The organism is Pseudomonas sp. 1D4 (genome assembly GCF_001728925.1).
In the GTDB taxonomy this organism is placed as follows: domain Bacteria; phylum Pseudomonadota; class Gammaproteobacteria; order Pseudomonadales; family Pseudomonadaceae; genus Metapseudomonas; species Metapseudomonas otitidis.
This window is the reverse complement of sequence record NZ_LXJQ01000003.1, coordinates 54,730-108,996: the sequence shown is the minus strand read 5'-3', so window position 1 is coordinate 108,996 and position 54,267 is coordinate 54,730. Positions and strand designations below refer to the sequence as shown.

Sequence of the window (54,267 nt, the reverse complement as noted above, 5' to 3'; positions counted from 1 at the left end):
CGTGACACGCTCCAGACGAGGGGCTTCGGGGTTCCTGGGCACGCGAATGGAGGCCGGTGGGGTCTCATGCATCCCAGTCAGTGATGCGGTTCGCCGAGCTCACCGCATCCTACGGCCCTGATCGGCTCGAAGACACCCGCCCGGCAATGAGCCCGTGCGAAGCGAAGAAGGCCGACAAAGCCAGCGGCCAGCGGCTGGCCGTACCGGGCAATGGCAAGACCAGCACCGAACCGTAGCCCGGACTTCAGTCCGGGAACACCCGGCACCGCTCCCGGGCTGAAGCCCGGGCTACGGAACTGGCAGCACGGAGGGCTAGCGGCTGGCCGTGCTGCGTGACGGCATGGCGAGCACCAGGATCGCCAGGACCACCGCCCCAATACCCAGCCCCTGGGACAGCCCCAGCGGCTCCCCCAGCAACACGGCCGCCAGCGCCACTGCCGTGAGCGGGGCCACCGCCGTGAAGGTGGCCGCCTCCCCGCCGCTGACCCGCGACAAGCCGGCGTACCAGAGCAGGAAGCCCGCCGCCGTCGGCACCCAGGCGTACCACGCCAGCGCCCCCAGGGATGCCGGCGCAGGCCAGGCCAGCGACCCCTCCAGCAAAGCCGCCGGCGCCGACACCAGCAGCCCGAGGAAGACCATAACCGTCGCCTGCTGCACCGCGCCCAGCGGCTGGCGCATGCGCTTGTTGAGCAGGATGAACGCGCTCTCGCACAGCACCGCGCCGAACACGCAGAGCATCCCGAACCCGCTGCTCGGCCCGCTGGCCTTCCAGGCCACCGCCATCACCCCCAGGGTCGCCAATGCCACGCTGACCACCTGCCGCAGCCCCGGCCGCTCCCCCAGCACCAGCACCGAGAACAGTGCGGACACCGCCGGCAAGGTGCCGATGATCACCCCCGCATCCGCCGCCGGCAGGTGGGCCAGGCCCATCACCAGCAGCACCGTGTAGCCCACGCTGCCGGCGGCGGCCTGGAGCACCAGCAACACGCGGTCCCCCGCCCCCAGGCGCGGCCACGCTGCACCCTGGCGCCGCAGCAGCCACAGCATCACCGGCAGGGCCAGGGCGAAGCGCAGTGCCGTGGCCTGGAACGGCGGCACGCTGCCCGCCAGGACCTTGGAAGCGATGACCGTCGAGCCCACCGTCATCATCGCCAGTGACAGCAGCAGATAGCCTTGCGCACGTCTCGACACCCCGACCTCCCGAATAGCCTCTCGCTGGATTGCGAGGCCCCATTCAGGCGCATCCGCCGCCTCGGTTCTTGAACGAAATTGATCTGCCGGGGCCCGTGCCCACCCTGGCTATACTGCGGCCTCGCACACGACCGGGAGCCGCACATGGCCGGCGGGACGCACACCGAAGCCTTCGACATCCAGCCCAGCCGCCTGGCCGGCGTGCTGGCCGTGGAGGCCACCTCGCGGCGCGCCTTCGGCCGTCACAGCCACGACGGCTTCGGCATCGGCGTCATCCTCCACGGCGCCCAGGACTCCGCCAGCGGCCGCGGCGAGGTACGCGCCGAACCGGGCAGCCTGATCTCGGTGAACCCCAACGAAGTGCACGACGGCCGCCCCGTGGCGGACGGCCCGCGCAGTTGGCGCATGCTGTATTTCGACAGCGCCCTGATCGCCCGCGCGACCGGGCTGCTCGACCAGAGCCCCGGCGTCGAGCTGGCCCACCCGGTGCTGCCCTGCAGCACCGCGCGGCAGGCCTTCCTCACCTTGCACGCGGCCCTCACCGGGCCGGCCGACGAGCCCTGGTGGGAAGTGGCCGAGCAGGAGCTGCTGCAGGTGCTGGGGGCGCTGCTGGAAGCACCTCGCGGCGCGCCACCGCGCCTGCCCACGGGCGCCGTGGCCCGGGCCATCCAGCGCCTGGACGAAGCGCCAGAGGCAGGGGTCAGCCTCGGCGAACTGGCGCGGGATGCCGGCGTCAGCCCCCATCATTTCCTGCGCGCCTTCAAGGCCGTCACCGCCCTGCCGCCCCACGCCTACCGCCTGCAACGCCAGTTGCAGAAGGCCCACCGCCAACTGCTGGCGGGGGAAGCACCGGTGCAGGCGGCACTGGCTTGCGGCTTCGCCGACCAGAGCCACCTCAACCGCCATTTCACCCGCGCCTACGGCTACACACCCGGTGTGCTGGCACGGGCGCTGCGCCGCTAGACGCTGCCCTCGCGCTCCACCACCAGAATGCGCGCCACCCCACGAGGGTGGGCCACATGCTCGCAACCCGGGCCGGCGTGGAACAGGTCGCCCACGCCCAGCAGCACGGCGTGCTCCTCGCCGCCCTCGCGGTAGCGCATCTCCACCTCGCCATCGAGCACCACGAAGACTTCGCTGCCGTCGTTGACGTGCCAGATGTACGGCTGGTCGGTCCAGTGCAGGCGCACCGTGGTGCCGTCGAGGTTGGCGATGTCCAGCGCGTCCCAGGCGCGCTCGGCGGTGAAGTCGCGGCCGCGGACCACGCGCTGGCTCATGCGCGGCTCCCCAGGGGCGCGGCGGCCACCGGCGCCTTGGGCTTGCGGAACACCAGCAGGTTGCCGGCCATCACCAGCACCAGGCCGAGCAGCGCCGGGGCGGTCCAGGCATAGCCTTCGGCGAAGGCCGAGATGTTCAGCGCCACCACCGGGAACAGCACTGTGCAGTAGGCCGCGCGCTCCGGCCCCATGCGCCCCACCAGGGTCAGGTAGGCGGTGAAGCCGATCACCGAGCCGGGGATCGCCAGGTACAGCAGCGAGCCGACGTAGCGAGTGTTCCATTCCATGGCGAAAGGCGTGCCGCTGGCCAGGCACCCCAGGGCCAGCAGCGAGGCGCCGTAGAACATGCCCCAGGCGTTGGTGGTCAGCGGCCGGTAGCCGGCCTTCTGCTGCAGGCTGGAGAGCATGTTGCCGGCGGAGAAGCACAGCGTGCCCAGCAGCGCCAGGCCGAGGCCCAGCCAGGTTTCGCGGCTGGCCTGGTGGCCGGCCAGCTCGGGCCAGAACAGCAGCGCCAGCCCGGCCAGGCCCAAGGCACCGCCGGCCAGCACGTTGGCGGCGATGCGCTGGCCGAAGAACACCCGCGCATTCAGCGCGTTCCACAAGGTGGCGGTGGAGAACACCACGGCGATCAGCCCGCTGGGGATCCACTGGCTGGCGCTGTAGAAGCACATGAAGTTGACGCAGAACAGGCAAAGCCCCTGGGCCAGGCAGATCATCTGCGCGCGGCCGTCGAGCTTCTGCAGGCGGCGGCTGAGCAACAGGATGGCGAACAGCACCCCGGCCGCCAGGGCGAAGCGGTAGGCGATGGACACGGGGATGGCCACCTCGCCCATCTGCAGCTTGATGGCGATCCAGGTGGTGCCCCAGATGAGCACGGTGAGCAGGTACAGCGAGAGGTTCATGGCGGTCTTCCGGGCGGTGCGTCGAGGGGTCAGTCTCCCGCGCAGCCCGTCGGCGGGCTTGCAAAAACTTGCGCTTATCCACCGCGCCCCGCTGCCTCGCACGCCACGCCCGCGCTAGCATGGCGTTCGTCCCACGGAGGCTATGTCCATGTCGCCACTGCTGCAGCATCAGGTTTTCCAGTCGATGGCCAGTTCGCCCAACGCCCGCCTGGAGCGTTGCACCGAGCTGGGCGACGGCCTGGCCGCCGCGCAGTGGAGCAACCACCACGACGCCCGCGACTACGAAGGGCCGAGCCACCACACCCTGTCCTGCTACCTGGCCGGCGGCACCGGCACCTTCCGCCGCGAGCGCCCCGACACCAAAGGCGCCCCAGGCAAGCTGTGCGTCATGCCGGCGGGGCACGACTCGTCCTGGGTGGTCAACGGCGAGATCCGCCTCGCCCACCTGTACATCCCGCCGGAGCAGTTCGCCCACGCCGCCGTCACCCTGCTGGACCGCGAACCCCGCGAGCTGGAGATGCGCGAAGCGACCTTCCTCGACGACCCCGAGCAGGTCCTGCGCTTCCAGCGCCTGGTCCAACTGGACTGGCACGAACCGGGCGAACGCCTGCTCACCACCAGCCTCGCCCACGAGATGCTCAACCACGCCCTGCTCACCCAGGTGGGGCTGCGCCAGGGCCCGCAGCTCAAGGGCGGCCTTGCCCCGGCCCTGCGCAAGCGGCTGATGGCCTACATCGAGGAACACCTCGCCGAGCCGTTGAGCCTGGGCGAACTGGCGGCCTTCTCGGCGCTCTCGGAGTACCACTTCGCGCGGATGTTCCGCGAAAGCTTCGGCCTGCCGCCGCACCAGTACGTCCTCGCCCGCCGCCTGGCCCACGCCCGCCACCTGCTGGCCCACACCACCCTGCCCCTGGGCGAGGTCGCCCTCGCCTGCGGCTTCTCCAGCGCCAGCCACTTCAGCAACCGCTTCCGCCGCGCGCTCGGCGGCACACCGGGCGAATACCGCGCGGCCATGAGCTGAATCCCCGTAGCCCGGGCTTCAGCCCGGGAGCGGCCTCCCCCGGCAACCCCGGACTGAAGTCCGGGCTACAACGGCAAGCGCTATCGCGGTTGAAACCGCTCCCACGCGGGCTCCGCGACACCCTCTGGAAGGATGGGGTTTACCGCCGATGACCCCGCGCATTGCGCAAGGCCCCTCGGCACAAATAGAATGCGAAGCATTCCTATTTAATCCCTTTCCGAACCTTCCCGGAGCCCTCCTTGACCCACAGCCCGGCAGCCCCCGAGCAGGCGTTGCACAAGCTCTACAGGGACCACAACGGCTGGCTCCGGCACTGGCTGCAGCGCAAGCTCGGCTGCCCGCAGAGTGCCGCCGACCTGGCCCAGGACACCTTCCTCAAGGTGCTGCTGGGGCGCGAGGCGCACCGCATCCTCGAACCCCGGGCCTTCCTCACCACCCTCGCCAAGCGCGTGCTGGCCAACCACTACCGCCGCCAGGACATCGAGCGCGCCTACCTGCTGGCCCTCGCCGCGCTGCCGGAGGACGAGGCCCCCAGCGAGGAGGCCCGCGCCATCATCCTGGAGACCCTGGTGGAGCTGGACCGCCTGCTCGACGGCCTGCCGCCCCAGGCCAAGAAGGTCTTCCTGCTGGCCCAGGTGGACGGCTGCACCTACGCCGAGATCGCCGAACAGCTCGGCCTCTCCCTCTCCAGCGTCAAGCGCTACATGGCCAAGGCCGCCGAGCGCTGCTACTTCGCGGAGTGCCTCTGATGGCCCTGCGCAAGAGCGGCGAGCCGCGCATCGCCCCCGCCGTCGCCGCCCAGGCGGTGCAGTGGCTGGTGGAGCTGCAGGACGGCACGCCGTCGCGCCAGCGCGAGGAGGACTGGCAACGCTGGCGCGCCGCCGACCCGGAGCACGAGCGCGCCTGGCAGCGCATCGAATCGGTCAACCAGGGCCTGCGCGGGTTGAACACGCCAACTGCCCTTGCCGCCCTGGATGCCCCCACCTCGCGCGGCCGTCGCGACGCCCTGAAGCTGCTCACCCTGCTGGTGATCGCCGGTGGCGGCGCCCTGGCGGTGCGGGACAGCGAGCCGCTGCTGGCCCTGCGCGCCGACCAGAGCACCGCCGTGGGCGAGCGCCGCCACCTGACCCTGGACGATGGCTCGACCCTGTCGCTGAACACCGACAGCGCGCTGGACATCCGCTTCGACGCCCGCCAGCGCCTGCTGCACCTGCGCCAGGGCGAGATGCTGGTAGACGCGGTGGACGAGGCACGCCCGCTGCGGGTGGAAACGCCCCAGGGGCTGGTCCTGCTCAACGGCGGTCGCCTCGCCGTGCGCCTGCAGGACAGCCGCAGCCAGGTCAGCCTGTTCGCCGGCGATGCCCAGGTGTTCAGCCACGGCCAGCGCCTGGTGCTGCACCCCGGCCAGCGCCTGGACCTGGACGCCCTTGGCAGCGGGGCGGCCCAGGCGGTGGACGAGAACAGCGTGGCCTGGATCAACGGCATGCTGGTGGCCAGTGCCATGCGCCTGGGCGACTTCCTCGCCGAACTCGGCCGCTACCGCCACGGGCGCATCGGCTGCGACCCGGCCATCGCCGACCTGCGCCTGTCCGGCACCTACCCGCTGGACCACACCGACCGCATCCTCGCCCTGCTGCCGCGCACCCTGCCGGTGGAGGTGCGCAGCGTCACCCGCTACTGGATCAGCGTGCACCCCAGGGCCGCCTCCTGAGCCGCGCATCGGCCCTGTGAAAAAATTTCCACCGACCTGAACCTTTTTCCCGGCCTCGCGTGACAGGGAAGGCAGAACCCCCTTTCCCTCTCTCGACGAGTGCCACCATGAACGCCGACCCGCCCCCCCGCCGCTTCACCCGCACGCCCCTGGCCCGCGCCCTGCAACCGCTGCTGCTGGGCCTGAGCCTGGCCGCCACCGGGCTGCCCGCCGTCGCCAGCGCCCAGGAGGCGGTGATCGGTGCCGACCAGCGCCAGGCCTTCGACATCCCGGCCGGCGCCCTGGAGCCCGCGCTCAACCGCTTCGGCCGCGAAGCCGGCGTGCTGCTGGCCTTCAGCCCGGAAATGACCCAGGGCCGCAGCACCCAGGGCCTGAAGGGCGAGTTCGGCGTGGCAGAGGGCCTCGACCACCTGCTCGCCGGCAGCGGCCTGCGTGCCGAAGCCGGCGACGGTGGCTTCAGCCTGCGCAATGCCGACGACAGCCTGGCCCTGGAGATCGACCGCCAGGTGGTGATCGGCTCCCGCGCGCCGGTGAGCATCAGCGAGCTGCCGGGCACGGTGTGGGTGATCGACAGCCACCAGTTGCAGGAGCAGACCAAGGGCGGCGTGCCCCTCAAGGAAGCCCTCGGGCAACTGATCCCGGGCCTGGACATCGGCCCCCAGGGCCGCACCAACTACGGCCAGAACATGCGCGGCCGCAGCGCCCTGGTGATGATCGACGGCGTGTCGCTGAACAGCTCCCGGGGCATCAGCCGCCAGTTCGACTCCATCGACCCGTTCAACATCGAGCGCATCGAAGTGCTCTCCGGCGCCAGTGCCGTGTACGGCGGCGGCGCCACCGGCGGCATCATCAACATCGTCACCAAGCGCGCCGAGGCGGGCGAGGCGCGCTTCACCAGCGAAATCGGCGTGCGCAGCGGCTTCGAGACCCACCAGGACCACGACTGGCGCGTGGCCCAGTCGGTCAGCGGCGGCAGCGAGCGGGTCAAGGGCCGCGTCTCGGTGGCCTACCAGAAGAACGGCGCCGCCTACGACGGCAACGGCGACCAGGTGATGCTCGACATCACCCAGACCGACCTGCAGTACAACCAGGCGGTGGACGTGATGGGCAGCCTGGACTTCGCCTTCGCCAACGGCCAGACCCTGAACCTGGGCATGCAGTGGTTCGACTCCGGCTACGACGGCAAGAAGGGCGTGAACCTGGGGCGCAACTTCCAGGGCCTGCGCGGCCAGACGCCCTTCGAAGTGGAAGGCGGCGCCAGCTTCGACCGCGAACCGCACACCGAGCGCCAGCAGTTCAACGCCACCTGGCACGTGCCGGAGGTGCTGGGCCACGACTTCTACCTGCAGGCCTACTACCGCAGCGAGGAGATGGCCTTCCAGCCCTACCCCTCCATCACCTTCACCAACGGCGCCATCGACACCAACCGCTCCTACTACTCCGCCTCGCAGCAGGACACCGACTACTTCGGCCTCAAGTCCGTGCTGGTCAAGGAATGGGACCGCGTCAGCCTGAGCTACGGCGCCGACTTCGAGTGGGAGAGCTTCGATTCCGACCAGGCGCTGTTCAACCTCAACACCGCCGCCAACACCGGCGGGCTGGTGGCCGACGAGTACGCCCGCGTCGGCCGCTACCCGGGCATCGACACCGACAGCAAGTCGCTGTTCGCCCAGGCCAGCTGGAAGGCCACCGACGACCTGACCCTGTCCGCCGGCGTGCGCCACCAGCGCATCGGCAACGACGTCGGCTCCTTCGTCGCCGCCGCCCAGCAGGTGCAGATCAGCAAGGGCAACGGCACCAGCGCCGACGCCGACGCCGTGCCCGGCGGCTCGAAGGACTACCAGGTGGACCTCTACAACGCCGGCGCCGTCTACAAGCTGAGCAAGGCGCAGCAGGTCTGGGCCAACTACTCCGAGGGCTTCGAGTTGCCCGACCCGGCCAAGTACTACGGCCAGGGCAGCTACACCCGGGTGGGCAACCACTGGAGCCTGGGCCGCCACGTCAACGTCGAGGACTCCGCCCTGGACGGCATCAAGACCAAGCAGGTGGAACTCGGCTGGCGCCATTACGCCGATGGCCTGGACGCCCAACTGGCGGCCTTCTACGCCTGGTCGGACAAGAGCATCACCTACAACCGCAGCACCCTGCTGGTGGAGCAGCTGAGCAACAAGAAGCGCAACTACGGCCTCGAAGGCCAGGTCACCTACTGGCTGGACGACAACTGGCAGATCGGCGCCAGCGCCCTGGCCATCCGCTCCCAGCAGAAGATCGCGGACCGTTGGCAGAAGCAGGACGTCACCGCCGCCAGCCCGTCGAAGCTCACCGCCTTCGCCGGCTGGCAGAACGGCGAGACCAGCCTGCGCCTGCAGGCCGTGCGCAGCTTCAACCTCAGCGACGACGGCAACGTCCTGGCCAATGGCACCTTCGACGGCAACGACCACAGGATCGACGGCTACACCACCTTCGATCTGCTGGGCAGCCAGGCCCTGCCGGTGGGCACGCTGAACTTCGGCATCCAGAACCTGCTGGACAAGGACTACACCACCGTCTGGGGCCAGCGCGCACAGGTGTTCTACGGCACCGCCGCCACCGCCGACCTGTTCGACTACCACGGCCGTGGCCGCACCTACAGCCTGAGCTACAGCGTCGAGTTCTGAGCCGCCTGGCCCCGTCCCCGGGCTGAAGCCCGGGCTACATCGCCCCTCGGTGCACAGGGTGGACCGCGCTTCATCGGTCCACCCTGTGGGCTCACGGCGAACGCCCTTGGTGGATGGAAAGAGCGCCATTCACCCTACGCCCCGGGACGCGATGTGCCGGGCGTGGGCGGATTCATTCGCGATGGATGTGGCACGGAGATTTCGCGGTTGAAACCGCCCCGGGGAAAGCCGTACCGGGGCCGCAGGGTGGGCCGGGCGGCGTTCCGCTTCAGCTCACCGCCGGAGCCGCCGGCCACACAGCACCGTAGCCCGGGCTTCAGCCCGGGAGCGGACCCCCGGCAACCCCGGAATGAAGTCCGGGCTACGGCTGCAAACGCCATCGCGGTTGAAACCGCCCCGGGGAAAGCCGTACCAGGGCCGCAGGGTGGGCCGGGCGGCGTTCCGCTTCAGCCCACCGCCGGAGCCGCCGGCAACACCGTTGATGGATGGAAAGAGCGCCATTCACCCTGCGCAGCGACAACCTCTGCGTGGGCCAAGCATCTGCCCACCGCGCCATCCCTGCAGGGGCGACTTCAGTCGCCCGGCGGGCCGCAGGCCCGCCCATCAAAGCAGCGCCAGCCCCCCACTCCCCAACGGCAGCAGGACGGCTGCTGGTAGCACCCAACGACCGCGCCAGGCCAGCAGGGCCACCACCAGCAGGCCGGCGAGCATCACCTGGCAGAGCCAGAGGATGGTGCCGATCTCGCCGCCCTGGTCACTCACCGCCAGCACCAGGCCGACGCCGAAAGCGAGCACCGCGACGCCGCGCAGCAGGCGCGCCCGTGCCTGGGACAGCGTCCCCTGGAACAGCGCCTTGTGGTGGCGGGCCATGGCCAGGCTCAGCGCCGTCATGGCCAGGTAGCAGAACGCGAATCCGAGCAGCAGCATCAGGCGCCCTCCTCTGCCAGTTGGCGGCGCACGCTGGGGGCGGGCACGGCACGGGGTTGCGAGCGGCGCCAGGCCAGCGCCGCGCAGAGCAGCCCGCAGCCGAGCAGGCTCAGGTCGATGCCCGCCAGCGCCCAGTCGCCACGGCCGACGCTGGCCAGCAGGCTGGCCTGGTCACCGGTGAAGGCATTGAGCAGCGGCAGCCCTAGGGCCAGCAGGGCGAAGACGGCGAGCAGGTCGCGCGCCACCCGGCCGCTGTTGCGTCGCAGCACCGCCCAGGCCGCTACCAGCAGCCAGGCACCGACGAAGACGCAGGCTTCCGCGCTGGCACGCTCGGCCAGGTCGGCAGGAATCAGGCGATTGCCGCAGAGCAGCGCCAGGCTGGCGATGGGCAGGCCGCCGATCACCGCACCGTTCAGCGCACGCACCAGGCCGATGCCCCGGCTGCCGCGTGCCTCGCGCTTGGCCAGCCACACCTGCAGGCCGCCCACCACCATGGCGCAGCCCATCAGCCCCAGGAGCAGGTACAGGGCGCGGACGATCTGCCCGCCGAACTGGGCCATGTGCAGGTTGCTGAGCCAGGTGTAGCTGCGATAACCCGCCAGATAGGGCTTCTGCTCGTGCAGCAGCTCGCCGCTGCCGGCGTCGTAGGAGAGGGTCCACTGGAAACCCGCAACCCGCCGTGCATCGCTGCGGCGGATGTCCACCACGGCGGCCTCGTCAGCGGGGTGGTGGACGCTGATCCAGCCCGGCTCGCCACCGCCCCAGCGCTGTCGCGCATCCGCCAGCAGGCCATCGAGGGATACCGGCGGCGGGGCGGGGCGCTGCACCGCTTCGCGTTCGTAGCGGCCCAGCACGTCACCGAAGAAGGCCTTGGCGTCGCCGCCATAGGCACGCTGGATACCGGCCGGCATGTAGTAGACGACGAAGATGACCAGCCCGGTGTAGGCGATCAGCAGGTGGAACGGCAGCCCGAGCACGCCGAACAGGTTGTGGGCGTCGAGCCAGGCGCGCTGGCCGTTGGCCTTGGGCCGCAGGGTGAAGAAGTCCTTGAAGAAGCGCCGGTGGATGATGATGCCGCTGACCAGCGCCACCAGCATGAACAGGCCGGCCAGGCCGACGATGTACAGCCCGACCATGCCGGCGTGGAGATCGTAGTGCAGGGTGAACCAGAAGCGACCGCCGAGGGTGTCCGGCAGCACCTCGCCCGTGGCCGGGTCGAGGGCGAAGCGGCGGATCTCGCTTTCGTCCGCCGGCTCGTAGCCGGCCCACCAGAACGGCTCGCGCTCGCTCGGCGGGCGCATCCAGATGGCATGGGCATCAGGGGCCTGGGCCAGCAGCAGTTCGCGCACCCGGTCGAGGGAGAGCGCCTGTTCGCCCGGCGCCTGCAGGGTGGGGCGCATCCAGCGCTCCAGCTCCTTGTCGAAGCAGGCGAGGCTGCCGCCGAAGAGGATGACGAACAGCAGCCAGGACGGCAGCAGGCCGCCCCAGGTGTGCAGGCCGGCCATGGATTGTCGCAGGCTCATGGGCGCACTCCGTAGTCACCGGGCAGGTAGGCCGCGAGGGCCAGCAGCAGGGCCAGACCCGCCAGCACCAACCAGGCACGCCAGGCCGAGCGGGCACCAAAGGCATAGAGGATCGCCGCCGTGTACACCGCGAAGCAGCCCAGGCTGGCGAAGGTGACACGGTCGGCACGGGCCAGCGGCAGGTGGACGGTGAGGAAGGCGGTGGCCAGGTAGGCCACCGCGTATCCACCGACCACTGCCGCCAGCACGCGCGAGGCGACGGCCCGGCGCGTGGAGGAGGTGGCGTTGCTCACGTCGTTCCTTTAATGGGGTTACCAGTTGTAGGTGGCGCTGGCGGTCAGGGTGCGACCGTAGCCGTAGTAGCAGGCCTGGGCGTCGCAGGAGCTGGCGTATTCCTTGTCCGCGAGGTTGCTGGCGTTGAGGGCCAGGCGCAGGCCGTCGAGCTGGTAGTGGATGCTGGCGTCGAACAGGGTGTAGCCACCGGTTTCCACTTCGAGCACGCGGGGGCCGTACAGCCCGAAGAAGGGGTTCTGCCCGGTGAAGGAGGTCTCGCCGATGTAGCGTGCGCCCCCCCCGACGCCGAAGCCCGCCAGGGGGCCGCCCTGGAGGGTGTAGTCCAGCCACAGGCCGGCCTGCTCGCGGGGCACGAATTGCAGGCGCGCGCCCTCTTCCCAGGCGTTGACGCTCTTCTGGATGCGCGCATTGGTGCGGCTGTAGCTGGCGGTCAGGTCGAGGCCGTCGGCCAGGTTGGCCAGGGCCTCGATCTCCAGGCCCTTGCTGCGCACCTCGCCGACCTGGCGACGCTCGTTGGGGTTGTTGGGGTTGGTGCTGACGACGTTCTGCTTGGTGATGTCGAACAGCGCCAGGCTGACGAAGCTGCGGGCGCCCTGGGGCTGGAACTTGATGCCCACCTCGTACTGCTTGCCGGTTTCCGGGTCGAAGGGCCGGCCGCTGAGCGGGTCGCTGGAGGTGCTGGGGTTGAAGGATTCGCTGTAGCTGACATAGGGCGCCAGGCCGTTGTCGGCGACGTAGACCAGGCCGACACGGCCTGTGAAGGCTTCGTCGTCACGGCTGGTGCGCGAGCCGTTGAGGTGGCTCTCGGTCTCGCTGCGGGCGAGGTCGTAGCGCCCCCCCAGCAGCAGGTGCCAGTGGTCGTCGAAGGCGATCTGGTCCTGGGCGTAGAAACCGGTCTGGCGCCGGGTGATGTCGTTGTCGGCATCCTTGGCCGGCCACGGCACCGTCTGGCCATACACCGGGTTGAGCAGGTTCAGGCTGGGGGCGCTGCCGAAGCGGCTGATCTCGTGGGCCGAGACGCGGCGCCAGTCCAGGCCCATCAGCAGGGTATGGGCCAGCGGGCCGGTGTCGAAGTTCACCTGGGCCTGGTTGTCTACCGTCCAGCCGTCGAACTGCTCGTCCTTGTCGTTGGCGGTGCGCGACAGGGTGGTGCCGGCGAAGGAGACGCCGCTGGTGTTGAGGTAGCGGTAGTCGAAGTTCATCCGCTCGTAGCGCAGGTTCTGCCGCAGGGTCCAACTGTCGTTCAGGCGATGGGACAGCTCGTAGCCGAAGGAGGTGTAGGCGCGGTAGAAGCGGTTGAAGCCCGGTTCCCCCTCGTAGAAGTCGTCGTCGCGGTTGGCCGGCAGGCGGAAGGCGCTCATCAGCACCGGGGAGAAGCGACGGCTGAAGGCGAAGTCGCCCTCGTCCTTCTGGTACATGCCGAACAGCGTCAGCTCGGTGTCGTCGCTGGGGCGCCAGGTGAGGGTCGGGGCCAGGGCCTGGCGCTGGTTGCCGGTCTTGTCCACCTGGCCATTGGCGTCATTGCCGAGGAAGGTGACGCGGTAGAGCAGTTGGCCCTGGTCATCGAGGGGGCCGCCGAAATCCCCGGCCAGTTCGCCCAGGTCATCACTGCCGGCGCGCACGCGCACTTCGTGCAGCGGGGTGTCCGGGGCGCGCTTGCTCACCAGGTTGACGATGCCGCCGGGCTCGCTCTGGCCATAGAGCACCGAAGCCGGGCCGCGCAGCACTTCCACGCGCTCCAGCAGGTAGGCGTCCGGGCGGGCCAGGCCGTAGGTGCTGCGGTTGAGCATCAGGCCATCACGGTAGGTGGAGCCCTTGGCGTCGAAGCCGCGCAGGCTCATCCAGTCGTAGCGCGGGTCGTAGCCGTAGGGGGTGCTGACGCTGGGGCTGTAGCGCAGGGCCTCCTCCACCGTGGCGACGCCGCGGGCCTGCATCTGCTCGCGGCTGATCACGGTGATGGACTGTGGGGTTTCGAGGATCGAGGCGTCGGTCTTGGTGCCGCTGCGGGTGCGTTTGGCCACATAGCCGCCCACCGGGCCGACGGCGGTGTCGCCCACCGGGCTGCCGGTGATGTTCAGGCTGTCCAGCTCCAGTTGCCCGTCGCCGGACGGGGCCGGCTCCAGGCGATAGCCGCCATCGGCCATCTGGTGGGCACGCAGGCCGGAGCCAGCCAGCAGTTGGGCGAAGCCCTGCTCCACCGGATAGCGCCCCTGCAGGCCAGAACTGCGCCGGCCTGCGGTCAGCGCCGGATCGAAGCTCAGCAGTACGCCGGCCTGGCGGGCGAAGGCATTGAGGGCGCTGTCCAGCGAACCGGCGGGGACCCGGTACTCCTGGGCGACCGGGGCAGCGAGCGCCAGGGTGGGCAATGCCGCCAGCGGCAGGCTGAGGCTGAGCAGGGCCGCGCGCACGGCGCGGGCAAGGGATTCCGGGGAACGTTGAACGGCCATGTTGGGTCCTTCGAAGCCATGAAGAATGGGGATGCGAAGGGAGGCCGAACGAGTTCGGAAAACCTGCAGAACTTCATGAGAATTATTTTCAGCCAGCCAGGCACTCAGGCGCTGGCAGGGGCCAGGGTCACCCACCAGCGGGTGCGGTACACCACCTGGACCGGCAAGGTGCGGGCCACGGCAGCCAGGGCACGCTCGCTGTCGTCCAGGGGAAACACCCCGGAGATGCGCAACCCGGCCACCGCCGGGTCGCAGCGCAGCACGCCGTGGCGCTGGCGGTCGAATTCGGCGACGAACTCGTCCAGGCGCATGTCGCTGGCCACCAGTACGCCGTCCAGCCAACCGGCGCGGTCCGCCTCGGCACGTTGGGGATCGGCCATGCCGTGGGCGTCGAACTGGCTCTGCCAGCCCGCCTTCAGGACCCGGGCAGCGCCTTCGCGGGGGCTGACTTCGACCGCGCCGGCGTATACGGCGAGCTGGATGCGGTCCGGCCGCTGGCGCACCAGGAACCGGGTGCCCAGGGCCCGCAGCAGGCCGGCGCCGGTATCCACCAGGAACGGACGGCGGGAGGGGTCGGTGGCGGTCTCGACGAGGATCTCGCCCTGGTACAGGCGCAGCAGGCGACGGTCGGCGTCGTAGTCGATGTCCACGGCGCTGCCGGCGTTCAGGTGCAGCCGGCCACCATCCGGCAGGCCCACGGAACGGCGCTCGCCGGTGCCGGTGCGCAGGTTGGCCAGCCAGGGCTGGAAGGCGGACGGCCCCTGCACGCCCAGCACGCCGGCGCCACCAGCGGCCAGCAGGATCGCCAGGGCCTTGAGCGCCCGACGGCGCTGCGGGTCATGCCGGGCGCCCTCCAGCGCGGCGTGGCCGAGGGCTGCGGGGATGCCGGCGAAGCGCCCACCCAGGGCCTCCAGCCGCTGCCAGGCCAGCTCATGCTCGGGATGCGCGCTCCGCCACTGCTGGCAGGCCGTGAAGGCTTCGGCCGCACAGGTACCGGAAGCCAGGCGCACGCGCCAGGCGATGGCCTGCTCCACCACCTGGGGGTCGAGTGCGCTCATGAATAGACCGCCTTGTAGCAATGGGTCAGGGCCTGGGTCATGTACTGCTGGATGGAACTCACCGACAGCCCCAGGCGCGCGGCGATCTGCGGGTAGGTCAGGCCATCGAGCTGGGACAGCAGGAAGGCTTCGCGCACGCGGGGCTTGAGGCCATCCAGCAGGCGGTCGATCTCCAGCAGGGTTTCCAGGATCAGCTCGCGGGACTCGGGCGAAGGCGCCTCATGCTCGGGCAGGCTGGCCAGTGCCTCCAGGTAGGCGCGCTCCAGGCTGGCGCGGCGGTAATGGTCCACCAGCAGGCCCCGGGCGATGGTGGCGAGGAACGCGCGCGGTTCACGGACCTCGCGGGGCTCGCGCTGTTGCAGCACCCGCACGAAGGTGTCCTGGGCCAGGTCGGCGGCGTTGTGCGGACAGCCGAGGCGTTGCCGCAGCCAGCCCAGCAGCCAACTGTGATGACCGCGATAGAGCTCGGTGATGGGGGAGGTAGGTTGCAGCGACACGGCTGGCCTCGGCGGGCGTCCAACGCAAATGCGAAATAATTGCAGTTGCGAATGCTGTCACGCCGCCCTTCCCCAGCGCAAGTGCCGCCGGGCCGCGCGACCCGAGGTTTGCCGTTTGCGGCAGGCGGGGCGAAACCGACGTTCCATTCGTCCAATCGGTTCGAACTTTGCAACGGCCACCCCAGTCAATCGATCCAGTGCATCAACCAGGTGGCTCACCATGTACAACCCCTTCCAGATCCTGACCGACGCCTTCCAGGCCGATTACCGGGTCAACCTCAGCCTGGAACGGCTCGACGGCAACATCATGCTGACCCTCGCCGACGACAAGGGCGTGGTGGCACGGCGGATGATCAGCCCCGCCCAGCGCAACGACCCGAAGCGCCTTGCGCGGGTGATCGAGAGCATCCGCTTCGGCATCGCCATCGAAAAAGGCGGCAACGTCAGCGAAATGCTCACCGCCATGACCAGCGGCAAGCCCCTGCCAGCACAGGCCCACTCACCGGTGGGCGGCACCGGCAGCAGCAGCCTGGGGGCGGGTTACTGAGGTCAGGACTCGTCGTCCACGGTCCGCGAATCCAGCAACTTGCGGCGCGGGTGGGTGGTTTCGCTGGCCACCGCCGGGAAGCGCGACGAGGCGTAGCGCACCACCAGGATCGACAGCGCCAGCAGCAGGATCGCACCGCAGACGTACACCAGGCTCTCGTCCGGCCGGTTGTGGTGCGAAACGTCGGAGATCAGCAGGCGCGTCAGCGCCGTGATGGCCACGTAGATCAGGAAACGCACCGGCATGTGGTTGGTCTTGAAGTAGATCCCCACCATCGCCCCCAGCTCCAGGTAGATGAACAGCAGCAGGATGTCATCCACCGTGATGTGCCCCTTCTCCACCATCCCCAGGAACGCCACCACCGCCGCCCAGGCGGTGATCCCGCCGATGGCGAACAGCGCCAGGTAGTGGAACGCCTCCACCAGCAGGTTGCCCAGCGACTCGGCCAGCCCGTGCATGTTCTCCCGCAAGGTTTCCGCCCATTTGATCTTCACGTCTTTACTCCCCGGTACGTCTGGTTGGCCTAGCGTGGCACCTGTGCATGACGATTCGTCCATGCACGAGCGAGGCCACGGCAGCGGATGAGATGCCAAGGTGCGACGTTGCGCCACGGGACAGGATGTCGCAGGTCGACAAGCACGAAGCCGAAGGCTGGGCTATGAAAAGAAATCGTTGACGAAAGGTAACGCCCCAAATACTGTACGCGCATACAGTATTCCCATATTGACGCTTGCAAAGGTGAGAGGTGATGAATGGCCGTCGAAGTGGTGTACCGCAGCAGCCGCGATCCGGAGCGCCTGTTCATGGATAAGGCCGAAGCGGATCGTTACGACAAGATGCTGGAGCTGGCCGAGTCCCTGGCCGGCGTGCTGCACAAGGCCGTGCCCTCCCTCAGCGAGCAGCAGGTCGAAGACCTCGGCATCTACATGGCCCGCAACCGCGACATCTTCGCCCGCGCCTTCAAGAACCAACCCGACGCCCTGGCCGAACTGGAGTCCGCCGAGGCGCAGTGACCGATTCCCCCGCTTGCAGGCGATGCCCGTCCTGCACCGAGCCCGCTGCCCCGGCGGGCTTTTTTTATTTCGCGCCGGCACCTTGCGCCGTTTGTTCAAGCCCCGGTGACCGCCTGCCGCCACGCTGGAAGCCCCTCGTCCAAGGAGCTTCCGCCATGCGATTCCTGCTTGCCCGCCTCTACGCCCCCGGTTTTCTCTTCGGCTTCCTCGCCCTGGCAATCACCTTGCAGTTGCCGAGCACCGCGTGGGCTAAAGCCCACCCTACGGGATGGTGTGCAGTGGCGGCTCGGCGATACGGGTCGACTTGAGGCGTTTTCCCACAGCGGGAAAGGACAATGCCCGAGGCGGGCCGATTGTTCGCTCAATACCCCCTCCCTATCCTCCGGCGGTCGCGGTCAATCCCGTGACCAGGCGTTGACGGCCTGAAGAGATGGCGCATCGTGCCCCTGGCACATGTGGAAGTATGCGTTTGCCCATTACTTTCACATCGCTCTATGGCGGACTGCGTGGGGAGACCGAAAGGTCTGCCGGTCTACATCTCGCCGGTTCGTCAACCCCACGTGGTCCGCCACCCTTACATTGACGAAACAGAGTGGCGGCTCCTTTCCCCAGAGATGGAGCTTCACGATGCACGATGCATATCCCGCCCTGACCTTCCTCCGCCATAACCGCCCGCTGCGTGCGCTGATGCTGGACAACCAGCCCTGGTTCGTCGCGGTGGATTTCGCCCGTCTCCTGGGCATGCAGCATCCGCAGACCTTGCACCGCCGCGTGGGCAGCGACCATGCGCGGCGCGTATTCCTTGCCTGTTCCAGCAGCCTTGAAGAGCCGGTGGATGTGATCAGCGAAGCCGGCCTGTACAAGGCGCTGGTGCGCTTCGGCCATCCGGAGAACGCCCACCTGGAGCGCTGGCTGAATCGCGAGGTGATCCCTACGTTGCGCGACGCCCACGCGGCGGACGGCAACGCGCCACGCCGGGTACTGCTGAGGTGGCAGGGCACGCGGGTGGTGATGCTGAACTGGCAGGGCGAGCTCTGGGTGCCATTGGAAGACATGCCGAGCCTGGTGCATCTGGGTTAGAGGCATAGCGCTTCTTGTGGGAGCGGTTTCAACCGCGAAAGCCCGGGCGCCGGGCCTGATCGCAATTGGATTCTCTCCCACGGGGAGACCCGTACCGTTCGGTCTTCCCGGGCTGAAGCCTGGGCTACGGGCATGCCGCTGGCCTAGTCGTCATGGAAGCGCCGAGCGATCTCCTGGAACTGGGGGTGGATGCGGGCGAAGGCGTCGGTGATGTCCGGGTCGAAGTGGTTGCCCCGCCCCGCGAGGATGATCGGCACCACTTCGTCATGGGGCATGGCGGCCTTGTAGCAGCGCTTGCTGATGAGCGCGTCGTACACATCGGCCAGGGCCATCAGCCGGGCGGACAGGGGAATCTCATCGCCAACAAGGCCATGGGGGTAACCGCTGCCGTCCCACTTCTCGTGGTGGTAGCAGGCAATCTCCTTGGCCAGGCGCAGGAACTCCACTTCCACGCCCAGGGCGTCCTCGGCGTGGACGATGGCTTCCTTGCCGAGGACCGGGTGGCTCTTCATCTGGGCGAACTCTTCCGGCTCCAGCTTGCCGGGCTTGAGCAGAATCCGGTCCGGCACGCCGACCTTGCCGATGTCGTGCAGGGGAGCGGACTTGAACAGCAGTTCGATGGTCTTGGGCGTGAGCTCGTCCTGGAAGCGCGGGTGATCGGACAGTTCCTCTGCCAGCAGCTTCACGTAGTGCTGGGTGCGCAGGATGTGGTTGCCGGTCTCGTTGTCGCGGGTTTCGGCGAGGGACGCGAGGGAGTGGATGGTGATGTTCTGGATCAGTTCGTTCTCGCGGGTGCGCCGCTCCACTTCCTGTTCGAGGTAGGCGTTCTGGTTGTACAGCAGGTCCCGCGCGGCCTTCAGCTCCAGGTGGTTGCGCACCCGGGCGAGGACGATGGCGGGGGTGATGGGCTTGTGGATGTAGTCCACGGCGCCCAGGGCGAGCCCATGGGCCTCGGCGCTTTCCTCCACCTGGGCAGTGAGGAAGATCACCGGCACGCCGCGTGCCTGGGGCATGTCCTGCAGCGTCTGCATCACCTGGTAGCCATCCATGTCAGGCATCACCACGTCGAGGAGGATGAGGTCCACGCGGGTGCCCGACGCGAGGATGTCCAGGGCGCGCTGGCCATTGATGGCGACCTTGACCCGGTAGTGGGGTGACAGCAGGGCGCTGAGCAGCGAGAGGTTCTCCGGTGTGTCGTCAACCACCAGCAGGGTGGGTTTGCTGTCGGGATCCATGAGATTGAGCATCGAGAGCGCCTCACTCCGTTTTGAACAGATCGGGCCGGGCGGCCCGGACTTCATGCAGATGCGCCAGGGCATCGGGGAAGCGGAACTGCGTCATCGCCTCCGAGATGGCCGACGCGGCTTCGCCCAGGGCGGCGTCGAGCGACGGCCGGTGCTGCTGGAACAGGGCCACGGCATCGGCATCGTCCTCGGCCAGCAGCGCCATCAGGCGGGCCAGCAGGCCGGGCATATCGGGCAGCGCCTCGCTGGGCGGGGCGGTTGCCTCAGGCGGCAGGAGCGCCTGCAACCCGTCGGCCAGGCGCTGCTGCTCCTGCACGCCCTCCTCGGCCAGGGGCAGCAGGCCGCCGAGTTCCTCCTGGCCCGCCAGGGCACTTTCGAGCCGGGCCGAAAGCGCCCGTAGCGATTCGGCCCCCAGGGTGGCGGCGATGCCCTTGAGGGTGTGGGCGTGGCGGTGCGCCTCCTCCCGCTGGCCGGCCTGCAGGGCGGCGACCAGGTTCTGCATGGGCTGGCTGCCCTGGCGGGCGAAGCTGCGCAGCAGGTCTTCGTACCACTGCCAGTTGTGCATCAGGCGCTGCAGCGCCACCTCGGCGTTCAGGCCCAGCGCCTGCAGCGGCTCCAGCCCATGTTCCGGCGAGGCCGGGACCGGGGCCACTGTCTCGCTCGGCGGCTCGGCCTGGTGGGCGAAGGCGGGCAGCCAGCGCAGCAGGGCGGCGTACAGCTTCTCGGGGTCGATGGGCTTGGCGATGTGGTCGTCCATGCCGGCGGCCAGGCAGCGCTCGCGGTCGCCGGCCATGGCGTTGGCGGTCATCGCCAGGATCGGAATGCGCCCACCGTCCTGTTCGCGCTCGCGCAGGCAGCGGGTCGCGGCCAGCCCATCCATGACCGGCATCTGCATGTCCATCAGGATCAGGTCGAAGGGTTCCTGGGCAGCCATGTCCACGGCGATGGCGCCGTTGTCCGCCACCGCCACCTCGATGCCCACCAGGCGCAGCAGCTCCCTGGCCACCTGCTGGTTCAACTCGTTGTCTTCGGCCAGGAGGACCCGCGCGCCGTCGAAGCACTGAGGCACCGGCGGCCCGCTGCTACGGGTGGGCAACGCCGTCGCCTGCTGGCCGAACAGGCCGATGAGGGTGTCGAACAGCACAGAAGCACACACCGGCTTGACCAGCACCCGGTCGAACCCGGCGCCCTCGGCCTGGCGGAACACCTCCTCGCGGCCATGGCCGGTGACCATGATGCGATAGGGCCGGCTTGTCATCCCGCGTGCGATCAGCCGGCGCCCGGTTTCGATGCCATCCAGCCCCGGCATGCGCCAGTCCAGCAGCACCACAGCGTAGGGCCGCCCGGCCTGTTCGGCAGCGGCGATCATGTTCAGCGCCTGCTGGCCCGACTCGGCGGTGTCCACGACGAAGGTCATGCTGCCGAGCAGGGTGGCGAGAATGTTGCGGGCGCTGGCGCTGTCGTCCACCACCAGCATGCGCCGGCCGCGCAGGTCCAGGCTCGGCAGATAACGGGCACGCCGCTGCCCCCTACCGAACCGGGCGGTGAACCAGAAGGTGCTGCCGTGGCCCAGCTCGCTCTGCACCCCCACCTCGCCGCCCATCAGCTCGGCCAACCGCCGCGAGATGGCCAGGCCGAGCCCGGTGCCGCCGTACTTGCGGGTGATGGAGGTGTCGGCCTGCTGGAAGGACTGGAACAGCCACTGCTGCTGCTCCGGGCTCATGCCGATGCCACTGTCCTGCACGGAGAAGTGCAGCAGGGTTTCGTCCGGCCAGGTCTCCAGGCAACTGATCTTGACCAGGATCTCGCCCTGTTCGGTGAACTTGACCGCGTTGTTGGCGTAGTTGATCAGGATCTGCCCCAGACGCAGCGGGTCGCCCAGCAGCAGGGTGTCCAGGCGGTGATCGATCTCGAAGAGCAGCTCGATGCCCTTGGCTTCGGCCTTCTCCCCCACCAGGGTGGCGAGGTTCTCCAGCACATGGTCGAGGTCGAACTCGATGCGCTCCAGGTCCAGCTTGCCGGCCTCGATCTTCGAGAAGTCGAGGATGTCGTTGATGATCCCCAACAGGTGCTGGGCCGAGCGCTGGATCTTGCTGAGGTAGTCGAACTGCTGCGGGTCCAGTTCGGTCTGCAGCGCAAGGTGGGCCATGCCGAGGATGGCGTTCATCGGCGTGCGGATCTCGTGGCTCATGTTGGCGAGGAAGTCGCTCTTGGCGTGGGTGGCGCTCTCCGCCAGCACGTAGGCTTCCTCCAGCTCGCGATTCTTGGCCTGCATCAGGGCGAACAGCTCGTCCCGGGTCGGTTCGGCGAACTGCTGGCGCATACGCTGCTGCAGCTCGGCATCGGGCCAGCGGGGCAGGCGGCAGCACAGGGCCAGGTTGTTCTCCGCCAGGACGTCCAGGCGGACGCCCCCGTACACCGCCTCGGGGAGGTGATACTGCAGCGGCTGGTCCGCCGACAGGTCCAGCAGCAGCTCCCGGCGCTTTGCGTCGAGCCAGACCTGCAGGCGCAGGGCAGGAAGATACGCAGCCAGTTGGCGCACCAGCTCGGAGGTGGTGTTCGCCAGCGGAACCATGAAGGTGGCGGTCGTGTCGATGCATTCGAGCACCCGCGCTACCTTGCGCCGGGCGGCCAGCGCAGCGCCGGGGCCGCTGAGGGTGATGTCGCCGATCGCCTGCCGCATCTAGCCGCCCTCGCCTGCGTGCACCCGCAGCACGATGCAGCTCGCATCGTCGGTGCTGCGGCCGCTGTGGGTGATGACCTGGTGCGCCAGGACGGCGGGATCGGCGCCCAGGTCGAGCAGGCCGTCGCGCAGATTGAGCGATTCGCTGATGCCGTCGGAATACAGCATCACCACGTCTCCCGGGGCGAGTGGCTGGTGCTGCAGCAGGGGCGTGGGAAAGCGCTCGCCGAGCACCCCATCGCGGGAGACGCCACGCCAGGCTTCACGCCCGCGCAGGCAGATGCGGGTGTTGCCGATGCCGGCGTAGCTCAGCTCGCCGCGCTCGCCGTTGACCAGCGCCACCCCCGCTGCCGCGCCACGGGTGCCGATGCAATGCTGGTGCAGCACCTGCAGCAGGCGGGCCGGCTCCTGCTCCAGTGTCTGCTGCAACACCGCCTCCAGGGCCTGGGCCAGTTGATGGGCCGAGGTGCCATGACCGCTCACGTCGATCAGCACCAGCAGCACCCCGCCCGGCACCGGGCGGACGAAGGCCAGGTCGCCGGAAACCCGCTCAGGTTGGCAGGGGCGGTTCTCGCTGGCCCAGGCCAGCCGCAGCCCCTGGCCGCCGGCCTCGGCCTTCGGCACGGACAGCCGCGCTGACGTCGGCACCGGCCCCAGCCATTTGCGTGCCTGCACCCGGGTGCCGCCCTCCGGCGGCAGGCTGATGGACAGTTCGGACATCATCCGCCGGACGCCGGGCAGCCCCAGCCCGAGGGTGCCCGAGGTGCTGTAGTGGTCCTGCACGGCCTGCGCCACATCGGCGATGCCGGGGCCCTGGTCGCAGGCGACGATGTCGATGCAGGGGCGCCCCTCGGCCTGGTGCAGCGACAACGTGACCTCGCCCTTCACGCCGTACTTGAGGATGTTGCTGCCCAGTTCGGAGACCACGGTGGAAAGCATCGCGCGATCCACCTCGGACAGGCCGGCAAGAAAGGGCAGGCGGCGCACGGACATCACTGCCAGGTGCAGGTCGACTTCGTGGCGCAGCGAATAGCGGACCTCTCGGGCCTCCGGCTCGTGGGGCATGATGCTAGGGCTCCTCACGGCGGTCGCGCGCATTGGCCAGCGCAGTGTCCATGTCGAGGAAGCAGCGCAACGGGCCGGGTTCGGCGTCGGCCAGTGCGAGGAACGCGGCGATGCCGGGGTTCAACCCCACCAGCAGGCAGATGGCGCCGAGCAGGCGGCACACATCCGCCAGCTTGCGCACCTCGCGGAACTCGTGGTGATCCAGCAGGGTGACCGCCGAGAAGTCCAGCAGCACGGCGTGCTGACGCCCCGTGAGCAGCCGCTGGGACAGCACCTGAGTGAGCCGCTGCATACCCTCGTCGCCCAGGTCCGGGCGCATGCTGACGACGATGCACTCGGCGACGTCGGCGATGCCCAGGTCGTTGCTTTCCCACTCCATGACCGCCTCCTAGAGCGCGGAACCGACTCGCTTCAGTGCGATTTCGAAGGCGTCGCGCAGGGTGGCGGTGGTGCGGATGTCACCCACCGAGACGCCCAGCTCCACCATGGTCCGGGCGATGGCCGGGGACACCCCGGAGATGATCGCCTCGCAGCCCATGAACTGGGTGGCCTTGGTGATCTTGATCAGTTGGTTGGCGACCCCGGTGTCCACCGTGGCGACGCCGGCGATGTCCAGCACGAACACCCGGGCACGGGTCTCGGCGATCTTGGTCAGCGACTTGTTCATCACGTCGGCGGTGCGCATGGAGTCGATGATGCCCACCAGCGGCAGAAGGAGGATGCCGTCCCAGATGGGGGTGACCGGGGTGGACATCTCCTGCAGTGACTTGTGCAGTTCCTCGCGCACCCGGGCGGCCTCCTCGGCCTCCTCCATCGCCTGCTTGAGCTGGCGGTTCTGCTCCACCTGGGCGGTGATATCGGTGGCGAACTTGACGATCTTGCAGGGCTTGCGGTCCAGGTCCAGCACCGGGTTGTAGGAGCCCTGGATCCACACTTCGTGCCCGTCCTTGGCCACCCGGCAGAACTCGCCGGCCAGGTATTCGCCGCGCCGCAGGGTGTCCCAGAAGGTGCGGTAGTCGGCGGACTGGGCATAGTCCGGGTCCACCAGGCGGCTGTGGTGCTGGCCCTTCAGCTCCTCCAACGAGTAACCAACCGTTTCCAGGAAGCGCGGGTTGGCGTCGAGGATGGTCCCGTCCAGGGCGAACTCCACCTTGCCCATCACCCGGCTCAGCGCATCGAGCTGGCCCTGGAAATTGGCGGTGAGGTGCTTCTGCTCGGTCAGGTCGATGGCGTATTCGATGATGCGCTGGGTGTGCCCTTCGGCATCCAGCAACGGGCAACAGCCACCGCGCAGCCAGACATCGCGCCCCTGGCTGTCGCGGTAGTGGAACTCTCCCTCCCAGGCCTGGCCTTTGCGCAGGTCCGCCCAGAACGCCTCGTAGGCAGGGGCACCGGCGTCTTCCGGGGGCAGCAGGATGCGGTGGTGCTGGCCCTGGAGGTCGGCCAGTTCATAACCCAGCATGGCCAGGAAGCGGGGGTTGGCGTCCAGCACCTGCCCATCGGCCGAAAGCTCCAGCCGGGTCATCAACTGGTCCGCAGCATGCAACCGGGCCTGGGGCAGGGACGACGTCGGGTCGAACGGAACAGCTGAAGCGTGCACGTCCATGGCTTCTCCGAAGCAAAGGAATAGTTGACTCAGGGCATAGGGAGTTATAGCCCAGCGCCAGCCACTGTGAATGGCTGTTGATGGTCGACCGACAGGCGTTCCGCACCACCCGACGCAAGCGCCCGGGGGATGGGGAGCAACAGGGATACGAGGGTCGCCAGGGCGCCCTGTGGAAAACCTCTGCAGGCCCCGTATAACGGGGCCCGCAGAGGTCGATCAGGGCCGTTCCAGTGCCTGCACCAGGGCCTTGAAGAAGCGCGCCGCCTCGCCGCCGGTGACGGCCCGGTGGTCGAAGGTGATCGACAGCGGCAGCACCGGATGGACCGCCGGCTGGCCCTCCCAGGCCACCACTTCGTCACGGATGCCGCCGGCGCCGATGATGGCCACCTGGGGCGGCACCACCACCGGGTTGGCGTAACGCCCGAACAGGGTGCCGAAGTTGGACAGGGTGAGGGTGGCGCCCATCATTTCCTGGGGAGGAATGGAGCGTGCCTGGACGTCGGCGCGCAGCCGCGCGATGCCGTCGCGCAGGTCCTCGGCGCTGCGCTCGCCGACCTTGCGCAGCACGGGGACGAAGAGCCCGTCGGGGGTGTCCACGGCGATGCCGAGGTCCAGTTGCTCGTGCTGGCGGATGGCGAGCATGCGGCCGTCGAACCAACTGTTGAGGATCGGCTCGGCGCGGCAGGCTTCGGCGATGGCCTGGGCGATGCGGATCAGCGGGTCGCGGGCCTGGGCCCAGCGGTGCAGGTCGGCGTCGCCGTAGAGGGTCACCGGCACCACCTCGGCGTGGGAGCGCGCCATGTTGATCGCCATGCTGCGGCGCACGCCGCGCAGCCGGTCGCCGCCGAAACGGTCGCGGGCATGCTGGGCGGCGGCCTCCACGTCAGCGCGGGTGATCAGCCCGTCGGCGCCGCTGCCGGCGAGGCCGACCAGCTCCACCCCCAGTTGCCGGGCCAGTTGGCGCACGGCCGGGGTGGCGCGGGGGGCGAGGTGTTCCTGGGTGGAGGGTGCGGCACCGATGAAGAACTGGTCGGCATGGCTTTCGCCGCCGCCGTCGAGGCGACCGACCACGGTGCCGGCGTCCTGGTCCGCGCCTTCGTAAGCCAGCAGCGGTTCGCCGACGTGGAGGATGTCGCCCTCCTGGCCGAACAGCTTGGCGACCACGCCGTCGCGCGGGGCGGGGATGTCCACCAGGGCCTTGGCGGTCTCCACCGAGACCACCAGTTGGTCGGCGTGCACGCGGTCGCCGGGCTTGATGTGCCATTCGACGATTTCGGCATCCTGCAGGCCTTCGCCGAGGTCGGGCAGCTTGAAGTAGTTCATGGTCGTCTCCTCAGGCGGGGTCGAGGACGTGCTCGCACGCGGCGAGGATGTCGTCGGGACCGGGGATGTAGAGGGATTCCTGTCGGTAGAGCGGCGGCGGGATGTCCGGTGCGGTGACCCGCAGGATGGGGGCCTGCAGGTCGGTGATAACACGCTCGTAGAGGCTGGCGGCGATCTCGGCGCCGACCCCGCAACTGCGCGGCGCCTCGTGGACGATGATGCAGCGGCCGGTCTTGCGCACCGAGGCTTCGAGGGTCTCCAGGTCCAGCGGTTTGACGCAGGCGACGTCGATCACCTCGGCACTGATGCCGCGCGCCTCCAGTTGCCGGGCGGCCTCCAGGGTTTCCAGCACGCTGGCGCCCCAGGTCACCAGGGTCAGGTCGCTGCCCTCGCGCAGGGTGAAGCAGCGGTCCAGCGGCAGGCGCCGGCCGTCGTCCACCAGGGGTTGCGGGTTCATCCGGTAGAGCCGGGTGGGTTCGAGGAGGATCACCGGGTCCGGGTCGTCGATGGCGGCCAGCAGCAGGCCGTAGGCGCGGGCCGGCGACGAGGGGATCACCACGCGCACGCCGGGAAGGTGGGCGAACAGTGCCTCGGTGCTTTCGCTGTGGTGCTCCGGCGCGCGGATGCCGGCGCCCATGGGGCTGCGCACCACCAGTGGGCAGGACAGGCGCCCACGGGTGCGGTTGCGCAGGCGGCTGGCGTGGGACACCAGGTGCTCCATGGCGGCGTAGATGAAGCCGAGGAACTGGATCTCCATCACCGGTTTGAGGCCCTGGGCGGCCATGCCGACGCTGAGCCCGGCGATCATGGTTTCCGCCAGGGGCGTGTCGATGACGCGCTTGAAACCGTAGGCATCGCGCAGTCCGAGGGTGGCGCGGAACACGCCGCCGTTGACGCCGACGTCCTCGCCCAGCACCACCACGTTCTCGTCTTCGCCCATGGCGCGGTGCAGGGCCAGGTTCACCGCTTCCAGCAGGCTGCGCTTGGGGGTGTCAGTCATGGCGGTTCTCCTCGCGGCGCGCGGCACGCTCCAGCACCAGGTCGCGCTGGTCGGCCAGGGCTGCCGGCCAGCGGGCATAGACGTGATCCAGCACGGCTTCGGGGCCTTCGCGGCCGGCGTGCTCGAAGCGCTCCACTGCGGCCTGCACCTCGCGCTGGCAGTCGGTGATGAGCGCCTGCTCGCGGGCTTCGTCCCATACGCCGCTGGCGGCGAGGTAGGCGCGCAGGCGCTTGATGGGCTCCTCTTCCCAGGCCTGGTGCACCTCCTCGGCGCTGCGGTAGCGGGTGGCGTCGTCGGCGGTGGTGTGGTCGCCCAGGCGGTAGCTGAGGCATTCCACCAGGGTCGGCCCCTTGCCCTGGCGGGCGCGTTCGATGGCGGCACCGACCCGGTCGTAGACGGCGAGGATGTCGTTGCCGTCCACCTGTTCGCCGTGGAAGCCGGCGCCCAGGGCCTTCTGCGCCAGGGTCGGCGCGCCGCACTGGATGCGCCGGGGCACGGAGATGGCCCACTGGTTGTTGTTGACCACGAAGACCACCGGCAACTGCCAGGCGCCGGCGACGTTGAGTGCTTCGAGGAAGTCGCCCTTGCTGGTGGCGCCGTCGCCGCAGGTGGTGACGGCGACACGGTGCTCGCCACGGATCTTGAACGCGGTGGCCACCCCGCAGGCGTGCAGGGCCTGGGTGGCGATGGGCACGCAGAGCGGGAAGTCCTGCCCGGCGGCGGGCTCGGCGTAGGCGCTGCCGCGCTCGTCACCGCCCCAGTAGAGGAGGATTTCCTCCATGGCGACGCCGCGCATCAGTTGCACGGCGGTGTCGCGGTAGTAGGGCACCAGCACGTCCTCGGGCTGCATGCGCGCGCCGATGCCGACGCCGATGGCCTCCTGCCCGAGGGTGGGCGCGTAGGTGCCGATGCGGCCGGTGCGTTGCAGGGCCACGGCCTTCTGGTCGAACAGGCGGGTGAGCAGCATGCGCCGGTAGAGCCGGGCCAGCTGGTTGAAGTCATCCGCCCAGGGCGGCAGGTCGCCGACGGGGCTCCCGTCGGCCGCTAGGTAGCGGGTATGGGGCAGGTCGATCCGTGTGTGCATGTCGCCTCCTCACCTTGTGGGTGCGCAGGGATGACGGCGCTCATGGCGCCGAACCTGGCCCGGCCTGGATCTCGGCCGGGCCGCGTGGGCGCCGCTCAGCCGTAGAGCAGGCGCTCGGCCAACGCATCGGCGACCCGCGCCGGTGAGCGCTTGTCGGCCTGGGCGTGGGCGTAGATGTCGGTCAGGCGCTGGCTGATCCGCGCCAGGTGCGCGGTGATGGCCGGCATGTCGTCGCCCCGGTGACGCAGGGCAACGTGGATCAGGCCTCCGGAATTGATCACGTAGTCGGGCGCGTAGAGGATGCCGCGCGCTTCCAGCAGGTCGGCGATGTCGGGGCTGGCCAACTGGTTGTTCGCCGCCCCGGCCACCACGGCGCAGCGCAACTGGGGGGCGCTCTGGGTATTGAGCACACCGCCCAGGCCACAGGGCGCGAGGATGTCGCAGGGGGTGGTGAGCAGCGCTTCGCTGGCCACCGGGTGGGCGCCCAACTGCTCCACCGCCAGTTGCACGCGGCCGGGGTCGAGGTCGCTGACCAGCAGCTCGGCGCCGGCTGCGGCCAGTTGCTCGGCAAGGGCGTAGCCGACGTTGCCGAGCCCCTGCACGGCGATGCGCAGGCCCTCCAGGTCGTCGCTGCCCAGGCGTGCCAGGGCACTGGCGCGGATGCCGGCGAACACCCCCAGGGCGGTGCAGGGCGAGGGGTCGCCGTCGGCCTGGGTGCTGGTGACGTGGCGGGTGTGCAGGGCGACGCAGTCCATGTCGAGGCTGGAGGTGCCGCTGTCCACGGCGGTGATGTAGCGGCCGCCGAGGCTCTCCACCATGCGCCCGAAGGCTTCGAACAGCGCAGCGCGATCGGGCACGTGGGCAGGCCGCAGGATCACGGCCTTGCCGCCGCCGTGGGGCAGCCCGGCCAGTGCGGCCTTGTAGCTCATGCCCTGGGCCAGGCGGATGGCGTCACGCAACGCGCTGTCGTCGTCGGGGTAGGCGAGGTAGCGGCAGCCGCCGAGGGCCGGCCCCAGGCGGGTGTCGTGAATGGCGATGATCGCGCGCAGGCCGGTGACCGGGTCCTGGGCGAGGTGGAGCGCTTCGAGCCGAGCGCCTTCCATCTGGTTGAACATGGCGGGCCCCTTGCTGAGGTTGCCAGGGAGTATAGGCCGCCCACCGGAACCCGGCCGCCGACCCACTGGACGAAGGCGGACGGTCCGGCTACAAACCGCAGAGGCGACACGGAGAGCCCCGATGACCCCGCGACAACACTGCCTGGACTGTGTGCAGAAAACCCCGCCGGCGCTGCTGGAGGCGGCCCTGTGGATCGCCGCCGAGCATGACCCGCGCCGGGCACCGGTCGACGCCCTGCGGGTGTTCGACCACCTGCTGCGGGAGGTGGCCGCCGGGCTGCCCGAAGCGCCGCCGGCGGACCTGGCGCAACCGCTGCTGCGGCGGATGGCGGAGCTGGACTTCTGCGAGGAAGACGACCAGCCGCTGCAGCCACGCGCCGCGCTGCTCGACCAGGTGCTGGTGCGGCGCCGGGGCCAGCCCCTGTCGCTGGCCCTGGTGGCCCAGGCACTGGCGGCGCGCCTGGAGATTCCCCTGGCGGGGGTGAATTTCCCCGGCCACTTCCTGGTGCGGGTGCCCGCCGCCGACCACCTGCTGGACCCCTGCACCGGCCGCCGCCTCTACCCCCGGGATTGCCGCGAGCTGCTGCTGCGTACCCTGGGGCCGAAGGCCGAGCTGCTGGCCGAGCACATGCGCCCCTGTTCGGCGCTGGAGCAACTGCAGCGGCTGTCCCGCAACCTGCGCCTGCTGCATTTGCAGGCCGAGCAGGTGGAGGAGGCGCTGAAGGATGCGGAGCGGGTGCTGGAACTGGGCCCGGCCAACCTGATCGACCACCTGGCGCGGGCCGACATCTACAAGCAGTTGGAGTGCCCCCAGGCCGAACGCTACGACCTGGAGCGGGCGCTGCTGCTGTGCGAAGACGCGACCCAGCGGCTGCTGCTCAGCCGCCGCCTGGAACAACTGGGTGCCCCGCCGCCGCTGCACTGACCGCTACATCAGGCCCAGCGCCTTGGCGTGGGCCACCGCCTGGGTACGCCGCTTGACCCCGAGCTTGCCGTTGATGCGCCGGGCGTGGGTCTTCACCGTGTGCAGGGAGATGAACAGGCGCTCGGCGATTTCCTGGTTGGAACTGCCCTGGGCGATCAGCCCCAGCACTTCCAGCTCGCGGGGGCTCAGCGGGCCGCTGTCCTCGTCCAATGCTTCGCCCTCCTCCACCCCCAGTTCACGCAGCATCTCCGGCTGGCGCAGGCGCAGTTCGCGCACCGGTTGTTGCAGGTTCAACTGGCTGGCGAGGGCCAGGGCGTTGCGCAACACGGCAGCGGCGGTGCCGGCCTCGCCGCTGAGGTATTCGGTTTCCGCCAGGGCCAGGTGGACTTCCACCTCCAGGGCCTGGAGCCCCTTCTCCCGCGCCTTCTGCAACTGCCCGAGCAGCCGCTGCCGGGCGTTGAACACTTCACCTTCGTACAACTCGGCCAGGGCCAGTTGCCATTCGATGCGCGGGATCAGGTCGAGGGTCGCCGGCGGCGCCTGCACGGCGTGTTCGCCCCGGAAGTGCCGCAGCACCCGCAGCAAGGCATGGCGGGCCTGGCCGGCGCGGCCCTGCATGAGCAGCAGCCTGCTGCTCACCTGCAGCAACACGGCGCGGTAGACCCGTTCGGGAATGTGCCGCAACTGCATGAGGCGCTCGGCCTCGCGCAGGCGGTCGAAGGCCTGGTCGAAGGCGCGCTGGTTGGCATCCAGCACGGCCAGGCCGAGGTAGCCGTAGAGGGCCCGGTAGTCCTCGCAGGCACGGGCCTCGCGCAGGCCGGACTGGTAGTGCTGGCGGGCCGCGTTCTCCTGGCCCTGGCGCAGGGCCAGGCGGCCCCGGCGCAAGGCGATGCGGCCCAGCAGCGGGCTGGCGTCCAGCGCCTGCCCCATGAGAAAGGTCTGCGCTCGCTCCAGCACGGCATCGGCCCGCAGCAGCGCGCCCCGGTGCTCCAGCAACTGGGCGTGGTCGAGTTCGAGGAAGGCTTCCAGCAGCAGACAGCCCTGGCTGCGTGCCAGCACCAGGGCCTCGCGGTTCAGGGACTGGGCCTGGTCCAGTTCGCCAGCCAGCAGGGCCTGCTGGGTGAGCGCGGAATAGCAGATCAGCCGCTGGTCCCAGGCGTCCTCATCAAGGCCGACCAGGGCTTCACCCAGGTGCAGCCGGGCATTGGGCCCGTCACCCTGGAAGTGCGCCAGCAGGCCGTGTTGCGCCTGCCAGTAAGCCACCAGGCGCCGCTGTTGGCGGGCATCCGGCTGGGGCAGGAAGCGACCCTGCTCGGCGATACAGCGCGCCGCTTCATCCAGGCGCCCGGCGAACAGCAGGGCGCCGGCCAGCAGCCGCAGGGAATGCGGCGAGATTCGCAGCAGGTCTTCGCCCACGTCGGCGTGCAGACGCAGCAGCAAGGCGGCGTTGCGCCCGATGAACAGCTCGCGCACGCCGTAGTGCTGCAGCAGGCTGACGGCCACTTCGGGCTGGCTGGCCTCCAGCGCGTGCTCGATGGCCGCCGGCCAGTCCTGGCGCGCGGCGAACCACTGGCAGGCACGCAGGTGCCAGCCACGCCCGCCGCTGCCATCGCGGGCGCGCACCTGCCGGGCCAGGGGCGGGAACAGGCGGAACCAGCCGGGCGCCTCGGGCACGCTCTCGACAAAGCCGCCGAGGGCTTCCAGCTCACGCAGCAGGCCGGCGCCCTCCCCCGGGCCGAACAGGTGTTCGCAGAGGTCGGCATTGAAGCGCGGCAGGTGCACCAGGGCGTGCCAGGCTTCGCTGAGCTCCTGGCCCAGGCCGGCGAACAGTTCGTGATCCAGGTAGCCCATGAGGGTGGTGGACAGGGCCTGGCGCTGCAGCGGATCGGCAAAGCCCCACTCCACCGGCTCCAGCAGGGCCATGCGTACCCCGGCGCACCAACCGCCGGTGCGCTCGTGCAGGCGCGCGGGCGCATCGGTCGGCCAGGGCTGGCGGGAGTCCCGCAGCAGCGGCACCAGTTCGTTGGACTGGAAGGCCAGGGTGGCGGCGTCGAACTCCAGCAGGTCGCCGTCGATCAGCAGGCGCGGGAGGTTGCAGGTGGGGCGGCGGCGGGTGCTCAGCCACCAGGTGATGGCGCCGCCACTGGCGGCGATGAGTCGGTCGAGGCAGGCGTCGAGGGCGGGGTCGGGTTGGCGGGCGTAGTCGTCCAGCATCAGCCAGGTGGGGCTGCGCCAGACGGCCAGGGCGCGCAGCAGGCTGGGCTCGTCGTCCGCCTCCAGCCCGAGCGCGGAGGCGAGGATGGCGCGCAACCCGGCCTCGCCCTCGCTGCCGCCCAGGGGCAGCCAGTGCAGGGCGTGGCCCGGGGGCCGGCGCTGGGCGCACTCCAGCAGCAGCACGCTCTTGCCACAGCCGGCGGGCGCACAGAGCAGGCGCAGGCGCGCGGCGCTGGCCAGCAGGGGTTCCACCAGCCGGGGACGGGCGACATGCAGGGCCGGCAGCCTGGGCAGGCACACCGGTGGCGCGATGAGGTTCAGTGAGGACATGCCGGCTGCCTCTTGTTCTGTTCAGGGCTGCTCGTGGCGCCACCCTAGGCGCGAGGGGTGGGCTTGTTGAAGGATCATTCAGCCCTCTGATCCGGGGCCATAAGGGACGGGGCCGAGTGTGCGGTGCCAGGCTGGTCATCGAACGTTGCGAATGGATTGCGGTGCGCCTTGCCAGGCGAGCCGCGAGGAGGATTGGGACACCGCCACAAAAAAGCGGCCCGAAGGCCGCTGTCATGCGTCACTGACAAGCAAGGGACCGCGCACGTCCTTGTGCGCGGGTGGGACAACTAGCGAACGCCGGCGTTGCGCAGGGCGGCCGGGGTGTAGTCGGCAGCCTTGCCGACGAAGCCGAACTCGAAGCTGCGCTTCTCTTCGTTCTTCATGCCCAGGGCCAGGTAGCGGCCGGCGATGATGTCGTACAGCGCCTCCAGGGTGTAGGCCGGTACCTGGTGATGGTAGTAGAACTGGGCGTGGCCCTCGGCGACGCGCCACAACTGGCCACGGCCGTCGTAGTGGTCCACCAGGGCCACCTGCCAACTGTCTTCGTCGATGTACATGTGGCGCTTGGCGTAGATGTGTCGCTCACCCGGTTTCACCGTGGCGACTACTTCCCACACGCGGTGCAGTTCGTAGCGGGTCAGGTCCTGGTTGATGTGGCCGGCCTTGATGATGTCGTCGTACTTGAGCGAGGGCGAGTCCAGCTTGTAGCTGTTGTAGGGGATGTACATCTCCTTCTTGCCCACCAGCTTCCAGTCGTAGCGGTCCGGTGCGCCGGAGAACATGTCGAAGTTGTCCGAGGTGCGCAGGCCGTCGGCGGCGGTGCCGGGGCCGTCGTAGGCCACCTGGGGCGCACGGCGCACGCGGCGCTGGCCGGCGTTGTAGATCCACGCCAGGCGCGGCTCCTTCACCTGGTCGAGGGTTTCGTGCACCAGCAGCACGTTGCCGGCCAGGCGCGAGGGGGCGGTGACCTGCTGCTTGAAGAAGGTCAGCACGTTCTCGCCCTTGGCGGCCGGCAGGTCGGGCATCTCCTGGGGCACGGCCACTTCTTCCTCGAAGCGGATGGGGGTGTAGGAGCCGTTCACCTGGGGCGTGGCCTGGGTGATGACCCGGCGCAGGTTGCCGCCCCGGTAGCGGGTGACGTGGTTCCAGATCACTTCCACGCCGCTCTTGGGGATGGGGAAGGCGTAGTAGCGGCTTTCGGTGAAGTGGGCGAGGCCGTTGCCGTCGTTGATGGGCTGGACGTACAGCGCACTTTTCTTCGCGGCGTCCTGTACGGCCTGGGGCACGTTCACGGTGCGGTGAGTGGGGTACACCGGGATGCGGTAGGTCTCGGGGTAGCGCTTGAGCATCGCCACCTGGCCGTCGGAAAGCTTGTCCTTGTACTGGTCCACGTTCTGCGCGGTGATGGTGAACAGCGGCTTCTCGTTGGCGAAGGGGTCGGCGAGGAAGCCCTTGGCGTCCACGGCGCCGGCGTCCTTGCCGATGCCACCGGTCCAGGCGGGGATGCTGCCGTCGGCATTGCCGGCCTGCTCCGCGCCCAGGGGGGTGAGGGTGGTGCCGAGCTGGGCGGCTTCATCGGCGGAAACTGCGGCCATCACCTGGCTGGCCAGCAGGCTGAGGGCCAGGGCGGTGCTTTGCAGGAGGGTCTTGCGCATAGTCGTTTCGTCCACTCAGAAGTTCATGCCGAAGCTGACGGCGAGGAAGTCGCGGTCCACCAGGGTGTTGTACTTGCCGCCGAAGAAGTCGGTGTAACTGAGGCTGGCGGTGTAGGTGTTCTGGTAGTCGGCATCGAGGCCGATGCTCAGGGCCTTGGCGCCTTCGTTGAAGAGGCCGTTGGGGCCGTAGCCGTCGACGTCGTGGGACCAGGCCACGTTGGGCTTGAGGTTGATGCCGGCGATGACGTTGGCGTAGTCCAGCACAGCGCGGGTGCGGTAGCCCCAGGAAGTGCGGGTGACGAAGCCGTGGGTGTCGCCGCCGAAGCCGTAGGTGCCGTAGACCGAGTCACGCCCGTAGCGCAGCTCGCGGGGGTTCTCCAGGCCGCCGACGCGGGCCAGGCCGACTTCGCCCACCAGGGTCAGGCGCTCGGCACCCAGGACCTGGTCGAAGAAGTGGGTCAGGGTGGTCTGCACCTGGGTGATTTCCTTGCGCCTGTAGCCGGTGTTGTCGGCGCCGGCCGAAGTGGCGATGGGCGAGGCAGTGCCACCGGCCAGCGGGTTGACCAGGGCCAGGGTCACGTCGTTGGTGTTGAGCTGGATCGGTGCGTTCGGGCGGTAGCTGATCTCGCCGCTCCAGGCGGTGCCGGTGGGCAGGGTGGTGGAGAAGCTCAGGCCGTAGAGCCGGATGTCCTCGGGGTACTCCAGGTAGTAGCGGCCGTTGCCCAGCAGGGTGCTCTGCGCCAGGCCAGCGCCCGATCCGGCAACGATGCCGTTGGCCGTGCTGATGATCCCGGGCAGTGCGGCGAGGGTCGCGGCGCTGGCGGTCTGGGTGCCCACCAGCGGCGTGCGGCTGTGGTAGTTCATGAAGTACGCGCCGTACTCGGTCTCGTCGCCCAGCCAGCGCAGGGCTACGCCGAACTGGCCGGAGTCGCGGGCGTCGCGGTCGCCACCACGGGGCAGGATCACGCCCTCGCGGGCCACCTGGAAGCCCTGGCCGAAGCCCGCGGCGATGGGCTGCAGCGGCGCGATGGCCGGGGAGCCCACGGTGTAGCCGGTCACACAGCCATCGGCGGCCACGTCGCCACCGAAGAAGGTGCCGCAGTTGTCCAGCACGGTCTGGTCCCATTCCAACTGGTAGAAGCCTTCCACGCTGAGCTGGTCGGTGAGGGTCTGGGACAGGTAGAACATGTTCACCGGGATCAGGCCTTCCTTGATCTCGGCGCCGGGACGGCGGAAGGCGGAGACGTCCACCGGGTTGATGGCGTTGATGCTGTTGCCGATGAAGGTGCTCTCGCCCCAGCTCACCACCTGCTTGCCGAGGCGGACGTTCCCCGGCAGGTCGGCGATTGTGTAGTTGTGGTAGACGAACGCATCCAGCAGTTGCGCGCCGGCGGACTTGGAGCCCTCCTTGCGGTTGTGGTCGCTGATGGGCTTGAAGCGGCGGTCCTCGTCCTTCAGCTCGAAGTCGTACCAGTACTTGCCGCGCAGGAAGATGCCGGTGTCGCGGTACTTCAGCTCCAGGTCGTGGATGCCCTTGAAGATCTTCGAGAAGGTCTCGCCCTTCTTGAAGTTGAGGCGGCCGTCGTCACCGGTGGACGACTGGCCCTTGCCGCCGTTCACGGTGCTGATCAGGTCCGGGTCGCCGTTGCGCATGGACCAACTGGCGCCGACGGAGAGCGAGGAGTCGAACTGCCCCTCGATCTCGCCGATGTTGAAGTCCACGGCCTGGGCCTGGGTGGCGCAACCCAGGGTGATGGCGACGGCCAGCGCGTGCGGCCGGAAAACTGCGCGCGTTGTTGTTTTTGTCATGCGGCTTTCCTGGTGGGTGTAAGGAGGGCACCACCCTAACCAGTCACCCGCGCAGGCGATAAGCGCACCAAGGAGGGATTCATCCCTGTCGCTCTAAAGAGTGAATCCACCACCGCCGCAGGCGTCTCAGAGGGCCTTGTGAGGCCGCGCGGGGCTTTGGCATCCTCCCCGCTTTGCCCCACCGGCCACCGCCATGAACGACACCGACGCCCAGACCCTGGCCACCCGCGAGGTGGTGATGCGCTATCACCTGAGCTGGAAGGCGCGCGACATCGACGCCGTGCTCGCCCTCTACCACCCCGAGGTGGAATACAACGACTTCTTCCAGAACCGCTGCATGCGCCTGGCGGAGCTGGGCGACTACGTGCGCGCCACCATGCCCAGCGCCCCGGACGACTTCCTGGTGCACAGCGACCGCATCCGCGTGGACGGCGACACCGCCTTCATCCAGTACAGCCTGCGGGTCGGCCGCAGCGGTACCTTTCGTACCAGCGAGGCCATTACCGTTCGTGACGGGCTGATCTGGCGCATCAACGAGTACGCCCTGCTGGTGGCCGATGCCCGCGCCAGCGGCGAGCCCGAGCGCTCCAGCCGCCCGGCCGCCAGCCGCCTGGGCCTCTCCGCCCGCCAGTTGAGCCTGCTGGCGCGGGACCTGGAGGACTACTTCCAGCGCAGCCAGCCCTACCTCGACCCGGCCCTGGACCTGCACCAGGTGGCCACCGCCACCGGCTACACCCGCAACCAGATTTCCTACCTGCTCAACCAGATGCTCGGCCAGAGCTTCTACCAGTACGTGAACCAGGCGCGCCTGCGTCACCTGCTGGCCCAACTGGAGGCGCAACGCTCGGTGGCACGCATCGACGAGCAAGCCTTCGCCGCCGGCTTCAACTCCCTCTCGGCCTTCTACCGCTGCTTCCGCCAGCACACCGGCCTGTCGCCCAAGGCCTACCTCAAGCGCCTGCAGGCCGAGGGCTGAGCGCCCCGCCGCCTTGTCGGCGTGCCCGCGCGCACGACAAGGCGACCGGCAGCCACTAGGCTTGCCGCCCACGATCCCTTTAGACCCGAGGAATGCCCATGCCGGCCTGGAAATCGATCAGCCTGTGGATGGACCAGCTCGACGAGCCCCTCACGCCCCGCCCGGCCCTGGGCGGCAGCCTGGAGGCCGACGTCGCCATCATCGGCGCCGGCTACACCGGCCTGTGGACCGCCTACTACCTCAAGCGCCAGGCCCCCGAACTGAAGGTGGTGGTGCTGGAGTCGGAAATCGCCGGCTTCGGCGCCAGCGGGCGCAACGGCGGCTGGCTGATGGGCAACCTGCTGGGCGAGGACCGCGCCCTGGCCCGCCTGCCCCGTGAAGAGCGCCGCGCCAGTTGGGACCTGCTCCACGGCATCCCCGACGAGGTGGCCGAGGTGCTCACCCGCGAGGGCATCGACTGCGACTACCGCAAGGGCGGCGTGCTCTACTGCGCGGCCCGCTACCCGGAGCAGGAAACCCGCCTGCGTCACTACCTCGACGACCTCCACGCCGAAGGCCTGAACGATGACGACTACCGCTGGCTCGCGCCCCACGAACTGGCCGGGCACATCCGCGTGGCCGGGGCCCTGGGCGGCCTCTACAGCCCGCACTGCGCCACTATCCAGCCGGCCCGCCTGGTGCGCGGCCTGGCCAGCGCCGTGGAGCGCCTCGGCGTGCAGGTGTTCGAACAGAGCCGGGTCACCGACTGGGCACCGGGCCGGGTCACCACGCTGCAGGGCGAGGTGAAAGCGCGCTGGGTGGTGCCCGCCGTGGAAGGCTACGCCGCAGCGCTGCCGCCCCTGGGGCGCTACCAGTTGCCGGTGCAGAGCCTGCTGGTGGCCACCGAGCCGCTGCCGGAATCCACCTGGGCCGAGATCGGCCTGGAACAGGGCCAGGCGTTCAGCGAATTCAGCCGCCAGGTCACCTACGGCCAGCGCACTGCCGACAACCGCCTGGCCTTCGGCGCCCGGGGCGGCTACCGCTTCGGCGGCCGCCTGCGGGAAGACTTCAACCTCGACGACGAGGAAGTGGGCCTGCGCCGCTACCTGTTCGGCGAGCTGTTCCCCATGTTGCGCAACGTGCGCCTGACCCACAGCTGGGGCGGCAACCTCGGCATGGCCCGGCGCTTCCAGCCGCACATGCTGGTGGACCGCGCCAACGGCATCGCCCTCTCCGGCGGCTACGGCGGCGAAGGCGTCGGCGCCACCAACCTGGGCGGGCGCACCCTGGCCGACCTCATCCTCGGCCGTGAGACGCTGCTCACCCGCCAGCCCTGGGTACTTGGCGACGGCCCGCTGGACCGCCTCGCCGCCTGGGAGCCGGAGCCCTGCCGCTGGCTCGGCTACAACGCCATCATCCGCAGCTTCGTCCACGAGGACCGGGTGCTGGCCAACCCCCACAGCGCCCCCTGGCGGCGAGCCCTGGCCGTGCGCCTGGCCGCCTTCATGGAAAGCCTCATGCGCTGACGCGGCCCCGCCGCGCAGCCCCCTCCCCCCCTGATTGGAAACCCTTGCATGAAAGCCACCCTGCTGCAGAACACCCACACCCTGCCCCTGTCCGAACCCAGCCCGGTGCCGGTGCCCGTCGGCGAGCCGGTGCCCCATACCCGCGTGCATTCCGTCGAGCGCACCGACGGCGTGGAAACCGGCGTATGGGAATGCAGCCCCGGCAAGTTCCGCCGGCAGATCGTCGAGCAGGAGTTCTGCCACTTCACCCACGGCAGTTGCACCTTCACCCCGGACGGCGGCGAGCCCATCGAGATCAAGGCCGGCGACGCCCTGCTGCTGCCCGCCAACAGCCTGGGCGTGTGGGACGTGAAGGAAACCCTGCGCAAGACCTACGTCATCATCAGCCGCTGAGCCTGGCGGCGTGGCCCGGGAGTGCTGCGCGCTCCTGGGTGAATGAATTGGCTCTACCTGCGTTAGCTGTTGTGGATTCAACGAAAAGGCTCAAGCACGACGCTTTCAGGACGATTCTAGATTCCTGGCACACCCACCGCATGGGTTTCGCTTCGCTCTACACCATCCTACGAAAGCCGCCAGCCACGGCGTCCACCCGGTGGTGATGCGCACATCAACGTGAAGTATTGAGCATCGATGTTGGAGCAGCGGCCAAACGCCCCTTTCAGGAGGCCGAGCGCAATCGTCGTTTCAGGGGTTGAGCGACATGGATGTCGCGAAAGGCGTACCGGGCCATGGATGGCCCGTTACGCCGGGCCCCTGAAACGATGATGGAGCGAGGGAACCCGACGCGGTCGGGCCGTATGCAGGGGCGAGCCTCTTTGGTTTCTTTCTTGGCGATTGAAGAAAGAAACTCGCCCGGCAAGGCGAAACAGACCCCATCAGCAAGACTCGGCAATCAACCGGGCTCCAAATCCTCCAGCAACACTTAACGCAGACAGAGCCAATGAATTCGCCCCTACAGGAGAAGCGCCGTGGCAGATGCCAGGCGTTGGGCGGAGGTCGCTCTTTACCTCCACCAAACAAATGCCATCGGTCACACCGAGCCTGCCAATTCGCGGTTGAAACCGCTCCCACGGACGGTGTTCAGCGAACGAATCTGTGCCCACAACCCGCCGTCAGGAAAACTGCCCGTGACGCCCCTTGCCGGCGCTGAAGGCCTGGGCGCCGGCGCGGGTTTCGCCACTGTGGATAACCGCCAGGCCGCCCTCGAATTCATGGGCGATGGCGGCCTCGAACGGCAGGTTCCACTGGGCATAGGCGCTGGCGCGGTCGGCGAGCAGGCAGCGCTGCGGAAAGGCGGCGATCTCCCGCGCCAGGGCTTGCGCCGCCTCCAGCGCCGACCCGGCCGGCACCACGCGGTTCACCAGGCCGATGGCGAGCGCCTCGTCGGCCTGCACCGGGCGCCCGGTGAGGATCAGGTCCAGCGCCCGCCCCTGGCCGACGATGCGCGGCAGGCGCACAGTGCCGCCGTCGATCAGCGGCACGCCGAAGCGCCGGCAGAACACACCGAGCACGGCGTCCGCGGCCATCACCCGCAGGTCCGCCAGCAGCGCCAGCTCCAGGCCGCCGGCCACGGCATGGCCTTCGATGGCGGCGATCAACGGCTTGGCCAGTTGCATGCGGCTCGGCCCCATGGGCCCGTCACCGTCCACCTCCAGGCGGTTGCGCCGCTCGCCGTCTTCGGCCACCGCCGCCAGGTCGGCCCCGGCGCAGAAGGTGCCGCCGCTGCCGGTGAGCACCGCCACCCGCGCGTCATCGTCAGCCTCGAAGGCCCGCAGCGCCGCTGCCAGGGCCTCGGCGGTGGGGCGGTCGACGGCGTTGCGCACCTGCGGGCGGTCGATGGTCAGGGTGGTGATGGGGCCGTGCTTTTCGACGCGGATGCTCATCGGGGACTCCTTGGGCGAATGACAGAAGAAAAGAGCGTTCTCAATCAGGTGCTGCTGAAGGACCACAAAACCAAGCTCACTATCGAGTTCTGCGGAGGTTTCCAGTTTCGCCCCCCCGGGCGAATTCCTTTTCCAATCGTTGAAAAGGAATCAAAAAACTCGCCCCTGCATACGGCCCGGCTACGCCGGGTTCCCTCGCTCCATCATCGTTACAGGGGCACGCGCTGACGGGCCATCCCTGGCCCGGCAGCGCTCTCGCGACATCCATGCCGCTCATCCCCTTACACGACGACTCCGCTCGGCCTACTGAAGGGGCCACTCTCCCCGCTCCAACCTCCAAGCTCTAACCACCACAGGTGTCTGCATGAAGTACACCGCAGGAACAGCAACACAGGCGGCCACCACAATAAAAAAGGCCGGCAAGATTGCCGGCCTTCACCCTAGTGCGTTCCCGGGGAGCTGTTCAGCCTGCTGGCGGAATCCCCTAGGAGTCTGGCGGGATCAACCCGTGTATTTCTGCAGGTTGGCCATCATTTCCTTCAGGGCTTCGACGTTGTCCGCCGGGTGGGCGGCGCCTTCGAAGTCGCAGATCCGCTGCCAGCTGGCAGCCACGTCTTCGACGCTGAAGCCCTGGCGCGGATCGAAGCCGGCGCCCAGGCTGCGCTCCCAGCGCACCTTGCCGATCCAGCCGCCGCCCACTTCGAACAGGCCGGAGGTTTCCTGGCACTGCTCGCTGCCGAGGAACACCACCAGGGGGCTGACCAGCTCGGGCTTGAGCTGCTCGAACACCTGGGGCGGGATCAGGCCTTCGGTCATGCGGGTGCCGCCGGTGGGGGCGATGGCGTTGACCAGGATGTTGTTCTTGCGGCCTTCGATGGCCAGGGTGCGGGTCAGTCCGTAGAGGCCGAGCTTGGCCATGCCGTAGTTGGACTGGCCGAAGTTGCCGTAGATGCCGGAGGTGGACGAGGTGAAGATCACCCGGCCATAGCCCTGCTCGCGCAGGTGCGGCCAGGCAGCGCGGGTGACCTTGTAGGCGCCTTCGACGTGGACCTTGTAGACCAGCTCCCAGTCGGCGTCTTCCATCTTGTGAAAGGTCTTGTCGCGCAGGATGCCGGCGTTGTTGACCACCACGTCGATGCGGCCGAAGTGATCCAGGGCTGTCTGCACGATCCTGTCGCCGTCGGTGACGGAGTCATGGTTGGCCACGGCGGTGCCGCCCGCTTCGCGGATCTCGGCCACCACGCGGTCGGCGGCGGAGGCGTTGGCGCCCTCGCCATGGGTGCTGCCGCCCAGGTCGTTCACCACCACCTTGGCGCCGTGCTTGGCGAACAGCAGGGCATGGGCGCGGCCAAGACCGCCACCGGCGCCGGTGACTATGACCACTTTGTCTTCGAAACGGATCGATTCGCTCATGCAATGGACTCCAGGGCAGTTTCGGGTATCGGCCGAGTGTCCTGCAGTGCTGCCCAGCCGACAAGAAAGGTCGACGGCCATGAATGGTGGGCGATAACGGCGGGGGATGGCCGGGCGCGTCGCAGAGCGCCCGGCGGCGGCTCAGTCGAAGGGCATGAACAGCGCGCCACGCGGGCGCAGCTTGAACAGCCACCAGTTGTAGAAGGTGCAGAGCAGGGTCACCAGCAGGCAGGCGACGAAGCAGCCGACGCAACTGAACCAGACCCAGGGGGCGTTCTCGTAGTAGGCGGCGTAGGCCACCAGGCCGAAGCTGGCCAGCAGCAGGAGGATCGCCAGGCCACGCCCGGCGATGCGGAAGAAGGGATGCAGCAGCACCAGCAGCTTGTACAGCATGTGACCTCCGAGCCCGGGCACTGAGCCCGGGCGCATCTTGGAAAGTGAGGCCGCGATGCTAGGCCGAGGAGCCGCTGGCAGGCTGCCGGATTATTCCGAATGCACTACCGGACGGCTCCGGGAAGCGCCCCTAGGCGAACGTCCAGTAGCCGGCGCCTGCAGCGGCCACGCCCCCGAGGGGGTCAGTTGCAGGAGTCGACGTCGCCTCATGGGGCGCTCTCCAGGGCCTGGCGGAACGCCAGGTAATGCTGCAGGACCTGGTTCGGTGCCTCGGTCTGCGGGTAATGGCCGATGTGTTCGAGGAGCACGGTGTCGGGCTCGGGGATCAGCTCACGGTAGCGCGCCACCATGTGGGCACCGGAGATGGGGTCGACGACACCGTCGATCATCCGCAGCGGTACGCCGCCTTTCTGCATGGCGGCCACCCAGCGGTCGCGCTGCTCGCGGCGCTCGGGGATGTAGCGGATCAGCCGGTGCATCACCGCCGGGCCATCGTGGGCGGCCACCAGGCTCCAGAAGTCGTCCAGTTCCGCTGCCGAAGGCTGGGTCGCCGGGCCGAAGATCTTGCCGAAGTTCGCCCCCAGCTTGGCGCGGGAAAAAAACCGGCCGATCAGGGGCCCCAGGGGGCTGAGCAGCAGTTTCTGCACCAGCACCGGGTGGTGGGCCTCGGGGAACAGGCCACCGTTGAGGAACACGCAACTGGCGATGCGGGCGCGGCCTTCGTGGTGCCGTGCCAGCAGTTCCTGGGCGACGCTGTCGCCGTAGTCGTGGGCCAGCAGGTGCACCGGGCCGTCGATGCCCAGGTGGCGCACCAGGGCCTGCTGCAGGTCGGCCTGTTCCAGCAGCCGATAGTCGTGGCCGCGCGGCTTGTCGGAGTCGCCGAAGCCGAGCATGTCGCAGGCGATCACCCGGTAGCGCTCGGCCAGGGGCTGCCACAGGTAGTGCCAGTCCCAGGCGGCGGTGGGGAAGCCGTGGATCAGCAGCAGCGGCTCGCCCTGCCCGGCCGCCCAGTAGCGGATGCGGTGGCGCTGGAACAGCAGGTCGCGGCCCTGGGCGCGCCAGTCACCCAGGGGGATACCCGGCAGGGCCATCAGTCGCGGTACCCGGGGTTCTGCTGGTCGAGCTTGCGCAGCAGCGCCGGCCACGGCAGCGCGCCGCCCATGCCGGTGGGGCTCTTCATGACGCCGGCGAGCATCTGCCGGGCGCCGTCGAGAATCTGCTGCGGGATGTGGATCAGTTCGCCGCCGCCGCTCTGGGCCATCACCTGCACTTCGCAGGCGCGCTGCATCGTGAACATGCCGAGGAAGGCGTCGGCGATGCTGCCGAAGGCGGTGAGCAGGCCGTGGTTGGGCAGGATCATGAAGTTGGCGCTGCCGAGGTCAGCCTGCAGGCGGGCCTTCTCCTCGTGGTGCAGGGCCACGCCTTCGTAGCCGTGGTAGGCCAGGCTGGCGAGGACGAACAGGGATTGCTGGGAGAGCGGCAGCAGGCCTTGCTTCTGCGCCGAGACGGCGATGCCGGCCGGGGTGTGGATGTGCAGCACGCAACCGACGTCGTGGCGCACTTCGTGGATGGCGCTGTGGATGGTGTAGCCGGCGGGGTTGATGTCGTAGGGGCTGTCCATCAGCTTGTTGCCGGCCAGGTCGACCTTCACCAGGCTGGAGGCGGTGATCTCGTGGAACATCATCCCGTAGGGGTTGATGAGGAAGTCCTCGGTGCCGGGCACCTTGGCGGAGATGTGGGTGAAGATCAGGTCGTCCCAGCCGTACAGGGCGATCAGGCGGTAGCAGGCGGCCAGGTCGACGCGGGTCTGCCACTCGGCGGCGGAGACCTGGTCCTTGATGGAGGGGCTGGGCGGAGTCTGGGCAGCGGTCACGGCGATCACCTCGTTGTTGTTGTGGGTGACCGGAGTCTAGCGAGGCCGGGCCACCCCGCGAGTCGCCTTGGCAGCCATCCTGATGACCGAGGGAGTCACAGCAGGTGGGTCAGCAGGGGTGCGGCGAACAGGTTGAGCAGCCCCATCAGGACCATCACCAGGCCGGCGACGGTGCCCTCTTCGCGCCCCACTTCCTGGGCCCGGCTGACCCCGGCGCCGTGGGCTCCGACGCCGAACAGGGCGCCCCGGGCGAGGCTGCTGCGCAGCGGCAGGAAGCGGATCAGCAGGCTGCCGGCGAGGGCGCCGAACACGCCGGTGATCATCACGAACACCGCCGTCAGCTCCGGTACGCCGCCCAGGCCCTGGGCCAGGGGCATGGCGAAGGGCGTGGTGATCGAACGCGGCACCAGCGAGCGGCTCACCGGCGCCTCCAGGGCCAGGGCCTGGGCCAGCCACCAGGAGCTGGCGATGGCCACGCTGCTGCCCATCAGCATGCCCAGCGAGAGCGCCGGCCAATGCCGGGCCAGCAGGGCGCGCTGCTGCCAGATGGGCACAGCGAAGGCCACCGTGGCCGGGCCGAGCAGCAGCATCAGCCAGTGGGTGAGCCCGGCGTACTCGGCATAGGCGGTGTGCAACGGCACGGCCACCGCCAGCAGCAGCGCCGGCACCAGGATCAGCGGCGACAGCAGGTAGCGCCCGCTGCGTCGGTACAGCCAGCGGCTGAGCAGGTAGCCGCCGAGGGTCAGGGCGAGCCAGAACCAGGCCATCGGATCAGTGCTCATGGCGTTCACTCCAGCGGCACACCAGTTCCACGGTCAGGGCGGTGGCGAGCATCACCAGCAACGTGCTGACGCCGATCACCAGCAGGATGCGCCAGCCCTCGCTGCGCAGCAGCGCGCCGTAGTCCAGCAGGCTCATCAGCGCCGGGATGAAGAACAGCAGCATCTCCGCCATCAGCAGCCCGGCACCCAGTTGCAACGCTGCGGGCTGCACCCAGCCACTGGCAAAGGCGGCCAGCAGCAGGCCGAGGCCGATCACCCCACCGGGAATCGGCCAGGCCAGCCAGGCGGCGATCTGGCCACCCAGCAGGTAGAGGGCGATGAGCACGACGAGTTGCAGGACGAGGCGGGACAGGTGGCTGAGGCGGGCGCGGGACATGGGATGCACTCCTGTGATGGCGTGCAGCTTAGGGCCGGGCCTATCATCCCAAAAGCGAATTGTTCGACTTGCTCCCATTCGAGATTGGAATAGCGATGGAATTTCACCAGTTGCGCAGTTTTGTCGAAGTGGTCCGCCAGGGCGGCTTCACCCAGGCGGCCAAGACCCTGCACGCCACCCAGTCCACCATCAGCAAGCAGGTGGCCCAGTTGGAGCAGCGCCTGGGGGTGCTGCTGCTGGAGCGCAACGGTCCGCACCTGCGCTTGACCGACGCCGGCACCCTGGTGCTGCGCCGGGCGGACGAGTTGCTGCGCCTGCGCCAGGACCTCTACAGCGAGCTGGACGACCTCAGCCAGTTGGCCCGGGGCGAGCTGCGCCTGGGCCTGCCGCTGCTGGGGGGCGAGGTGATGTTCGCCGAGCTGTTCGCCGCGTACCGGCAGCGCTACCCGAACATCGTGGTGCGGCTGTTCGAGGGCGGCAGCAAGCTGATGGAGGAGGCGCTGCTGCGCGGTGAGCTGGACATAGGCGGCAGCCTCACGCCCAACGATCCGGCGCTGGCCTTCCAGCCGTTCTGCAACGAGCCGCTGGACGTGCTGCTGCCTGAAGCCCATGCGCTGGCGGGGTGTGACGGCATCGCCCTGGCGCAGTTGAGAGACGCGCCCTTCCTGCTCTACCAGCAGAGTTTCACCCTCAACGACCGCCTGCTGCTGGCGTGTCGCCAGGCCGGCTTCACCCCACGGGAGGTGGGGCGCAGCGGGCAGGCGGACTTCCTCGCGGCGCTGGTGGCCGCCGGCCAGGGCGTGGTGCTGCTGCCGCGCATCGTCGCCCGCACGCTGGAACGACCGGGCCTGCGCCGGGTGCCGCTGGTGGAGCCGGATCTGCGCTGGGACATCGCCTTCGTCTGGCGACAGGGCGCCTACCTGTCACGGGCGGCGCAGGCCTGGCTGGATCTGTTGAAGGAATATTCGCCGCTGACGGCATCAGGCGGCGCAGCAGGCTAGAGGAATTGCCGATCCAGCAGCGGCCACTGGCGCTGGGCGTCGAGGTCGTCGGCGAGCAGGCGAAAGCCATCGAACTCGAAGGCCGGGGCGACGTTGCAGCCCACCAGGGTGTAGGCCCCGAGGGCGCGTGCCGCCTGCCAGGCATGGGCGCGCACGGTGCGCTGCGGCAGGCTGCCCTCGCCCACCGGCCCGAGGCGCTCGCGGCGCAGGGCCTGGGGGTCGTCGGCGATCAGCAGCTCCAGCGGGTCGCCTTCGTAGAAGTGCCAGGTCTCGTCGGCATCCACCCGGTGCCAGCGGCTGATGCCACCGGCGGGCAGGAGGAAGAAGATCGACGAGGACATCGAACGACCATCTGCAAGGCTGCCCTCGGCCTCGAACGCCCGGCGGTAGAAGCCACCCTCGGGGTGCGGGGCCAGTTGCAGGGCTTCGATGAGGTACGCCGCGCGCGGGTGCATCAGGCGCTGAGTGCAGCGGCGAAGCGGGCGATCCAGGGCTCGGCGTCCACTTCCGGGGTGACGGTTTCGCTGGCGTCCAGGCGCAGCATCTCCTGCACCTCGCGCAGGCCCAGTTCGGCGTGCAGTTCACGCATCATCTCGCCGCCGCCGCAGAACTGGTCGTAGCTGGAGTCGCCGAGGGCCAGCACGGCGGCGGGACGGCCGCGCCAGTCGGGAAGCTGGTCACGCAGGACGTGGTAGAGGGGCAGCAGGTTGTCGGGCAGCTCGCCCATGCCGGTGGTGGAGGTCACACTGAGGAACGCTTCGGGGCCGAAGGCCTTGAGTTCGTCGAGGGTCATCCCGGCCTTGTGCCAGGCCTCGTGGCCGGCGGCCTTGAGCAGCCGCTCGGCGTGGCGGGCGACTTCTTCGGCGGTGCCGTAGACCGAGCCGGATAGGATGGCGACTTTCATGACTTCTCCTGTTAGCGCGAAATGAATCGCATTATGCCGCAACTGGCAGTCCGCCCCCGATGTTTTAGAATCCCTGCACCTCGAACCAGGAACTCGTCATGATCAACGCCAAACTGCTCCAGCTGGTGGTCGAAGCCTCCAACGACGGCATCGTCGTCGCCGAACAGGAAGGCGACGACAACATCCTCATCTATGCGAACCCGGCGTTCGAACGGCTGACCGGCTACAGCCAGGACGACATCCTCTACCGCGATTGCCGCTTCCTGCAGGCAGGCGACCGTGACCAGCTCGGCCTCGCGGCGATCCGCCAGGCGATCAAGAAGGGCGAGCCGAGCCGGCAGATCCTGCGCAACTACCGCAAGGACGGCAGCGTGTTCTGGAACGAGCTGTCCATCACCCCGGTGCACAACGAGGCGGATCAACTGACGTACTACATCGGCATCCAGAAGGACGTGAGCCCCGAGGTCGAGGCACGCCAGCGCGTGCGCGAACTCGAGGCGGAGGTGGCGGCCCTGAAGGCCCGCATCGCGGAACTGGAGGGCTGAGGCGTCAAGGCAGGCGAGGCCGCTGCGGCGGCGCAGCGGGTTCTTCCAGGTTCTGTCAGGTGTCCAGATGGCCGTCCAGCAGGCGGCGCAGACGCAGTTGCATGGTGCGACCCTCGCTGCCCAGAGTCGCCACCGGGCTACGTTCCAGGGCGCTGCCGATCAGGTCGGCGGCTTCGCCGGCCAGGGCCAGCGGGCACTCCACCGAGAGCGCCAGGCGCCCGAGGCGCGCCGCCAGGTCGTCCGCCGGCGGGTGGTTGGAGAACACCACCAGCGCCTGGGGCGCGATCTTCTCGCACACCAGCGGCAGCTCCTGGAACGGCTGATCCAGACCCAGCACACGGATTGCACAGTCGCCATGGCTGAGCAGCAAGGCCGCTACCAGCAGCTCCAGCTCGCGGCACTCGCCCTGCAGCGGGGCGACCACCACGCAATCTTCCCCATCCCCCGGTGACAACTGCAGGCGCTGCAACACGCGCCCGCGCAGGAAGGCGTCGAAGAAGGCCCATTCGCTGGCCACGCCGTATTCATCCTGGCGCAGCAGCAGGTCGCGCCAGAGCGGCATCAGCACGTCCTGGAACACCACGGTGAGCGGGTAGGTGGAGAACACCTGGCCATAGAGCCGCTCCAGGGCCGGGCCGTCGAAGGCCGACAGCGCCCGGCGCAACTGCGCCTGCCACTCGCCCCACTCCGCCATGGCGGCGGCCGGCTGCACCGGGGCGGGGGCCCGGGTGGAGGCGCTGCGGGCGAGGATCTGCCCGACCTTGCTGACCGGCACGCCGCGGTCGATCCAGGCCAGGATGCTGCGCACGGCCTCGACGTCGGCATAGGAATAGAGGCGGTGGCCGCTGTCGGTACGGGTCGGCTGGATCAGCCCGTAGCGACGCTCCCAGGCGCGCAGGGTGACCGGGTTGACGCCGGTGAGGCGGGAGACTTCGCGGATCGGGAAGAGTTCTTCCTGCTGCATGGCGATGGCTGCGTTATCGGTCATGGCAAAAGGTCTGGGCTTGAAAGCGCAGAGTTTAACCCAGGCCCGGCTCCTTGCTCAGTGCCCGGATGCGGTGCGGCATGCGCCATTGGCGCGCACCGAGCCGACTTTCACTGTCCGGTTGCCATCCGGCGGCCCCCGGCACGCGGCACTGGCGTATTCAGCCGAAACAGGAATAATCCTTGCCTCTGAAAGGGAGCAGGCCCACCACCCCGGGCCGCTTCCCGCGCTGCCCCCACCCTGGGCAGCGCCCGCAACTGGAGATACACGATGTCTGCCGATCCCGTCACCCTCATGGTGGCGCGCCGGGTCACCCGCGAGCGCTACGACGATTTCATGGCCTGGCTGCGCGAAGGCGAGCAACTGGCCGCCGACTTCCCCGGCTACCTCGGCTCGGGCGTCCTGGCCCCGCCGCCCAACGACGACGAATTCCAGATGATCTTCCGTTTCGCCGACGAGCCCACCCTGGCCGCCTGGGAGCATTCCGCCTCGCGCCGTGCCTGGCTGGAACGTGGTGCCGGCCTCTTCGACCGCCCTCATGAGCACCGCGCGCTGGGCCTGGATGCCTGGTTCGGCAATGCTGACCGCCGGCCGCCTCGCTGGAAGCAGAGCATCGCCATCTGGCTGGCCTTCTTCCCGGTTTCGCTGGGTTTCAACCTGCTGTTCGGCCCCTGGCTCGGTGGACTCGACCTGCTGGTACGCGTCTTTATCAGCACGCTGGTTCTGACGCCGCTGATGACCTACTGGTTCATCCCGTTATCCACCCGCCTGCTGGCCCCCTGGCTGAACACACCGGCTTCCCGCACCCGCCGCCCCGGCTTCACGGCCCCCTCCCGATAACGTCACAAAGGTTGTACAGAGGCAAAATCTGTACAACCTTACGGCACCCTCTCTTTTTATATAACCCCACACGAATCAAGGACTTGGCTGAATTCACGGTCGGAATTCGGATTTCTTCAGCGCCAAGAATTGTACAAACCCAGGCTTCTGGTATAAGTTTTCACCATTCCGCCCCAGCCCGGGGTATCGCCCTGCCACGAGGCCCCCATGAGCCCTTCGGCCGCTCCCATCCTGATTACCGGCGCCAGCCAGCGCGTGGGCCTGCATTGCGCAGAACGCCTGCTGGACGACGGCCAGCCGGTGATCATCAGCTACCGCACCGAGCGCGAAGGCGTGCACCGGCTGCGTGAGCGCGGCGCCTGCGTGATCGCGGCGGACTTCTCGGACGAAGCCGGCATCCTCGCCTTCATCGAACAGCTCAAGGCCGCTACGCCGCACCTGCGAGCCATCGTGCACAACGCCTCCGACTGGCTCACCGAAGCGCCCGGCCACGAGGCCGAGGCCTTCCAGCGGATGTTCAGCGTGCACATGCTGGCGCCCTACCTGATCAACCTGCATGCCGAGGCGCTGCTGCGCCACGGCGGTCCGGCCGACATCGTCCACATCAGCGACGACGTGGCGCGCAAGGGCAGCGAGAAACGCATCGCCTACTGCGCCAGCAAGGCCGGGCTGGACAACCTCACCCTCTCCTTTGCCGCCCGCTATGCCCCGGCCATCAAGGTCAACGGCATCGCGCCGGCGCTGGTGATGTTCAACACCGGTGACGACGCCACCTACAGGACCAAGACCCTGGCCAAATCCGCCCTCGGCATCGAGCCCGGGCCGGAAGTCGTGTACCAGGGCCTGCGCTACCTGCTGGACAACCCCTACGTCACCGGAACGACGCTAACCCTCAATGGCGGCCGCCACCTGAAGTGAACCGGCCGTACGGACTGCCAAGATGAATGACGACCTGTCCTCCCACTACCGGGAAATCCTCATGGGCGTGGGTGAAAACCCCGAGCGCGAAGGCCTGCTGGATACGCCCAAGCGGGCTGCCAAGGCGATGCGCTACCTGTGTCGTGGCTACGAGCAGAGCCTGGAGGAAGTGGTCAACGGCGCGCTGTTCTCGTCCGACAACGACGAGATGGTGACCGTGAAGGACATCGAGCTCTACTCCCTCTGCGAGCACCACCTGCTGCCCTTCATCGGCAAGGCGCACGTGGCGTACATTCCCACCGGCAAGGTGCTCGGCCTGTCCAAGGTGGCGCGCATCGTCGACATGTTCGCCCGCCGCCTGCAGATCCAGGAGAACCTCACCCGACAGATCGCCGAGGCCATCCAGCGCGTCACCGGCGCCGCCGGCGTCGCCGTGGTGATCGAGGCCAAGCACATGTGCATGATGATGCGCGGCGTGGAGAAGCAGAACTCGGTGATGACCACCTCGGTCATGCTCGGGGCCTTCCGCGAATCGCCGAGTACCCGCCAGGAATTCCTCAAACTCATCGGACGGAGCTGAGCATGCCGAGACTGGAGCCAGGAATGGCGCGGATCCGCGTGAAGGACCTGCGCCTGCGTACCTACATCGGGATCAAGGAGGAGGAAATCCTCAACAAGCAGGATGTGCTGATCAACCTCACCATCCTCTACCCGGCCGCCGACGCGGTGGACTTCAACGACATCGACCATGCGTTGAACTACCGCACCATCACCAAGGCCATCATCCAGCACGTCGAAGAGAACCGCTTCGCCCTGCTGGAGCGCCTGACCCAGGAGATCCTCGACCTGGTGATGACCAACCCGCGGGTGCGCTACGCCGAAGTGGAAGTGGACAAGCCCCACGCCCTGCGTTTCGCCGAGTCGGTGTCGATCACCCTCGCCGGCCATCGCTGATCCCCGCTGCCCGGCCCCGCGCCGGGCATTGCCGTCCCCGGGAGCGGCTCTTATCATCGCCGCGCCCTCCTCACCGATCCCAAGGAGTCCTCCGATGAACGAGCAACAGCGCCTCGAACTCGAAGCCGCCGCCTTCCGTCGGCTGGTCCAGCACCTGCGCAGCCGCACCGACGTGCAGAACATCGACCTGATGAACCTCGCCGGCTTCTGCCGCAACTGCCTGTCCAAGTGGTACAAGGCTGCCGCTGACGACCTCGGCGTCGAAGTCAGCCCCGAGCAGGCCCGCGAAGAGATCTACGGCATGCCCTATGCCGACTGGAAGGCCAAGTACCAGAAAGAAGCCAGCGCCGAGCAGCAAGCGGCCTTCGACAAAGCGAACAAAGCATGAACGACCTGAATGCATTCCGTAGCCGCCTGGCCAGTGGCGAGCACCTCTTCGCCGACACCCTGGCCTTCATCGCCGCCGGCTACGACTACCAGCCCTGCGCCTTCGTCAACGGCGGCGTGGAGAACGCCGCCGGACAGAACGAAGGCTCCTGCAAGACCCTGGGCCTGGCCATGCTGGAAAGCCTGAGCCGCGATGAGGCTCTGCTGGCCTTCGGCGAGCACTACCGCGCCGTGCTAGCCACCCCCGAGGGCAGCGATCACGGCAACATCCGCGCCCTGATGAAGAGCGGCCTGGACGGCGTTCGATTCGACGGCGAACCGCTCAAACGCAAAGCCTGAGGCGCCTAGGGGCGGCGCTCAACGCGCGGCTCATCTGTCAGAGAACGCTGACATACGTCACGAAAGGAACAACGTATCCTACGCGACGTAACGGGAACACCAGGGAAGGTGTCCTACGCCCAACACCCGTTGAGCGTTCCCCCTTCCCGTGCAGTTTCGGAGTCGCATGGATGCAACAGACCCTCGTTTGGAAACCCTGGTCCCACCCTGGCGTGGAGCACCTGCGCCTGCACCGTGCCGCCGATGGCGTCCACGTCAGCAGCCACCTCATGCAGAGCCGCGGCGGCAGCAGCTTCGCCGCCACCTATGTGCTCGACTACGACCCTGAATGGCGCTTCCGCCAACTCTGGCTGAAGGTCGACGACCACGGCCCCCGCAGCCTGCGCCTGCAGCGTGACGACGACGGCCGCTGGAGCCTGGACGGGCAGCCCTGCCCGGAACTGGAGCACTGCGACCAGGTGATGCTGGGCGCCAGCCCCTTCACCCACAGCCCGATCCTGCTGGGCAAGCCGCTGGAGACCTGGGAAGAACACACCCATCGGGTGGCGCACATCGACCTGCCCACCCTGACGGTGCAGGCGCGCCCACAGCGCTACCGCTGCGTGAAGCGCGACGCGCAGTTGAGCCGGTACCACTGGGAGCAGGAAGGCGACGCGGGCGGCGAACTGACCCTCGACGACCGGGGCCTGGCCACCCGCCTCGAAGGGCAGTTCCTGCGCCTGGATGCCCGCACCCTGCGCCTGACCGAACTGCCCATCAACACCTGGGTCTGACGCCCCCTCAAAGCGCGTCGAGGTAGCGCTCCACGTCCAGCGCCGCCATGCAGCCGGCGCCGGCGGAGGTGATGGCCTGGCGGTACACCGAGTCGGCCACGTCACCGGCGGCAAAAACCCCGGCCACGCTGGTGGCAGTGGCATTGCCATCGCGCCCACCGTTGACCACCACGTAGCCGTCGCGCAGGGCCAGTTGGCCCTCGAACAGCGAGGTGTTCGGCGTGTGGCCGATGGCGACGAACAGGCCGTCCACCTTCAGCTCGTCCATCTGCCCGTCGCGGCCGCGCAGGCGCACGCCGGTCACGCCCATCTCGTCGCCCAGCACCTCGTCCACCTCGGCATTGAGCTTGAGCACAATGCGTCCTTCGGCGATGCGTGCGCGGAGCTTGTCCTGCAGGATCTTCTCGGCGCGGAAGGTCTCGCGGCGGTGCACCAGGGTCACCTTGCTGGCGATGTTGGTCAGGTACAGCGCCTCTTCCACGGCCGTGTTACCGCCGCCCACCACAGCCACCTCGCGGTTGCGGTAGAAGAAGCCGTCACAGGTGGCGCAGGCGGATACGCCCTTGCCCATGAAGCGCTCCTCGGAGGGCAGCCCGAGGTAACGGGCGCTGGCGCCAGTGGCGATGATCAGCGCGTTGCAACTGTAGGTGCCGCTGTCCCCCACCAGGGTGAAGGGCTCGCCGGCCAGGTCCACGGCATTGATGTGGTCGAAGACGATCTCCGTCTCGAAGCGCTCGGCGTGGGCCTGCATGCGCTGCATCAGCGCCGGCCCGGTGAGCCCGTGGGCATCGCCCGGCCAGTTGTCCACCTCGGTGGTGGTGGTCAGTTGCCCGCCCGCCTGCAGGCCAGTGATCAGCAGAGGTTTGAGGTTGGCGCGGGCGGCATAGACGGCCGCGCTGTAACCGGCGGGACCGGAGCCGAGGATGATGACGCGGGCGTGGCGAGTGACGGACATGGCGGACACCTCAGGTAATAAAAAGAGGCCGCTGCGAGCACTAGGGGAAGGCTAAGGGAATGCAGCGGCCTCACGAACCAGCGGGAGCCGGCGAGCCCCCGAAAATGCTGGCAAGGCTACCGACGCCGCCCCCGGCCACGGAAATGTGCATTGCTTATCCCCTCGATAGGGCGCCCCTATCGCCGGGTGGGCGTGTGACGCCAGCGCTTTTACCGCCACGACAAAGTCGGTAAGGTCCGCCAGTCCCCTCTCATGGAGCGCCCGATG

The 54,267-nt window shown here is 68.8% G+C and carries 56 protein-coding genes (1 of these 56 only partly in view); 23 read left to right on the top strand and 33 right to left on the bottom strand.

Going from position 1 to position 54,267, the window contains the following annotated elements:
- Positions 1-83 precede the first annotated feature (83 nt).
- Positions 84-236: a hypothetical protein gene (locus tag A7D27_RS28245; protein ID WP_165679747.1), complete on the top strand. Its 153-nt coding sequence runs from the start codon at positions 84-86 to the stop codon at positions 234-236.
- 76 nt (positions 237-312) lie between these two features.
- On the opposite strand, the gene A7D27_RS02655 is transcribed toward A7D27_RS28245, so the two are convergent.
- Positions 313-1,191: a DMT family transporter gene (locus A7D27_RS02655; RefSeq protein ID WP_069564001.1), complete on the bottom strand. Its 879-nt coding sequence runs from the start codon at positions 1,189-1,191 to the stop codon at positions 313-315.
- Between the two features lie 144 nt (positions 1,192-1,335).
- On the opposite strand from A7D27_RS02655, the gene A7D27_RS02650 reads away from it, so the two are divergent.
- Entirely contained in the window at positions 1,336-2,154 is an 819-nt protein-coding gene (locus tag A7D27_RS02650) for an AraC family transcriptional regulator (protein WP_069564000.1), read from the top strand.
- Here the strand turns inward: A7D27_RS02650 and A7D27_RS02645 are convergent.
- Both A7D27_RS02645 and A7D27_RS02640 read right to left on the bottom strand, forming a co-directional pair.
- Positions 2,151-2,468: a cupin gene (locus A7D27_RS02645; protein WP_069563999.1), complete on the bottom strand. Its 318-nt coding sequence runs from the start codon at positions 2,466-2,468 to the stop codon at positions 2,151-2,153. The genes A7D27_RS02650 and A7D27_RS02645 overlap by 4 nt on opposite strands.
- Positions 2,465-3,370: a DMT family transporter gene (locus A7D27_RS02640; RefSeq protein ID WP_069563998.1), complete on the bottom strand. Its 906-nt coding sequence runs from the start codon at positions 3,368-3,370 to the stop codon at positions 2,465-2,467. Before A7D27_RS02640 ends, A7D27_RS02645 begins: the two co-directional genes overlap by 4 nt.
- Positions 3,371-3,518: 148 nt before the next feature.
- Between A7D27_RS02640 and A7D27_RS02635 the strand changes: the two genes are divergently transcribed.
- The 4 genes from A7D27_RS02635 to A7D27_RS02620 all read left to right on the top strand — a co-directional run bounded on the left by A7D27_RS02635 (position 3,519) and on the right by A7D27_RS02620 (position 8,759).
- Positions 3,519-4,391, top strand: a complete 873-nt coding sequence (locus tag A7D27_RS02635) for a helix-turn-helix domain-containing protein (RefSeq protein ID WP_069563997.1) — start codon at positions 3,519-3,521, stop codon at positions 4,389-4,391.
- A gap of 239 nt (positions 4,392-4,630) precedes the next feature.
- Complete coding sequence (locus tag A7D27_RS02630) at positions 4,631-5,140, top strand: sigma-70 family RNA polymerase sigma factor (RefSeq protein WP_069559404.1); 510 nt, start codon at positions 4,631-4,633, stop codon at positions 5,138-5,140.
- Positions 5,140-6,102, top strand: a complete 963-nt coding sequence (locus tag A7D27_RS02625) for a FecR domain-containing protein (protein WP_069563996.1) — start codon at positions 5,140-5,142, stop codon at positions 6,100-6,102. Before A7D27_RS02630 ends, A7D27_RS02625 begins: the two co-directional genes overlap by 1 nt.
- Before the next feature lie 107 nt (positions 6,103-6,209).
- Positions 6,210-8,759 carry a TonB-dependent receptor gene (locus A7D27_RS02620; RefSeq protein WP_256557143.1) on the top strand — a complete coding sequence of 850 codons (2,550 nt, stop codon included), beginning with the start codon at positions 6,210-6,212 and terminating at the stop codon, positions 8,757-8,759.
- 603 nt (positions 8,760-9,362) lie between these two features.
- Here the strand turns inward: A7D27_RS02620 and A7D27_RS02615 are convergent.
- The 6 genes from A7D27_RS02615 to A7D27_RS02590 form a co-directional block, all read right to left on the bottom strand.
- On the bottom strand, positions 9,363-9,686 hold the full coding sequence (locus tag A7D27_RS02615; protein ID WP_069563995.1) for a DUF3325 domain-containing protein: 324 nt from the start codon (positions 9,684-9,686) through the stop codon (positions 9,363-9,365).
- Entirely contained in the window at positions 9,686-11,209 is a 1,524-nt protein-coding gene (locus A7D27_RS02610; protein WP_069563994.1) for a PepSY domain-containing protein, read from the bottom strand. Before A7D27_RS02610 ends, A7D27_RS02615 begins: the two co-directional genes overlap by 1 nt.
- The gene (locus tag A7D27_RS02605; RefSeq protein WP_069563993.1) at positions 11,206-11,502 is read right to left on the bottom strand and encodes a DUF3649 domain-containing protein; all 297 of its coding nucleotides are present in this window, start codon (positions 11,500-11,502) and stop codon (positions 11,206-11,208) included. Before A7D27_RS02605 ends, A7D27_RS02610 begins: the two co-directional genes overlap by 4 nt.
- An 18-nt stretch (positions 11,503-11,520) precedes the next feature.
- On the bottom strand, positions 11,521-13,950 hold the full coding sequence (locus tag A7D27_RS02600) for a TonB-dependent siderophore receptor (protein WP_069559409.1): 2,430 nt from the start codon (positions 13,948-13,950) through the stop codon (positions 11,521-11,523).
- A 104-nt stretch (positions 13,951-14,054) separates the two neighbouring features.
- Complete coding sequence (locus A7D27_RS02595) at positions 14,055-15,008, bottom strand: FecR domain-containing protein (protein WP_069559410.1); 954 nt, start codon at positions 15,006-15,008, stop codon at positions 14,055-14,057.
- A complete protein-coding gene (locus A7D27_RS02590; RefSeq protein WP_069559428.1) occupies positions 15,005-15,499 on the bottom strand; it encodes a sigma-70 family RNA polymerase sigma factor in 495 nt (164 codons plus the stop codon). Before A7D27_RS02590 ends, A7D27_RS02595 begins: the two co-directional genes overlap by 4 nt.
- Before the next feature lie 226 nt (positions 15,500-15,725).
- Here A7D27_RS02590 and A7D27_RS02585 point away from each other — a divergent pair, with 226 nt between their 5' ends.
- Positions 15,726-16,052 (top strand): DUF3509 domain-containing protein, encoded by a 327-nt coding sequence (locus tag A7D27_RS02585; protein ID WP_069559411.1) that lies wholly within the window; start codon positions 15,726-15,728, stop codon positions 16,050-16,052.
- A 2-nt stretch (positions 16,053-16,054) separates the two neighbouring features.
- On the opposite strand, the gene A7D27_RS02580 is transcribed toward A7D27_RS02585, so the two are convergent.
- Positions 16,055-16,546: a phosphate-starvation-inducible protein PsiE gene (locus A7D27_RS02580; RefSeq protein ID WP_069559412.1), complete on the bottom strand. Its 492-nt coding sequence runs from the start codon at positions 16,544-16,546 to the stop codon at positions 16,055-16,057.
- 258 nt (positions 16,547-16,804) lie between these two features.
- Between A7D27_RS02580 and A7D27_RS02575 the strand changes: the two genes are divergently transcribed.
- Entirely contained in the window at positions 16,805-17,065 is a 261-nt protein-coding gene (locus A7D27_RS02575; protein WP_069559413.1) for a YebG family protein, read from the top strand.
- Positions 17,066-17,692: 627 nt separating this feature from the next.
- Positions 17,693-18,145, top strand: coding sequence for a BRO family protein (locus A7D27_RS02570; protein WP_044404412.1), 453 nt, complete (start codon positions 17,693-17,695; stop codon positions 18,143-18,145).
- A 143-nt stretch (positions 18,146-18,288) separates the two neighbouring features.
- Here the strand turns inward: A7D27_RS02570 and A7D27_RS02565 are convergent, their stop codons facing one another.
- From A7D27_RS02565 to A7D27_RS02525, 9 genes are all read right to left on the bottom strand, one after another.
- Complete coding sequence (locus A7D27_RS02565) at positions 18,289-19,392, bottom strand: HD-GYP domain-containing protein (RefSeq protein ID WP_069559414.1); 1,104 nt, start codon at positions 19,390-19,392, stop codon at positions 18,289-18,291.
- A 10-nt stretch (positions 19,393-19,402) separates the two neighbouring features.
- Complete coding sequence (locus A7D27_RS02560) at positions 19,403-22,072, bottom strand: response regulator (protein WP_069563992.1); 2,670 nt, start codon at positions 22,070-22,072, stop codon at positions 19,403-19,405.
- Entirely contained in the window at positions 22,073-23,137 is a 1,065-nt protein-coding gene (locus A7D27_RS02555) for a SpoIIE family protein phosphatase (protein WP_069563991.1), read from the bottom strand.
- A gap of 4 nt (positions 23,138-23,141) precedes the next feature.
- The gene (locus tag A7D27_RS02550; RefSeq protein ID WP_069559417.1) at positions 23,142-23,516 is read right to left on the bottom strand and encodes an anti-anti-sigma factor; all 375 of its coding nucleotides are present in this window, start codon (positions 23,514-23,516) and stop codon (positions 23,142-23,144) included.
- Positions 23,517-23,525: 9 nt separating this feature from the next.
- Positions 23,526-24,743, bottom strand: a complete 1,218-nt coding sequence (locus A7D27_RS02545) for a PAS domain-containing protein (RefSeq protein ID WP_069559418.1) — start codon at positions 24,741-24,743, stop codon at positions 23,526-23,528.
- A gap of 216 nt (positions 24,744-24,959) precedes the next feature.
- Positions 24,960-26,066, bottom strand: coding sequence for a dihydrolipoamide acetyltransferase family protein (locus tag A7D27_RS02540; RefSeq protein WP_069559419.1), 1,107 nt, complete (start codon positions 26,064-26,066; stop codon positions 24,960-24,962).
- Positions 26,067-26,076: 10 nt separating this feature from the next.
- A complete protein-coding gene (locus A7D27_RS02535) occupies positions 26,077-27,066 on the bottom strand; it encodes an alpha-ketoacid dehydrogenase subunit beta (protein WP_069563990.1) in 990 nt (329 codons plus the stop codon).
- On the bottom strand, positions 27,059-28,150 hold the full coding sequence (pdhA, locus tag A7D27_RS02530) for a pyruvate dehydrogenase (acetyl-transferring) E1 component subunit alpha (protein WP_069563989.1): 1,092 nt from the start codon (positions 28,148-28,150) through the stop codon (positions 27,059-27,061). The genes A7D27_RS02535 and pdhA overlap by 8 nt, the downstream gene beginning before the upstream one ends.
- A 95-nt stretch (positions 28,151-28,245) precedes the next feature.
- Positions 28,246-29,265 carry a Glu/Leu/Phe/Val dehydrogenase dimerization domain-containing protein gene (locus A7D27_RS02525; protein ID WP_069559422.1) on the bottom strand — a complete coding sequence of 340 codons (1,020 nt, stop codon included), beginning with the start codon at positions 29,263-29,265 and terminating at the stop codon, positions 28,246-28,248.
- A gap of 121 nt (positions 29,266-29,386) precedes the next feature.
- On the opposite strand from A7D27_RS02525, the gene A7D27_RS02520 reads away from it, so the two are divergent.
- Positions 29,387-30,190, top strand: a complete 804-nt coding sequence (locus A7D27_RS02520) for a SirB1 family protein (RefSeq protein ID WP_069563988.1) — start codon at positions 29,387-29,389, stop codon at positions 30,188-30,190.
- A gap of 3 nt (positions 30,191-30,193) precedes the next feature.
- On the opposite strand, the gene A7D27_RS02515 is transcribed toward A7D27_RS02520, so the two are convergent.
- The 3 genes from A7D27_RS02515 to A7D27_RS02505 form a co-directional block, all read right to left on the bottom strand.
- Positions 30,194-32,734 carry a LuxR C-terminal-related transcriptional regulator gene (locus A7D27_RS02515; protein WP_069563987.1) on the bottom strand — a complete coding sequence of 847 codons (2,541 nt, stop codon included), beginning with the start codon at positions 32,732-32,734 and terminating at the stop codon, positions 30,194-30,196.
- Between the two features lie 287 nt (positions 32,735-33,021).
- On the bottom strand, positions 33,022-34,389 hold the full coding sequence (locus A7D27_RS02510; RefSeq protein WP_069563986.1) for a DUF1329 domain-containing protein: 1,368 nt from the start codon (positions 34,387-34,389) through the stop codon (positions 33,022-33,024).
- A 15-nt stretch (positions 34,390-34,404) separates the two neighbouring features.
- Positions 34,405-36,198: a DUF1302 domain-containing protein gene (locus A7D27_RS02505; protein WP_069562313.1), complete on the bottom strand. Its 1,794-nt coding sequence runs from the start codon at positions 36,196-36,198 to the stop codon at positions 34,405-34,407.
- Positions 36,199-36,436: 238 nt separating this feature from the next.
- Here A7D27_RS02505 and A7D27_RS02500 point away from each other — a divergent pair, with 238 nt between their 5' ends.
- The 3 genes from A7D27_RS02500 (at position 36,437) to A7D27_RS02490 (ending at position 39,072) form a co-directional block, all read left to right on the top strand.
- Positions 36,437-37,174, top strand: coding sequence for a nuclear transport factor 2 family protein (locus A7D27_RS02500; protein WP_044411493.1), 738 nt, complete (start codon positions 36,437-36,439; stop codon positions 37,172-37,174).
- A gap of 98 nt (positions 37,175-37,272) precedes the next feature.
- Positions 37,273-38,679: an FAD-binding oxidoreductase gene (locus tag A7D27_RS02495; protein ID WP_069562312.1), complete on the top strand. Its 1,407-nt coding sequence runs from the start codon at positions 37,273-37,275 to the stop codon at positions 38,677-38,679.
- Positions 38,680-38,727: 48 nt separating this feature from the next.
- Entirely contained in the window at positions 38,728-39,072 is a 345-nt protein-coding gene (locus tag A7D27_RS02490) for a cupin domain-containing protein (RefSeq protein WP_069562311.1), read from the top strand.
- Between the two features lie 719 nt (positions 39,073-39,791).
- On the opposite strand, the gene A7D27_RS02485 is transcribed toward A7D27_RS02490, so the two are convergent.
- The 7 genes from A7D27_RS02485 to A7D27_RS02455 all read right to left on the bottom strand — a co-directional run bounded on the left by A7D27_RS02485 (position 39,792) and on the right by A7D27_RS02455 (position 45,399).
- Positions 39,792-40,562, bottom strand: a complete 771-nt coding sequence (locus A7D27_RS02485; RefSeq protein WP_069563985.1) for a crotonase/enoyl-CoA hydratase family protein — start codon at positions 40,560-40,562, stop codon at positions 39,792-39,794.
- Positions 40,563-41,063: 501 nt separating this feature from the next.
- Positions 41,064-41,975: an SDR family oxidoreductase gene (locus A7D27_RS02480; protein WP_069563984.1), complete on the bottom strand. Its 912-nt coding sequence runs from the start codon at positions 41,973-41,975 to the stop codon at positions 41,064-41,066.
- Between the two features lie 141 nt (positions 41,976-42,116).
- Positions 42,117-42,368 (bottom strand): hypothetical protein, encoded by a 252-nt coding sequence (locus A7D27_RS02475; RefSeq protein WP_069562308.1) that lies wholly within the window; start codon positions 42,366-42,368, stop codon positions 42,117-42,119.
- A 206-nt stretch (positions 42,369-42,574) separates the two neighbouring features.
- The gene (locus A7D27_RS02470; protein ID WP_069563983.1) at positions 42,575-43,459 is read right to left on the bottom strand and encodes an alpha/beta fold hydrolase; all 885 of its coding nucleotides are present in this window, start codon (positions 43,457-43,459) and stop codon (positions 42,575-42,577) included.
- Complete coding sequence (locus A7D27_RS02465) at positions 43,459-44,241, bottom strand: class II aldolase/adducin family protein (protein ID WP_069564032.1); 783 nt, start codon at positions 44,239-44,241, stop codon at positions 43,459-43,461. The genes A7D27_RS02470 and A7D27_RS02465 overlap by 1 nt, the downstream gene beginning before the upstream one ends.
- A 95-nt stretch (positions 44,242-44,336) precedes the next feature.
- Complete coding sequence (locus tag A7D27_RS02460) at positions 44,337-45,023, bottom strand: LrgB family protein (RefSeq protein ID WP_044411400.1); 687 nt, start codon at positions 45,021-45,023, stop codon at positions 44,337-44,339.
- Positions 45,013-45,399, bottom strand: coding sequence for a CidA/LrgA family protein (locus A7D27_RS02455; RefSeq protein ID WP_069562306.1), 387 nt, complete (start codon positions 45,397-45,399; stop codon positions 45,013-45,015). The genes A7D27_RS02460 and A7D27_RS02455 overlap by 11 nt, the downstream gene beginning before the upstream one ends.
- A gap of 95 nt (positions 45,400-45,494) precedes the next feature.
- On the opposite strand from A7D27_RS02455, the gene A7D27_RS02450 reads away from it, so the two are divergent.
- Positions 45,495-46,400, top strand: a complete 906-nt coding sequence (locus A7D27_RS02450) for a LysR family transcriptional regulator (RefSeq protein WP_069563982.1) — start codon at positions 45,495-45,497, stop codon at positions 46,398-46,400.
- Here the strand turns inward: A7D27_RS02450 and A7D27_RS02445 are convergent.
- Together A7D27_RS02445 and A7D27_RS02440 are read right to left on the bottom strand one after the other, a co-directional pair.
- Positions 46,397-46,855, bottom strand: a complete 459-nt coding sequence (locus A7D27_RS02445) for a cupin domain-containing protein (protein WP_069562304.1) — start codon at positions 46,853-46,855, stop codon at positions 46,397-46,399. The two genes, A7D27_RS02450 and A7D27_RS02445, sit on opposite strands and share 4 nt — an antisense overlap.
- Complete coding sequence (locus A7D27_RS02440; protein WP_069563981.1) at positions 46,855-47,304, bottom strand: flavodoxin; 450 nt, start codon at positions 47,302-47,304, stop codon at positions 46,855-46,857. The genes A7D27_RS02445 and A7D27_RS02440 overlap by 1 nt, the downstream gene beginning before the upstream one ends.
- Before the next feature lie 98 nt (positions 47,305-47,402).
- Here A7D27_RS02440 and A7D27_RS02435 point away from each other — a divergent pair, with 98 nt between their 5' ends.
- The gene (locus A7D27_RS02435) at positions 47,403-47,849 is read left to right on the top strand and encodes a PAS domain S-box protein (protein ID WP_069562302.1); all 447 of its coding nucleotides are present in this window, start codon (positions 47,403-47,405) and stop codon (positions 47,847-47,849) included.
- A 55-nt stretch (positions 47,850-47,904) separates the two neighbouring features.
- On the opposite strand, the gene A7D27_RS02430 is transcribed toward A7D27_RS02435, so the two are convergent.
- Positions 47,905-48,837 (bottom strand): MerR family transcriptional regulator, encoded by a 933-nt coding sequence (locus tag A7D27_RS02430; protein ID WP_069562301.1) that lies wholly within the window; start codon positions 48,835-48,837, stop codon positions 47,905-47,907.
- 267 nt (positions 48,838-49,104) lie between these two features.
- On the opposite strand from A7D27_RS02430, the gene A7D27_RS02425 reads away from it, so the two are divergent.
- The 7 genes from A7D27_RS02425 (at position 49,105) to A7D27_RS02395 (ending at position 53,045) form a co-directional block, all read left to right on the top strand.
- The gene (locus A7D27_RS02425; RefSeq protein ID WP_069562300.1) at positions 49,105-49,674 is read left to right on the top strand and encodes an antibiotic biosynthesis monooxygenase; all 570 of its coding nucleotides are present in this window, start codon (positions 49,105-49,107) and stop codon (positions 49,672-49,674) included.
- 207 nt (positions 49,675-49,881) lie between these two features.
- A complete protein-coding gene (folM, locus tag A7D27_RS02420; RefSeq protein WP_069563980.1) occupies positions 49,882-50,592 on the top strand; it encodes a dihydromonapterin reductase in 711 nt (236 codons plus the stop codon).
- 22 nt (positions 50,593-50,614) lie between these two features.
- The gene (gene folE / locus A7D27_RS02415; protein ID WP_044411428.1) at positions 50,615-51,172 is read left to right on the top strand and encodes a GTP cyclohydrolase I FolE; all 558 of its coding nucleotides are present in this window, start codon (positions 50,615-50,617) and stop codon (positions 51,170-51,172) included.
- A gap of 2 nt (positions 51,173-51,174) precedes the next feature.
- On the top strand, positions 51,175-51,546 hold the full coding sequence (gene folX / locus A7D27_RS02410) for a dihydroneopterin triphosphate 2'-epimerase (RefSeq protein WP_069562298.1): 372 nt from the start codon (positions 51,175-51,177) through the stop codon (positions 51,544-51,546).
- 94 nt (positions 51,547-51,640) lie between these two features.
- Positions 51,641-51,934: a DUF1244 domain-containing protein gene (locus tag A7D27_RS02405; RefSeq protein WP_069562297.1), complete on the top strand. Its 294-nt coding sequence runs from the start codon at positions 51,641-51,643 to the stop codon at positions 51,932-51,934.
- Positions 51,931-52,272, top strand: a complete 342-nt coding sequence (locus A7D27_RS02400; RefSeq protein ID WP_069563979.1) for a HopJ type III effector protein — start codon at positions 51,931-51,933, stop codon at positions 52,270-52,272. Before A7D27_RS02405 ends, A7D27_RS02400 begins: the two co-directional genes overlap by 4 nt.
- Positions 52,273-52,442: 170 nt before the next feature.
- Positions 52,443-53,045 (top strand): putative glycolipid-binding domain-containing protein, encoded by a 603-nt coding sequence (locus A7D27_RS02395; protein WP_069562295.1) that lies wholly within the window; start codon positions 52,443-52,445, stop codon positions 53,043-53,045.
- 7 nt (positions 53,046-53,052) lie between these two features.
- Here the strand turns inward: A7D27_RS02395 and trxB are convergent, their stop codons facing one another.
- On the bottom strand, positions 53,053-54,000 hold the full coding sequence (gene trxB, locus A7D27_RS02390; protein ID WP_069563978.1) for a thioredoxin-disulfide reductase: 948 nt from the start codon (positions 53,998-54,000) through the stop codon (positions 53,053-53,055).
- Positions 54,001-54,264: 264 nt separating this feature from the next.
- Between trxB and cysZ the strand changes: the two genes are divergently transcribed.
- Positions 54,265-54,267, top strand: the 5' portion of a protein-coding gene (gene cysZ, locus A7D27_RS02385; RefSeq protein WP_069562293.1) for a sulfate transporter CysZ. The gene runs 744 nt beyond the window's last position; 3 of the gene's 747 nt are visible here — the first part of the coding sequence; the start codon lies at positions 54,265-54,267; its stop codon lies beyond the right edge, outside the window.

Excerpts from the sequence above, each read along its gene's own strand:
- A7D27_RS02595 (WP_069559410.1), bottom strand. The coding sequence starts at position 15,008 with ATGAGCGCACTCGACCCCCAGGTGGTGGAGCAGGCCATCGCCTGGCGC.
- A7D27_RS02515 (WP_069563987.1), bottom strand. The coding sequence starts at position 32,734 with ATGTCCTCACTGAACCTCATCGCGCCACCGGTGTGCCTGCCCAGGCTG.
- A7D27_RS02400 (WP_069563979.1), top strand. The coding sequence starts at position 51,931 with ATGAACGACCTGAATGCATTCCGTAGCCGCCTGGCCAGTGGCGAGCAC.
- A7D27_RS02520 (WP_069563988.1), top strand. The coding sequence starts at position 29,387 with ATGACCCCGCGACAACACTGCCTGGACTGTGTGCAGAAAACCCCGCCG.
- A7D27_RS02435 (WP_069562302.1), top strand. The coding sequence starts at position 47,403 with ATGATCAACGCCAAACTGCTCCAGCTGGTGGTCGAAGCCTCCAACGAC.
- A7D27_RS02475 (WP_069562308.1), bottom strand. The coding sequence starts at position 42,368 with ATGCTGTACAAGCTGCTGGTGCTGCTGCATCCCTTCTTCCGCATCGCC.
- A7D27_RS02455 (WP_069562306.1), bottom strand. The coding sequence starts at position 45,399 with ATGTCCCGCGCCCGCCTCAGCCACCTGTCCCGCCTCGTCCTGCAACTC.
- A7D27_RS02555 (WP_069563991.1), bottom strand. The coding sequence starts at position 23,137 with ATGCCCCACGAGCCGGAGGCCCGAGAGGTCCGCTATTCGCTGCGCCAC.
- A7D27_RS02470 (WP_069563983.1), bottom strand. The coding sequence starts at position 43,459 with ATGGCCCTGCCGGGTATCCCCCTGGGTGACTGGCGCGCCCAGGGCCGC.
- trxB (WP_069563978.1), bottom strand. The coding sequence starts at position 54,000 with ATGTCCGTCACTCGCCACGCCCGCGTCATCATCCTCGGCTCCGGTCCC.
- A7D27_RS02500 (WP_044411493.1), top strand. The coding sequence starts at position 36,437 with ATGCGCTATCACCTGAGCTGGAAGGCGCGCGACATCGACGCCGTGCTC.
- A7D27_RS02620 (WP_256557143.1), top strand. The coding sequence starts at position 6,210 with ATGAACGCCGACCCGCCCCCCCGCCGCTTCACCCGCACGCCCCTGGCC.
- A7D27_RS02625 (WP_069563996.1), top strand. The coding sequence starts at position 5,140 with ATGGCCCTGCGCAAGAGCGGCGAGCCGCGCATCGCCCCCGCCGTCGCC.
- A7D27_RS02650 (WP_069564000.1), top strand. The coding sequence starts at position 1,336 with ATGGCCGGCGGGACGCACACCGAAGCCTTCGACATCCAGCCCAGCCGC.
- A7D27_RS02635 (WP_069563997.1), top strand. The coding sequence starts at position 3,519 with ATGTCGCCACTGCTGCAGCATCAGGTTTTCCAGTCGATGGCCAGTTCG.
- A7D27_RS02550 (WP_069559417.1), bottom strand. The coding sequence starts at position 23,516 with ATGGAGTGGGAAAGCAACGACCTGGGCATCGCCGACGTCGCCGAGTGC.
- pdhA (WP_069563989.1), bottom strand. The coding sequence starts at position 28,150 with ATGCACACACGGATCGACCTGCCCCATACCCGCTACCTAGCGGCCGAC.
- A7D27_RS02525 (WP_069559422.1), bottom strand. The coding sequence starts at position 29,265 with ATGTTCAACCAGATGGAAGGCGCTCGGCTCGAAGCGCTCCACCTCGCC.
- A7D27_RS02480 (WP_069563984.1), bottom strand. The coding sequence starts at position 41,975 with ATGAGCGAATCGATCCGTTTCGAAGACAAAGTGGTCATAGTCACCGGC.
- A7D27_RS02575 (WP_069559413.1), top strand. The coding sequence starts at position 16,805 with ATGGCCGTCGAAGTGGTGTACCGCAGCAGCCGCGATCCGGAGCGCCTG.
- A7D27_RS28245 (WP_165679747.1), top strand. The coding sequence starts at position 84 with ATGCGGTTCGCCGAGCTCACCGCATCCTACGGCCCTGATCGGCTCGAA.
- A7D27_RS02510 (WP_069563986.1), bottom strand. The coding sequence starts at position 34,389 with ATGCGCAAGACCCTCCTGCAAAGCACCGCCCTGGCCCTCAGCCTGCTG.
- folE (WP_044411428.1), top strand. The coding sequence starts at position 50,615 with ATGAATGACGACCTGTCCTCCCACTACCGGGAAATCCTCATGGGCGTG.
- A7D27_RS02405 (WP_069562297.1), top strand. The coding sequence starts at position 51,641 with ATGAACGAGCAACAGCGCCTCGAACTCGAAGCCGCCGCCTTCCGTCGG.
- A7D27_RS02545 (WP_069559418.1), bottom strand. The coding sequence starts at position 24,743 with ATGGACGTGCACGCTTCAGCTGTTCCGTTCGACCCGACGTCGTCCCTG.
- folX (WP_069562298.1), top strand. The coding sequence starts at position 51,175 with ATGCCGAGACTGGAGCCAGGAATGGCGCGGATCCGCGTGAAGGACCTG.
- A7D27_RS02565 (WP_069559414.1), bottom strand. The coding sequence starts at position 19,392 with ATGCTCAATCTCATGGATCCCGACAGCAAACCCACCCTGCTGGTGGTT.
- A7D27_RS02440 (WP_069563981.1), bottom strand. The coding sequence starts at position 47,304 with ATGAAAGTCGCCATCCTATCCGGCTCGGTCTACGGCACCGCCGAAGAA.
- A7D27_RS02585 (WP_069559411.1), top strand. The coding sequence starts at position 15,726 with ATGTACAACCCCTTCCAGATCCTGACCGACGCCTTCCAGGCCGATTAC.
- A7D27_RS02610 (WP_069563994.1), bottom strand. The coding sequence starts at position 11,209 with ATGAGCCTGCGACAATCCATGGCCGGCCTGCACACCTGGGGCGGCCTG.
- A7D27_RS02425 (WP_069562300.1), top strand. The coding sequence starts at position 49,105 with ATGTCTGCCGATCCCGTCACCCTCATGGTGGCGCGCCGGGTCACCCGC.
- A7D27_RS02460 (WP_044411400.1), bottom strand. The coding sequence starts at position 45,023 with ATGAGCACTGATCCGATGGCCTGGTTCTGGCTCGCCCTGACCCTCGGC.
- A7D27_RS02560 (WP_069563992.1), bottom strand. The coding sequence starts at position 22,072 with ATGCGGCAGGCGATCGGCGACATCACCCTCAGCGGCCCCGGCGCTGCG.
- A7D27_RS02430 (WP_069562301.1), bottom strand. The coding sequence starts at position 48,837 with ATGACCGATAACGCAGCCATCGCCATGCAGCAGGAAGAACTCTTCCCG.
- A7D27_RS02645 (WP_069563999.1), bottom strand. The coding sequence starts at position 2,468 with ATGAGCCAGCGCGTGGTCCGCGGCCGCGACTTCACCGCCGAGCGCGCC.
- A7D27_RS02445 (WP_069562304.1), bottom strand. The coding sequence starts at position 46,855 with ATGCACCCGCGCGCGGCGTACCTCATCGAAGCCCTGCAACTGGCCCCG.
- A7D27_RS02600 (WP_069559409.1), bottom strand. The coding sequence starts at position 13,950 with ATGGCCGTTCAACGTTCCCCGGAATCCCTTGCCCGCGCCGTGCGCGCG.
- A7D27_RS02640 (WP_069563998.1), bottom strand. The coding sequence starts at position 3,370 with ATGAACCTCTCGCTGTACCTGCTCACCGTGCTCATCTGGGGCACCACC.
- A7D27_RS02570 (WP_044404412.1), top strand. The coding sequence starts at position 17,693 with ATGCACGATGCATATCCCGCCCTGACCTTCCTCCGCCATAACCGCCCG.
- folM (WP_069563980.1), top strand. The coding sequence starts at position 49,882 with ATGAGCCCTTCGGCCGCTCCCATCCTGATTACCGGCGCCAGCCAGCGC.
- A7D27_RS02490 (WP_069562311.1), top strand. The coding sequence starts at position 38,728 with ATGAAAGCCACCCTGCTGCAGAACACCCACACCCTGCCCCTGTCCGAA.
- A7D27_RS02615 (WP_069563995.1), bottom strand. The coding sequence starts at position 9,686 with ATGCTGCTGCTCGGATTCGCGTTCTGCTACCTGGCCATGACGGCGCTG.
- A7D27_RS02485 (WP_069563985.1), bottom strand. The coding sequence starts at position 40,562 with ATGAGCATCCGCGTCGAAAAGCACGGCCCCATCACCACCCTGACCATC.
- A7D27_RS02395 (WP_069562295.1), top strand. The coding sequence starts at position 52,443 with ATGCAACAGACCCTCGTTTGGAAACCCTGGTCCCACCCTGGCGTGGAG.
- A7D27_RS02540 (WP_069559419.1), bottom strand. The coding sequence starts at position 26,066 with ATGAACTACTTCAAGCTGCCCGACCTCGGCGAAGGCCTGCAGGATGCC.
- A7D27_RS02450 (WP_069563982.1), top strand. The coding sequence starts at position 45,495 with ATGGAATTTCACCAGTTGCGCAGTTTTGTCGAAGTGGTCCGCCAGGGC.
- A7D27_RS02495 (WP_069562312.1), top strand. The coding sequence starts at position 37,273 with ATGCCGGCCTGGAAATCGATCAGCCTGTGGATGGACCAGCTCGACGAG.
- A7D27_RS02535 (WP_069563990.1), bottom strand. The coding sequence starts at position 27,066 with ATGACTGACACCCCCAAGCGCAGCCTGCTGGAAGCGGTGAACCTGGCC.
- A7D27_RS02505 (WP_069562313.1), bottom strand. The coding sequence starts at position 36,198 with ATGACAAAAACAACAACGCGCGCAGTTTTCCGGCCGCACGCGCTGGCC.